Raw genomic sequence first — 57671 nt, 5'->3', positions numbered from 1 at the left:
CGATGAACTTATCAGGGTTCCACCAGAAAGATGGGCATGACGTTGAACAACATGCACATAGAATACACTCGTAAAGACCGTCAAGTTTCGCACGCTCTTCAGGTGACTGTAAGTGTTCGCGCGCTGGCGGCTGCTTACTGTCGTTGATTAAGAACGGCTTAATCTTTTCGTACTGTGTGTAGAACTGCGTCATATCAACAACAAGGTCACGTACAACAGGTAGACCTGGAAGTGGACGAACTACTATTTTACCTTTGCCCAGTGCAGATAAAGGAGTGATACACGCAAGGCCATTTTTGCCGTTCATGTTCACACCGTCTGAACCACACACACCTTCACGGCAAGAGCGACGGAAAGAAAGCGTCGGATCTTGCTCTTTAAGTGCAAGTAGCGCGTCTAGCACCATCATGTCCTGACCTTCCTCTACTTCTAGAGTGTAGTCTTGCATGCGAGGCTTCGCATCTACTTCTGGGTTGTAACGATAAATCGAAAAAGTTAATTGCATGATCGTTGCCTCTCTTAATATGAACGCACTTTAGGCGGGAATGCTTCCCTAAGCTTAGGCGCCATATTCACTTCACGTTTGAGCATTTTATCAGTGTTCGGATCGTAGATGCTGTGGCATAACCAGTTATCGTCATCACGGTCCGGGAAGTCGAAGCGGCTGTGAGCACCACGGCTTTCCGTTCTGAAGTTCGCTGCTACTGCTGTGCTGTACGCGGTTTCCATTAGGTTATCAAGCTCTAAACATTCAATACGTTGGGTATTGAAGTCTGCGCTCTTGTCGTCAAGGCGTGCATGCTTAAGACGCTCGCGAATTTCGCTAAGCTCTTTAAGACCTTCCGCCATTGCTTCACCTTCACGGAATACTGAGAAGTTAAGCTGCATGCATTTCTGCAAGTCTTTCTTAATTTGTACTGGGTCTTCGCCCTTACCTTTCTCTGACTTTTCCCAACGGTTGAAACGCGTCATAGAGGCTTCGAGATCAGATTCTGATGCGTCGCGTGTTGGTGCCATTTCAGACAATGTCTTACCAAGGTGTAAACCGGTCGCGCGACCGAATACAACAAGGTCAAGAAGTGAGTTACCGCCAAGACGGTTCGCACCGTGTACAGATACACAGGCTATCTCACCACAAGCAAATAGACCGTTAACAACCTTGTCGTTACCGTTTTCATCAACCGTTAGACATTGGCCATCAACGTTGGTAGGAATACCACCCATCATATAGTGACAAGTAGGAATTACTGGAATTGGCTCTTTCACTGGGTCAACGTGTGCAAACGTACGTGAAAGTTCAAGGATACCAGGTAGACGAGACTCAAGAACGTCTTTACCAAGGTGGTCAAGCTTAAGCTTAATGTGAGTACCCCATGGGCCTTCACAACCACGACCTTCACGAATTTCAGTCATCATTGAACGCGCAACAACGTCACGACCAGCAAGGTCTTTCGCGTTAGGCGCATAACGTTCCATGAAACGTTCGCCGTCTTTGTTTAGAAGGTAACCACCTTCACCACGACAACCTTCTGTTACCAATGTTCCTGCGCCAGCGATACCCGTTGGGTGGAACTGCCACATTTCCATATCTTGAACTGCAACGCCTGCACGAAGTGCCATACCAACACCGTCACCGGTATTGATGTGTGCATTTGTAGTAGATGCGTAGATACGACCCGCACCACCTGTTGCAAGTACAACTGCGCGAGACTTGAAGTAAACTACTTCACCAGATTCGATATCAATCGCGGTACAACCAACAACGTCTCCGTCTTGGTTCTTAACTAGGTCAAGTGCATACCACTCAGAGAAAACTTTTGTTTTGTTCTTTACGTTTTGCTGGTAAAGAAGGTGTAGAAGCGCGTGACCAGTACGGTCAGCTGCAGCTGCTGTACGAGCGCCCTGCTCGCCACCAAAGTTCTTAGACTGACCGCCAAAAGGACGCTGGTAGATTTTACCGTTTTCGAAACGAGAAAATGGTAGACCCATATTTTCCATTTCGATAATGGCTTCTGGACCAGTTTTACACATGTATTCGATAGCGTCTTGGTCACCGATATAATCAGAGCCCTTAACGGTGTCATACATGTGCCATTCCCAATTGTCTTCGTGTGAATTACCAAGTGCTACAGTAATACCACCTTGAGCAGACACAGTATGAGAACGGGTTGGAAATACTTTTGATAACAGTGCACATGATTTACCAGACTGCGAAATCTGTAGTGCTGCGCGCATACCTGCACCGCCAGCACCAATTACTACTGCATCAAACTCGTGAACGGGTAAACTCATTTTACACTCCCCACAATACGAATAGGCCAACAGCTACATAGCCGAATGCGATGATATTTAAGATATATTGTAGTCCTGCGCGCAGACCTGCTGATTTAACATAGTCTGTAAGCACCTGCCAAAGGCCGATGCGCACGTGGATCATCACTGCTACTAGTGCTGCCAATGTGAAAACTTTCATAGCCAGGCCAGAGAACAACCCTCGCCATTCGATAAACGTTAGGTTATCGGTGGTAATAAAGAACCACGCCATGAAAACCGAGTACGCGAAAATAATTGCTGCTGTAGCGCGAAGTGAAACGTAGTCTTGTACGCCGTCACGCTTAATGCTTGCTTGGTTGGTTACCATAATGCAACTCCCAATACTACGGTCAGTACAACCCAAAGTGCGATTACAGCTTTTGCACTTGTGTTACCCGACTCTAATTCTTCCCAGTGACCTAAATCCATAACAACGTGTCTTAGGCCGCCTAGAATGTGATATGTCAGCGCTGAAGCTGTGCCAATTGCGACAAATTTTCCAAAGAAACCGTCCATGATTGCTTGTACGTCCGCGAAACCTTCAGGCGAATGAACAGAAACTGCCCATGCCCAGATAACAAAAAGTAGCGCGAAGAACATTGCAACACCGGTTACACGGTGGAGAATTGACGAAATAGCAGAGGGCGGAAATTTAATAGTATTGAGTTCTAAATTTACTGGTCTTTGCTTTTTCACAATGTATGCCTGTTTAATCCGTAGGGGATAATGAATTTCTTACCTTTATTATGTCCTGAGTAAGTGAATTCGATTTTTAACCTGTTAATTGCCTCATCCATTGAGTTGTTAACAATTTGTGAATTATTCTTTAATGCCTGTAACAGAATAATTATTCCATTTCCAAAGCACCGCTGAGTATATCCAGCGTAGTATATAATTACAATTTTTTGTGCCGTAGTAAGACTTTAGTCGCTATATACACTTTTATGATAATTATTTTGAATAAAAAGAGATCAAAATTGAGCGCAACACGTTTAAACGAGCGCAATTACAGCGTTAAGAAGTTTACCAGCAGCTAAATGGAATAACTATGCATAACAACGAGAAATTAAGCACTTTTAATCTGTATGCGTATTTATTCCTCATCAAAAGGTTACTTTTTAAACTAACCTGTTAATATATTTATCGTTCGGTGGTTTACCTTTATCGAAAAGCCATTGATAATTGCACCGTATCGGGCAAAGTGAAATCCCAACGAGTTAATTAATCGTTATCCGATTGCTAGTATTTTTTTAAGCAATTCGGAATATTTATTGTGCAAATATGCAATTAAATTGACTTGTTGGTGCATAATAAAGTACAAATACGCCCACTTTTCCCAACGAAGCGGATATTTTCGTCCGTTTTCGCTGCAAACAGAACCATTCTGAGGAGAGCATTTTATGGCAGATCAGAAAGCCATTCTTAAAGCCGGCGGTAAGGAAATCGAGCTTCCTATCTTGTCTGGCACCGAAGGACAAGATGTAATCGATGTCCGTACGTTAGGCCAGCACGGTTATTTCACGTACGACCCAGGTTTTATGGCGACAGGATCTTGCGAGTCTTCAATTACCTACATTGATGGCGCTCAAGGTGTATTATTACACCGCGGTTTCCCTATCGAAGAACTAGCGCGTGACGCAGACTACTTAGAAGTTTGTCACATGCTTCTTCACGGTGATGCACCAACAAAAGAACAGTACGAAGAATTTAAAGAGACAATTACTCGTCACACCATGGTACATGAACAAATTAACATGTTCTTCCACGGTTTCCGCAACGACGCCCACCCTATGGCAATGCTATGTGGTACCGTTGGCGCGATGTCTTCGTTCTACCACAGCGATTTAGACGTTTCTAATGAAGAACAGCGCATTCGCAGCGCACACCGTCTAATTGCTAAAATGCCTACTCTTGTTGCTATGTGCTACAAGTACAATGTAGGTCAGCCGTTTGTTTATCCACGAAACGACTTAAGCTATGCAGCTAACTTCCTGAACATGATGTTCTCTGTACCAGCAGAAGAATATCAAATCAGCCCAGCTGTTGAGCGTGCGATGGACCGTATCTTTACGCTTCACGCAGACCACGAACAGAATGCTTCAACGTCTACCGTTCGTCTTGCCGGTTCTTCTGGTGCGAACCCATATGCATGTATTTCTGCTGGTGTTGCTTCACTTTGGGGTCCTGCTCATGGTGGTGCAAACGAAGCATGTCTGAACATGCTAGAAGAAATTGGCACTGTTGATCGTATTCCTGAGTTTATTGCACGCGCTAAAGACAAGAATGACCCATTCCGTCTTATGGGCTTCGGTCACCGTGTTTATAAGAACCACGATCCACGTGCAACAGTAATGCGTGAAAGCTGTCACGAAGTATTAAGCGAGCTTAACGTAAAAGATCCACTACTAGAAGTAGCGATGGAGCTAGAAAAGATTGCGTTGAGTGACCCGTACTTCGCAGAGAAGAAACTGTTCCCGAACGTAGACTTCTATTCTGGTATCGTACTTAAAGCGATTGGTATTCCAACTAACATGTTTACGTGTATTTTTGCCCTGTCTCGTACAGTAGGTTGGATTTCACACTGGCATGAAATGATGAGCGACCCTAAACAAAAAATTGGTCGTCCTCGTCAGCTTTACACTGGTCATAACCAGCGTAAGTACACGCCAATTAAGTAGTAAATTAGTAAATACTGAACTAAGTATTACGCTTAATAGTAAAAATAGCGCCTTTAAGGCGCTATTTTTGTTTATACAAGATTACTTCAAGGAACAACAATGCCCTATTCAGCGGTTTTTCTAGGTATTGCCGGTCTCATTCCTTTTGTGGCTATGCCACTGGCTTATCAGCTTAACCTGTTATCGCTTACGCAAAGCGCCGTTTACTTTGTCCAATACTCAGCCGTGCTATTGTCTTTCTTTGGTGGTATCCATTGGTGGGACGCAATAAGTAATCAACGTTACGACAAGCAAATGCTAGTCGCTATGTTGCCGACCATAATTGGGTGGTTGTGTTTAGTGTTCTCTCACGACGTGAAGGTGTTTGGCGTGTTATCGCTAAGCTACGTCGCCGTACTTATTTACGACAAGTTTATCCTTAGTCTTCCTAAAGAGCAGATTGTAAGTTACATAAGCTTGCGGATGGGATTAACAAGTGTCGTTGTTATCTGTCACGCCTGGATGATTTACTTGCTCGTATAACGTTACTACTACAGCTTAGCGTTAAAGGCATGACATTAGTTAATTGCAATAAAAGTAATAGAGGCTAAAGCCTGCAGTGATTAAGCGAGTGTCTAACTCAATCAAAAAGGTTACGCATAACCAGCTTAAGCGATTGATAAATAGAGCTTTAACAAGTTCAAATATCGAAAACAAAAAAGGCGATAATATCACTATATTATCGCCTTCGTTTTTTACTTATCTAGGGCCTGTTGACCTAGCGTTATTAACGAAAAGTACCGTGGTTATTCAGCGCGAATGAGCGAAAGTAGCTCTTCGGTTTTTTGTTCCATCAACGCTATGTCGCCTTTACTTTCAACATTTAAACGAATAACTGGTTCAGTATTCGATTTACGTAAATTAAAGCGCCATGTGCCAAACTCCAGGCCCAAACCATCGGTAGTATCGATTACGCTGGCTAGTGGCTGGTATTTATTTGTAACGCGTTCCAGCGCTGCGTCAGCATCTTTTAGTTTACTGTTAATTTCACCAGAAGATGGAAACGCTTCAATTCGCGCTTTTACCATACTCGCTAGTGTTTGCTTTTTCACACACACCAATTCGGCAATTAACAACCAAGGGATCATGCCTGAATCACAGTAGGCAAAATCTCTAAAGTAATGGTGCGCACTCATTTCACCGCCATAGACCGCATCTTCTTTGCGCATACGCTCCTTAATGAACGCATGGCCGGTTTTCGACTTAATGGGTGTACCACCTGCATTCGCTACGATATCTTCTGTATTCCAGTATACGCGAGGGTCATAAATGATTTTACTGTCGGTGTTTTTCTCGATAAAGGCTTCAGCAAGCAAGCCAACGATATAATATCCTTCAATAAATTCACCATCAGCGTCAAACAAGAAGCAACGGTCGAAATCACCATCCCATGCAATGCCAAAATCAGCTCCCGACGCTTTAACAGCGTCAGCCGTGTCAGCACGGTTTTCAGGTAACAATGGATTGGGGATGCCGTTTGGAAATGTACCATCAGCATTGTGATGTACTTTAACAAACTCTATCGGAACACCCTGCACTTTCATTTCTTTTTCAATAGCGTCTAGCGCGGGGCCTGCGGCACCATTACCTGCATTAACCACCACTTTTAACGGCGTAAAATTGCTCAAATTAACGTAAGAAAGCATGTGAGAAACATAGTCAGACATACACGATTTAACCGCATATTTATCGGTCTCAGAAAGCTTGTCTTCTTTTACATGGGCCGTACCGTTAAAAAACGCATCAGCATCAATCAACGCACCCTCAGTGTAGTGTGCTAATCGCTCTGACACGAAGCTATCTTCTAGTGCTTCCGCTTTCTCTTTTATCGCGTTTAGGCCTGTGTCGCCACTAATTGGAACAGAGCCTGACTTCACTAGTTTCATACCGTTGTAATTAATGGGGTTATGACTTGCCGTTACTTCAATACCACCATCAACGCCAAGGTGTTTGGTAGCGAAGTAAATTTCTTCTGTTCCTGCCATGCCAATATCGGTCACTGTTGCACCAGCATCGATTAGACCCGCGCTTAACGCTAATTTTAATGGTGTTGACGTAAGACGCACATCACTACCAACAACAACAGTTTTCGCAATTAATTCTTGCGCAAAAGCATAGCCAATTCGATACGCTACATCTTCAGTCAGTTGTGAGTTCAATTCGCCACGAATATCGTACGCTTTAAAGCAGGTAATTGGGGTTGCCATTTGGATCGAAATTCCCTGTGTTTTAACTATTTATGATTACATTATCGCTTTTTACAACAAAAAAGCGCATACGCCCCTTTGTTATCGTCGTAAAAGAGATTAGACATACTGATATTAAATCACTAGAGGGAGTGAATTACTAATTCAATTTGAACAGCACAACGTTTTGCTAACGCTGTTTTCAACCGATGAGTTTAAAGCGCGAGTTCGAAGTAGATACTGTTATGGAAAGCGCCTTGATGACGATACTTTCGGCGAAAGCACAGCTTTGGACTAAAACCATTCTTGATAAGAACTTTTTCAGAAGCGGCGTTATTATCCATGACTTCAGCAGTGAGCAATTTTATGCCCATGCTTTTGGCTTCCTCAATTAGAAATGAGACGCAGCGAGAAGCAATGCCTTTTCCACAATCCTTCTCTGCAACTCGATAGCCGATTTCCGCCTTGTCGCCTGCTCTATTTTTGATGTTAGCACGCGCTACAATCTGGTTATTTCGTTGCTCATCAACAAGCACAAAACCCCAAGCTCTTTTCTGCTGTTGTAAGTAAAGCAATTCGCTAATGTGGTAGCCAACGCCATCCAATGAATAAAACGCTGCCTCTCTTGGTGCTATAGACAATTCAAAATAGGCTTTGTTACTACGCTCAAATTCTAAAAGTGATAGCACATGTTTTTCGGCGACGCTTTCAAAATGCATTGGCAGTGCAGCTCCTTGCTGAGCCTAATGAAAAGGTATTGACTAAAAGCCCAGTCTACTACCAGTCCGCACAGATAATTACCCATCGTCGAATCAAATCAGGCAACCCTTGTATCTACTTTGCTAATGAACCGCTTTGGTAATCGTTAAATGCCTGAACAATTTCCTGCTGAGTGTTCATTACAAAAGGCCCATATTGGACAACAGGCTCTTTAATAGGTTTACCTGAGACCACTATAAACTTACAACCTGTATCAGCGGATACAGATAGCTGCTTGCCACTTTGTGACAAAACACCCAGCTCTCCCTGCGACACAATTGTTTCTTTGCTAAGTTCGCCGCTATTAATGACCACGCTTCCCTCGTACACATAAATAAAGGCAGCTTCATCCGAACCCAGTGCAATTTCCGAACTCCCGCTTCGTAGTGCAACGTCTAAAAAAGTAGGAGCAACCGCCGTTGTCTTCACAGGCCCTTTCACACCGTCAATTTCACCTGCTAACACTTTGATTACTGCATCTTGAATGTGTACTGTAGGCACACTATCTGGCTGTATGTCTTGATAGTTAGGCGCTGACATTTTCTCTACGGCCGGAAGATTCACCCACAGCTGAAAGCCTTGTAACAAGCCCTCCTCCTGCTCTGGCATTTCTTCATGTATTATGCCTCGACCCGCATTCATCCATTGAATGCCACCAGCATCAATAACCCCCTCATTGCCTACAGAGTCTTTATGGCGCATTTTTCCTGCAAGCATATAAGTAACTGTCTGAAAACCACGGTGAGGATGTGGTGGAAAACCAGCAATGTATTCACCTGGATTATCTGAACCAAAAAAATCCAACATTAAAAAGGGATCGAGGCGAGGTAGATCAGGTTGTCCGATAATACGTGTAAGGGACACCCCCGCGCCATCACTTGTTGGCATACCTGTAACCACTTTCTCTATCGATTTTTGTTCACTCACTTCCACTGACATAATGTGTATCTACCTTAAATCTTAACCTTCACTATCTTTTACGAGCTTCACGTTTAGCTTTTTGTATTACCGACCTTGGGTGCTTCAACGTCCCATTTTATCGCGACCGTGAGGCGACATAAGATCTTGCTCTGGCCCAACGGGGATTACCTGGGTTGGATTTATCATAGTATGGCTGTAGTAATAGTGCCTTTTGATATGGTCGAAGTTTACCGTTTCAGCAACACCCGGAACTTGATAAAGTTCTTTCATATAGCCGTAAATATTTGGATAGTCTGCAATTTGTTTTTTATTGCATTTAAAGTGCCCGTGATACACAGCGTCGAAGCGTATCAGCGTGGTAAATAAGCGCCAGTCAGCTTCTGTTATTTTGCTGCCAACCAAATAACGTTGTTTACTCAACCTTTCTTCAACCCTATCTAGCGCGCAGAACAATGCAGTTACTGCCTCTTCATAGGCCTCTTGCGTTGTAGCAAATCCAGCTTTATACACGCCATTATTTATGTCGTGATACACCATATTGTTGATGGCATCAATTTCTTCACGTTGGGCGTTAGGATAATAATCGTCTTCATTATTAGTCAGTGAATTAAACCCACTGTTAAAAATACGGATAATTTCAGCTGATTCATTATTAACGATAGTTTCTGTTCGTTTATCCCAAAGGATTGGAACAGTGACACGGGTGGTTATCTCAGGTTTTGCCTTAGTATAAATTTGATGCGCATAATCAAAGTTATAAAGCTTATCCCCCGTTGATCCTGGGTAACCTTTAAACTCCCAGCCTTGATCAAGCATCTCAGGGTGTACCACCGAAACATCAATATGCGCTTCCAATCCCTTTAACTTTCTAAATATGAGCGCTCTGTGGGCCCAAGGACAAGCTAACGAGACATAAAGATGATAGCGACCAGATTCAGCGGGAAACGTGGAACCATCTTCGTTACTGACTTTGTCACGAAATTTAGATGCTTGGCGCTCAAATTTCCCACCATTTTTGCTGGTGTCGTACCACTTGTCTTGCCATTTTCCATCAACGAGTAAGCCCATATGCCTGCCCCTTTTTATTACTTCATTAAACAATGAATTCATTTAAACATGTATTGGGTAGAACGTATGTCGCTTAAAATCGGATTTATTATTCGAAAAAACTGGAGTGTATTGATCTTTAGTGTCCACTTTTGAGATGATGCGCGCCCTGCTAGCGTACTTGCACGTTTTTGTGTGAACACACGCCTTTGAGTTAGTTTATTTTTAAGTGAAGTGAAACATGTCTGATGATCCACGTTTAGGCGGTATTGTGCGTTTATATGGCGCACAGCAAACTAATAATTTAGCCAACAGTCATGTGGCTGTAGTCGGTATTGGCGGTGTGGGAAGTTGGACTGCAGAAGCACTAGCTCGTTCGGGCATAGGTTCTATAACCCTTATTGATTTAGACGATGTTTGCGTAACTAATACAAATCGCCAAATTCACGCGCTTTCCAATACCATAGGAGAAGCAAAGGTCGACGCCATTGCATCGAGAATTCACTTGATAAATCCTGCTTGCAAAGTGAATTGTATTGAGGATTTTGTCACTCCAGACAATACGGCTACGCTTTTAACCAAAGAAATGCACGCTGTAGTCGATGCCACTGACAGTATTCGCGCTAAAGCGGCGATGATAGCTCACTGTAAACGCAACAAAATTCCTATTGTTACGGTTGGCGGTGCGGGCGGTCAAATAGACCCAACTCAAGTCACTAAAGGCGATTTAGCTAAAACAACACAAGACCCCCTAGCAGCTAAGCTACGCAGTGAGCTTAGACGTAACTATAATTTTAGTAAAAACCCAAAACGCCGCTTTGGCGTTGAGTGTATCTATTCAACAGAGCAATTGCGCTACCCACAACCTGACGGCTCGGTTTGTTACAACAAATCTGCAATGGAAGGTGGTACTCGACTAGACTGTGCAGGCGGCTTTGGTGCTGTGGTCACGGTAACCGCCACCTTTGGTATGTTTGCCGCTGCAAGTGTAATAAATAGATTAACTGGACAAAAATAGACTTTGGCCGATAACTTGCGCACAATAGTCAAAAACTTATAACACCTTGTCTTAACGACTTTTTAAGCGTTAGCTTGTTATACCAAAAGTATCGGTGAGAAGGAGAACAACATGTCACCTGATGAACTCAATAAATTAATGGCAGATTGCGCGAAGGACGCTGTGGTAACAGCAGCTGATGAGTTCGATATTGTACTCGACCACTCACCCGCTAGCGTAGCACTGGTGGACGACATTTTACTTAGTTTCGTAGATAAATATCACGATTTAGCGTTAGAAGATGAAGCAGTGTTCACCATCTGTAATATCTTTGGCGCTTACGTTGGAGAAATTTTAAAAGCGCAGCTAGATGGTGAATGGATTTACGATCAGTCAAATCCTAAAGCACCTGCCGTTTTTCTTCAGGTTGGTGAAAATACCTATGCCTTAGCGGGTATTTGCTATGAACGTCTGGTTAACGACAGTCAAATCAGCGTATTTGCCTACTATGAACAGGCGTTGGGGAACCACTTACGCAGCCACTAACGTTCTCACAGATTTTGCACTCAGTTTAACGTCTGTTCAATTGAGTGCATTAAATATATTTCCAATAAAGATGTTTTTGGAGAATGAGGTTCAGGGGTTAGGTGTTTCCCAATCCTCTACCATCCACTTTAAATGACGACTTTTTGAAATTGCGTACAAGGCTATACTGTAAAAAACGATTTTTACACCCGTAATAGTTTCAAACCCCCAGTGATGATGCATAGCGTAGTAAAGCTGAACACTCAACAATGCCAACACTCCCAATTGAGCCAGCGGAATAACCCATCGGCGCCATGCTAAAAAGCCTTTTTTCCACAAGCGATCTCGTTGACTAACCAAAGATAACGCAATTAACACAGGTAAACTTGCCGCTAACCCCAACCCTAACGTTTCCTTTTGTGGGTAAAAGAACGTAAGTAGCTCACTAGTTTGAGTGCGGGAAGCCAGAGAAAAGACGAACGCGAGCCAGTCAATGCATAGAAGTATAAACACGCTGTAAAGCCAACGGGGAGGAAGAATTCGCCCTGACTCATCATAAAAAGTTAGCGGTAATTTAAGCATGCATTCACTTCTATTTTATTAATTTGAACCCTAAAGCGCATTCAACTCTGATATGTTTACTTTCAAGAAGTGATAAATGTGGGGGTGAGTAAGGTGTTTTTAAACCTTGTTCGTGCCGCTTTTACAATGAAACCCGTGGCCGTTTACACTTGTTTTCACGTTTAGTGCCTAAATTACGGCTGTACTGTGAGAATGCGTCAATAATTTATATCTTGGTCGCTAATTATATATACTGCGTACAAGCGTGTTTTCCTGTATAATCCGCGGCCATTTTAAGCTCAGTCATTTTCCAGGTGATATTTTAGATGACAGTAGAAACGTTTAATCCAAACAAAGTAGTAAATAAAACCACCACGCTAGAAACGCCAGTGAAGGTATTAAGTGACAACAAACCTTCGCAACAAAGCAATGGCAGCAGAATTGGTTTTGTTAGCTTAGGTTGCCCTAAGAACTTAGTTGATTCAGAGCGTATTCTTACTCAACTTCGCACCGAAGGTTATGACGTAGTCCCTACCTACAACGATGCCGACTTGGTTATCGTTAACACCTGTGGATTCATTGACGCGGCGGTAGAAGAGTCATTAGACACTATAGGCGAAGCACTTAAAGAAAACGGCAAAGTTATCGTTACCGGGTGTTTAGGTGTTAAAGAAGACGAAATTAGAGAGCTTCATCCAAATGTACTGGCTATCACGGGGCCTCATGCCTACGAAACGGTAGTTGAGCAAGTACACGATCATCTTCCAAAACCCCAGCACAATCCGTTTGAAGATCTGATCCCTGACCATGGTGTAAAATTAACGCCTCGTCATTATGCTTACTTGAAGATTTCAGAAGGCTGTAACCACCGTTGCACGTTCTGTATCATTCCTTCTATGCGTGGCGACCTTGTCAGCCGCCCAGTGGGTAACGTACTCGATGAAGCTAAGCGTTTGAAAGATGCTGGTGTTAAAGAGCTATTGGTTATTTCACAAGACACTAGCGCCTATGGTGTTGATGTTAAGCATAGAACGGGCTTTTGGAACGGCATGCCGGTTAAAGCACACATGCAACAGTTGTGTGAAAAGCTGGGCGAAATGGGCATTTGGGTCCGATTACATTACGTGTACCCTTACCCGCATGTGGATGACCTAATTCCACTAATGAACGAAGGTAAAATCCTTCCTTACTTGGATATTCCGTTTCAACACGCCAACAAACGTATTCTTAAGTTAATGAAACGCCCAGGTAGTGCTGAGCGCGTGCTAGAGCGCGTTAAAAAGTGGCGCGAACAGTGCCCATCATTAGTCATTCGTTCGACATTCATCGTCGGCTTTCCGGGCGAAACGGAAGAAGAGTTTGAAGAGTTATTGGACTTCCTTCGCGAAGCGCAGCTTGATCGTGTTGGTGCATTCGCCTATTCCCCTGTTGAAGGTGCAAGAGCAAATGACCTCCCCGACCCAGTGCCAGAAGAAGTGAAACAAGCTCGCCTTGCACGGTTTATGGAAGTACAGGGCGAAATAAGCGCAGCGCGACTTCAAGCGAGAATCGGTAACGAATATCAAGTTGTTATCGACAGCGTTGATGCGGAAGGTGCCGTCGGCCGTACCTATGCAGACGCACCGGAAGTTGATGGTCTGGTTCATTTAAACGGCGTTTATGACGTAAAACCTGGCGATCGTGTATGGGCTGAAGTTATTCACGCTAACGAACACGACGTATGGGCAGTATTGTCTGAAGACCAAGACGAAGAAGACGAAGGCGCTGATTCAGCAAACTAATAGTAGGCCTGACAAGGCAGCTTAAAAATCAATCTTAACACGCCACTTATTTACGTGAAGAAATAAAAAACCTATAGGCTCGTCGCTGATAGGTTTTTTATTGCTTTAAAGCGGCAAGAGTTTGAAGTTCCCTACCAAGGCAAATCGTCACCATTTGAATGGATGAAGCGACCTGCGTTAGATACATTTAGCTCATCTATGCGTTGTGACAAACGCTCAGCACAGGTATCAGCATCAATATCTCCCGCTCCATTCACCATTTCTGTTTGAACGAATCCAGGATGGAAAATACCTACTGCAATCCCCTTGGGTTTCAAATCATTCGCCATGGAAACTCCCGCCGCGTTTAGTGCGGCTTTGGACATTCGGTAGCCATAGTAGCCGCCTGAACCATTGTCTGTCATTGAACCCATGCGACTGGTAATCATGGCAATTTTACCGTCTTTTGCCATTGCGGGTAATAGTGTTTGAGTAACTAACAATGGACCTAATGCATTAACCCTAAATTGATAATCGATGGTATTTGGATCCCAATCGTCAATACTCTCGCGTCCGAGCACTCCGGCATTATTAATGAGCAAATCGATGTTAACGTCCATTAAAGGTGCAAGCTTTTCAGCCAACATTTCTGGTTGGGATACGTCCACACCTTTGATGATTGTCACACCTGCACTGTTTAGCTCGTCGCAACTGTTTCGACAGGTAGCATAAACTTTCGCACCACGTGCTTTATATTGCTTAGTAAGCGCAAGGCCTATGCCTCTGTTGCCACCGGTAATAACTACGTTCATAACGGTTCCCTTGTTACTATGTGTATGCGTTTAAAAGGTTTCACTCACCTTTTATAAGAACTGGCTGTTTAGATAAGGCTTGTTGCTAATTTACTACAAAGCGTCAGCCCTATTTCAGCACTCATTTCTTATTAACTTATAGTCTTTAAAAGACGTTCTAGATCTTCCGGGGTATCAATTCCAACTGGCGGTGGCGCTATCGCCACCTCACAGTGAATCTTATCGCCATACCATATGGCTCGAAGCTGTTCTAAGGATTCAATTTGCTCCAGAGAGCTAGGCGCATAGGCAACATATTGCTTAACGTATTCAGCACGATACGCATAAATACCTATATGGCGTTTGTACAGCGACGTATTTGCAGATTGCGGGTTTGCCATCATGTGATCGCGTTCAAAAGGAATAGGAGAACGTGAAAAATAGATAGACTCACCCTTTTCATTTACCAACACCTTAACGATATTGGGGTTAAACACATCCTCAACACGTTCAATAGGCGTAGATAACGTAGCCATCTGGCACTGAGGCGCATTGGCAAGATTATCTGCAACCTGCCTGATGTTTTCGGCGGGAATAAATGGCTCATCCCCCTGTACGTTAACCACAATAGTAGAACTCGCAATGCCTTCTTTTTCGATAACTTCGGCAATGCGCTCTGTTCCAGATTGGTGGTTGACAGACGTCATGCATACTTGAGCAAAACCAAGCACGACGTTTTGAATACGTTCATCGTCCGTGGCAACAATGACGTTATCTGCTCCAGCTTCTTTAGCACGTTCAACCACATGTTGAATCATCGGCTTTCCGTCAATAAGCGCTAAGGGTTTGCCAGGAAACCGACTTGAGCCGTATCGAGCAGGGATCACAACTGTAAATGACATAACTTTATTTCGCCCTTATTTACCACTTAGTTTAACGTTTTATTACCGTGTTGCGTCTACATCGTCTAACGACAATGCTGTTGCTTTACTTTCGATAAGTACAGGGATGCCATCTTTAATATCGAAAGCCAATCTATCAAATCGACACACTAACTGGGTGCTATCATCACTCAGAACTAATTTTCCCTTACACACTGGGCAAGCCAAAACTTCTAAAAGCTTTTTATCAAAGGCCATTGTTATTATTCCTGTCCGTCTTGGTTGATCTTCAAACCTGCCTTGGCAAGTTTCACATTTACTAAATTAAAAAAGTCTGGCGCTAAATGCGCGGTAACAGGTAAAAACCAGCAGTCGTTATGAGCAAAAGGTGCAGCTTTAACGGCGTCTTTTTCTGTCATTAACACTCTGCCATTCGGTATGTCTGACCGTGTGATTGCGTGGTGATCCGCCAGCGGTGTAGCCGAAGAAAGCTGGATACCCATTTCTTTAAGCTGAGAGAAAAATCGCTGAGGTGAACCTATTCCAGCAATTGCGCTGCACGGCACTTTTTGTATCTCTTCAAGGGGACTGGTTCTAACTCTGTTTGAAACAGAGGTGAAGTCCCCTGGTACTAAGGTCATTAGATATTGAGGCGCTACAGCATGGCTAAATGTCGGCATTGAACGGCTATTATGTACTAGCGCATCAACGGTACCAAGGCGCCATTGTCCTTCGCGAAGGGGCCCCATTGGCAGCAAATAACCACTGCCTACTTTTCTATCGTCCATCACCACAATTTCAACGTCGCGATGAAGTGCGTAATGTTGAAGGCCGTCATCACAAATAATTAAATCGCAGTGTAATTCGTCACTTAAGTACGCGGCTCCGCGCGCGCGGACTGGATCGATAACAACGTCGCACTGGCTTCTAATGGCCAGTAAACGAGGTTCGTCACCCACTTCAGACGCATCATCTTCGCCTTTCACTAATCGCGGGTATTCTGATGATTTAGCGCCATAACCACGACTTAAAATACCGACCTTTATGCCCTGCTTCTGGTAATAATCGGCTAAAGCTAATACGACTGGCGTTTTTCCGTTGCCGCCCACTGATATGTTGCCAACGACAATCACGGGAGCGTTAGCCTTAAAGGCCTTTTTGAGTCCAATTTTAAAAAGTAACCGGCGAATTGCCGAAATAAAGTAGAACAGCAGCGCAAATGGTGAGAGCAGCCACACTAAAGGATGGCCGAAATACCATTTATCGTGCTTGGTTTTGCTTTGTGATTGACTCACTTAGTCTCACCAAATTGCAACGCGTGCAGTTGCGCGTAGTGACCACCTTTTTCAAGCAAGTCGTTGTGTTTACCTTTTTCAATAATGCGCCCCTGCTCCACTACCATAATGCAATCTGCGTTTTCGATGGTAGACAAGCGGTGCGCCACAACAATGCTGGTGCACCGTTTTTGCAGCGTTTCTAATGCGTCTTGGATCAAACGCTCAGATTCTGTATCAAGGGCAGATGTCGCTTCGTCAAGAATAAGTATGGGCGCTTCGGCGAGTATCGCCCGCGCAATGGCAATACGCTGACGTTGACCACCAGAAAGCATCAAGCCGTTTTCACCAATTACCGTATCTAGTCCTTCAGGTAAGTTCGATAAGAACTCTTCAACATGCGCCATTTTTGCCGCATTCTCGATGTCTTTGCGAGATACATTTTGGCGCGCACCATAAGCAATATTGTTAGCTATGGTATCGTTAAATAGCGTAACGTTTTGCGATACTACGGCAAACTGCGCCCGCAGATCTTTAAGATCAATATCGTTGAGCGCTGTGTCATCTAAGCGAATTTCACCTTCTTGCGGTACATAAAAGCGTGTAAGCAGCGATGAGATGGTCGATTTACCACTTCCCGAGCGCCCTACCAAAGCAATCGACTGCCCAGGGTTTGCGATAAAGCTCACATTAGATAACGCGGGCGTCTGTTTTCCTGGATAAGAGAATGTAACGTCGTCAAATTCAATTTTTCCTGTTGCGCGCTCTACTTTGGTTTTCCCTTTATCTTCTTCGTCTGCTTCATCAAGAATTTCAAAAATACTGGCGCAGGCTGCCATACCTTTTTGAAATTGGTTATTAATGGTAGTGAGCTGTTTAAGAGGTTTAAGCAGCATCACCATACAAAAGACCACATTAATAAATACGCCTGCTGTAAGCTTTTCAAGCATACCGGGCGTGCTGGCAATAAACAGAACGACTGCAAGGGCAATTGACGCTATTACCTGTATTGAAGACACACTCAAAATAGAGGTGACATTCAGCTTCATTGACTGTTGACGGTTGTGATTGTTTTTCTGCTCGAAACGCTTTTGCTCTATTTCTTGACCGCCAAACATGATCACAACTTTGTGACCTTTCACCGCTTGCTCTACCGACGATGTTAGGTTGCCCATTGATTGTTGAATGTTTTTACTTACAACGCGAAAACGCTTACTGACGATAGAAACAATCACTGCCACAATCGGGCCAATTAAAAGAAATATGAGCGAAAGCTGCCATGAGTAATAGAACATGACACACAGCAAACCGATGACCAGTGCGCCTTCCCTCACCAATGTTAGCAGCGCCTTACCAGATGCATTAGCCACTTGCTCTGTGTCGTAGGTGACTTTACTGATAAGCCCGCCAACCGCATGATTATCGTGAAATGCCACTGGAAGATGAATGTATTTTTCAAACAACTGCTGGCGCATGCGCATTACCACCTGAGCACCAATCCAGCTTAGCGTGTAACTACCTAAAAAGTTGAAAACACCCCGTAACAAAAAGAGCGGCACAATCGCATATGCGGCTAGACGCAGGTAGTCATGGTCGTTTTTCCCCAGTGATTCATCAATCATTGGCTGAAGCTGGGAAAATACGAAGGTATCTACCGCGGAATAACCAATCATACCAATGATGGCAAAAACGAAAGGCACTTTATACGCTTTAAGGTACTGTAAAAAGCGTTTAATTTGATAATCCGAGTTGTCGGCTTGTTGCATGTAGTTTTTTTAACCTGTTTGAAACGTTAACAAAAACGCGTTGGAAGTATTGTACTCGTTCTCGCTCTAATTCACTAATATAGCGGCAAAATTGGTTAGTCTGCCAACTAAGTGAATAATGTGTGGCCACTTCATACCTATTTAAAGGTATTCGTGCACATCTTCGTTTCGTTACAAGCTAATATTTTTGGCATTTGGCGATATTACTTAGTCTTTGAGGTGTCGTGGTGCAATGCCTGGTAAATACCAGCGTTTATTCAACGTTCCACGTTGGGAATCTATATGGAAAGAATCCTTATCGAAGGTTGCGCTTATATATCCGTGATAGCTTGTTAAATATTGCGTTACGCCCAAATGCTCGTAACGTTTAGCCACAACATAAGCAGGAAACTGCCATCGATTCTCATAACCTTGCGTAAAAATCACAGCTTTTGGTGCAACGTGTTCTATAAAAACATTAGTAGACGACGTTTTGCTTCCGTGATGCGGCGCAATAAGAATGTCGGCACTTAGATTTGTAGAACTCGCTAAAGTATCCATTGAAGCCCCCTCTGAAAAACCGTCCATGGTTTCACGGGTTATCAACGCGTACTCACTTGTTTTCTCAATGTCACCAGGAATTAACACGCTACCAGAGTCGCTTGTTATTTTAACCACACACGACATGGCATTGTTGTCTTCTTTGTTGCCATTTGGCGGCCATAGAAAATTGATTGTTAAGTTCTGCCAGCGTATACGCTTTCCTCGCTCACAACCTAATGTTGGTGTATAGAAAGTGGCTTTTTTAGCTAAGGCGTGTTGTTCAATGGCTAATGCGCCTCCTGCATGATCGTTGTCACTATGCGTATGAACTACAGCATCTATATTTGAAATATGCCTACTTTCCAAAAAAGGTAACAGGTGTTTCGTTGCAGTATGAGCATTGCCATTAAACTGAGCGCCAGAATCAATAATCATAGCCCGACCTCCCGCAGTCACTGCAATAGCACTGGCCTGGCCCGCATCAAATACGTGCAGCGCCCATATCGATTCATTGATAGGTAACCACTTTTGAAAAATGCTTAGCGATGGGAGCAAGAGAAGCGCTACGCAGATAGCTTTGTACCGCCATGTTGGCAAAAGAAAAATAAAAAAAGCGACAATTAGACAAAGTGCCGCACCACTACTTATGTAAAAACTGATAGCGCTCCCTGAAAACTGACTAAGTACCTTCAAAAGCGATAACAAATACCCTAAACACACATCACTGTAATGCAAAAGCACACCCGTAACTTGTTGTGCGAAAGGCAACTCAGCAAAATGAAGGACTAACAACGAAATTAAACAAATAGGTAAAAGTAACGTTATTACGGGCAAGGCGATTAAGTTGGTAACAACTGCAATAAAACTGGCGTTACCAAACCATATTAGGGTTAGCGGCATCATTATTACGGTAAGCGCTACTTGTAGTTTAAACAAAGACACATACCAAGGTGCTCGCTGTAGCCCCCAAACAACAACTAAAAACCAAATGCACAGTACAGCCCCTATGCTCAAGTAAAAGCTAGCGCTTAATATAGAGAGAGGAAACAGCAACAAGCTCAAAGTAAGCATTGTGAGCGCAACATTTACTGGCCGCCATGCATGTCGAGAAAGAGACAGCACGCTCCCCATAGTTACCAGTATCAGCGCACGCACAACCGGCAATGCGCTTCCACTAAGCAACGCGTAACAAAAACAAGCAGCGACAAGCACACAAAGCACAGAGGCTCTAATTGGCGCGCTGGTTTGAAACATCTTACTTGTTTGCTGCTCTCTGTTCTTTCGACCTGTTGCCGGATAGTTGATGGAGGCTGAACGTACTAACCAATATTTCGCTCTGCCTAATAGGCCTGTAACATGCGTGAGTAAAAATATAACGGGGTTAAAAAACAATAAGCAGACCCCAGCGATAAGTGATAGATGCATGCCTGATATACTAAACATGTGCCCAGTGCCGGTGCGTTGTAACAGCGTCCAATCACCCAACGTAAAGCCCGTTTTCTCCCCTAGCAACAATGCGCGCCACCATTTTTCATGAACAAGGTCTAGCTTCTGCAATGTTGTAGCAAGTTCATAACGCACTGAGTGATTATGCTTTGTTTTATCGTGCTCTATCGACTTAATATAGCCAGTTGCATGAATAAATTGGCTAACCAACTGCTGTTGGCGGCTAGCACCAACAGGATTAGCCGTACCGTATGCAGGTTTAAGTTTTACAAGTGCGGTGAACGTATCGCCGTTGTGCAAACAATTTAATTTCTCCTGAGACGGAGAAACTGATTGAGGCCGCACGCCTATAGTTCCCTGTTGAGCATATGCGATTTTCTTGTTGGCTAAGCCTTCGCTTTTTCGATCATTTGGGAATTCATAACGTTGGTGAGTAAGACGAGCTTTGAAATTAAACGTGCTGGTTAAAACACGCTTAGGCAAGGGGGAAAGTATGCCGTTGTCTAGAAATGTCGCTGTGCTTTCACGGTTGACAGACTCAATAGCGACAACATAGTGATAAGTTGCTTCCAGCACCCTAGCTGTGCCGAAGACACATCCCCCCGACACAACTCGACCTGAAATTGTGACATCTTGTTGAATTTTCCCTTGGGGCAGTTGCCAAGCGTAGTAAAAATGCCCTACACTCGCCATCCAAAGTACTCCAGACAGCAGCCCGCTCACTGCCCAACATAGCAGCACCTCTGGAAATGCATGATGTTCAGCGGGTTTTGTCGTCGAAATGAATATAATAATAGTCACAGATATTATTAAAATGGCAATCATCAATGCCATGCTGTGAGTACTTGGAAGTTTTTGCCAGGAAACTGCACTTATTGCGCTAGCGCAAAAACAGCTTAAGCAAATTGTGATACGATTGACCATGTTTTCACGTAGCAATGGACAGTGAGTGAATGTGGGTGGTGCAAATTCATGTTGCGCAATTCCATTTACTGTTATTTTTTCTGTCTTTTTTGATTTTATTTTCGAGATGCATTGATATTTATGCCTAAGAAATTTATCCGACGTTTTTTGCCAGATCACCAAAGCATTAAGCAAAACAAAGCTTTAAAAATTTTTGGTAGCGTATTGCACGAGCCTAATCTTTGGCACTTAAACCGTCGTTCTGCATCTGGTGCATTTGGCATAGGTTTATTTTTCGCGTTTTGGCCGGTACCGTTTCAAATGTGGCTTTCTGCCGGTTTAGCTATTCCATTTCGAGCAAACCTGCCCTTATCTGTTGCAACTGTTTGGGTGACTAACCCATTTACTATTCCGCCTATATTCTATGGGGCTTACAAGGTTGGTACTACTGTACTTGGGACCAAGCCTGAGCATTTTGAATTTCAGTTTAGTTGGCAGTGGGTTGTAGAAAGCATTAATACCATTGGCCCTGCATTTTTAGTCGGGTGTGGAATTTGCTCGGTTGTGTTTGGACTAGCGGGTTATTTCTCTTTAAACTGGGTTTGGCGCTTTCAAGTGAAAAAAGCCTGGGAAAGACGCAGACAAATGCGGAATCAAGAAGCCCACTAGCGTGAGAGCCCTACACTTGAGTGTTTGTAGAAATATTTACCTTTTCTCAAGCCCCTTACAACGTTCAGTACAAAATACGCCGTAAAAGACAGAGCAAGAATTACAAAAAACGCCACTTCATAGAAGTGGCGTTTTTTATTGGTAACGATCAATATGAGTTCGGCGTTAATCTATTCAAGAAAACCATTACGCCGAGCGCTCTTATTGAATTTAAGCCAGACAGGCTACTTTTCATGCTCTGATAAAAAAGCGATAAGCGCAGCTTCGTCCCATACCTCCACATCTAGCTCTTGTGCTTTAGTTAATTTGGAACCCGCTTTTTCTCCTGCAACTAGGAAGTCGGTATTCTTACTTACAGAACCTGCCACTTTAGCACCAAGTAACTGCAGACGGGCTTTCGCATCAGACCGCCCCATTTCACTAAGCGTACCGGTAATAACGCAGGTTTTACCTTCAAGAGGCAAATTATCCGAATCTGGCTTTTCAATAGCTGGCCAGTTAATTCCTTCTTTTAACAGCGCATCAATAACATCGGTATTGTGTGACTCGTTAAAGAAATTGAAAATGTGGGTAGCCACCACTTCACCTACGTCTTGGACTTCAACCAAGGCTTCAAGTGACGCTTCGCGAATCGCCTCCAAAGTTTCGAAGTGCGCAGCCAAGTTTGCCGCAGTAGCCTCGCCAACCTCACGGATCCCCAACGCATAAAGAAACTTGGCAAGCGTTGTTTGCTTTGAAGCTTCAAGCGATGCCAGTAGCTTACTGGCAGACTTTTCAGCCATGCGCTCTAGCCCAACAACATCGCCTAACGAAAGCGTGAAAAAGTCGGCGGGACTGTGCACAAGATCAGCGTCAACTAACTGATCGACTAACTTGTCGCCCAGACCATCAATATCGAATGCTTTACGCGAAGCAAAATGCTTAAGCGCCTGTTTGCGTTGTGCGGCACAAATTAATCCACCGGTGCAACGAGCAACCGCTTCATCTTCTAGTTTTTCAACCTGCGAGTCACAAACCGGGCATTGGCTTGGGAAGGTAATGTCAGTTTCACTTCCCGTGCGATTGGCTTTTACCACAGACACCACCTGAGGAATAACGTCACCCGCACGGCGAATTACTACGATGTCGCCAACTTTAACGCCTAATCTGGAAATTTCGTCTTGGTTGTGAAGTGTAGCATTCGACACAGTTACTCCACCCACAAACACGGGCTCTAAACGAGCAACCGGCGTGATCGCACCAGTCCTTCCTACCTGAAACTCAACGTCCAGTAACTTAGTCACTTCTTCTTGTGCAGGAAACTTCTGCGCAATCGCCCAGCGAGGCGCTCGAGCCACAAATCCAAGGGTATTTTGCAGGTCAATACGGTTAACCTTAAACACAACGCCGTCAATGTCATACGGCAAACTGTCGCGCTTTTCTAAAATGTGGTTGTAGTAAGCCAAGCAGCCCTCACCGCCCTCGGCGGTGTCGATATCAGGGCACAGCGGCAGCCCCCAATTACCCAATTGCTTAAGGCGCTCGCTGTGTGTTGTGGGTAATTCAAAACTTTCAGGTTGCACTACGCCTAGCGAATAAGCATAAAACATCAGCGGGCGCTTGGCCGTAATTTTAGAGTCTAGCTGTCGTAAACTGCCAGCAGCAGCATTACGAGGGTTGGCAAAAACCTTACCCCCCGTTTCTTTTTGGTGTTCGTTGAGTTTTGCAAAGCCCTCACGAGGCATAAACACTTCACCGCGCACTTCTACGCGCTCAGGATAATGCTCACCACGAAGCGTTAACGGCACATTAGAAATGGTACGCACGTTAGCCGTGATATTCTCGCCTACCTGACCGTCACCACGGGTGGCAGCACGCACTAATTCGCCATTTTCATACAGAATACTTACCGCTAAACCATCTAGCTTGGGTTCGCAGCTAAAATCTAACGTTGCCGAATCTTTTAGTCTGTCTTTTAAACGTTTTTCGAAGGCAAGCAGTGATTCTTCATCAAAGGCGTTATCCAGCGACAGCATAGGAACATCATGGGTAACTTGTTCAAAGGCCGATAACGCTGCGCCCCCTACTTTTTGACTGGGAGAATTCGGGCTTTGAAGCGTAGGATATTGTTTTTCTAGCGCAATAAGCGCCTGCATATCTCTATCATATACTGCATCAGGAACCGAAGGGTCATCCATCACATAGTACTGATAGTTGTACTCATTAAGTGTGTTGCGAAGTGTTGCTATTTGTTGCATTGCTTGTTCTAAAGAATCTGACATGGAGTTGTTGTCACGCCGTTTAAATAGTTAAAAGTATTACAATTCGTTGCCAAGGCCTATTCGCCCAAGCCGCTGTATGTTCCAAATGGGCTGTAAAAACCTGATCTATTTCAGTCAGGTTGTGAAACGTACAGCCACGCTACAATGCTATGGCTTGCTAGCCCTTGTTATACATCAAAGATCAATAGACCCTAATCAACAGAAAAGGACCTGGGTATGAGCCAAGTCCTTTTTTGTTTTTGCACCTACATGAATAATCCACAAGATTGAGGCGCAAGTGATAAATTAACGCTAGCTGCGCGCAATCATACGCTTGCGCTCGAACTCACGAATTTTCTCGACGTATTGCTGTAAGCCCTGCTTCGTTAATACGCTTCGGCGTCCATCAAGTACTTGTGCGCCGAACTCATCTGCCAATTTGCGGGCTGCATTGTGCATCATGTTAAACACTTGATGAGGGTCACCCTCAATAGGCAATATCATAAACAGTGAAATACCTTGGGTTTCAAAGTTCTCTAGGTTATCAATATCGAAAACCCCAGGCTTAAACATGTTGGCAAGGCTAAACAACACTGGCCCTTTGCCATTTGAGTTTACGTGGCGGTGGAAGATGTCTTGATCGCCAAATTTAAACCCTAATGTTAATAACATAGGTAATAGTGCAGCGCCTGAAATGGGCTCGCCTTCTGGCGTTCTTACATTTAATACTAAAACCTCGGGTTCAATCGACGACTTAGCGGTCTTTGGTGTACTTCCAGCACCATCATTGCCTGACTCATTAGCACTAAAGCTTTCATCGCCGAAATCAGCGCTAGCTGCTTCGCTGGTGTCAAAATCAATACGCATTTGATCGTCACCAAAATTCGGCTCTTCACGTCTTCTCACTGGCGTTTTGCTTCGTTTGTTACGTGCAAAACGTCGCGGCTGTTCATTTTCTTCATGAACATCGCTGGATGAAACAGACTCTTCGGGTGCATCTAAACTAAAATCAGCAACTTCTCTTTCGTTTTTAGCCGGCGGCTGCACTGTTTCAGGCTCTTCCTCCAGCGTTGGGTCGATATAAAACTTCTGTGCAGGACGAACTGGCTCTGCACGCCCTCTTTCTTGATGACCGCCCGCCTGACTCTGAATTGGGTCATGCGATTGCGCGTTATCCGCTCTCTCTTGAATACTTGGAGCATTTGGCTGTTCGCTTTCTTCACGCTGAGCATGCGACGCTAAAGACGTTTCCTCTTGCTCTTCGCCTTCACGAAGTAAGAAGCCTGGAGGTTCAGGGAACGCGGCAAGGTTTTGGTCGCCTCTGTTAGCACCTTTGGTTGATGCGCCATCGGGTCGGGCTTGGCCTTTCATGTGTGGCTTCGGATTCGTAACCACAGAGCCATAGAGCTTTGGTGCTTTCTCAGCTTCTTCATTCCCGTCAGACGGCATAGCGGAATTACCAACGCTGCTTGGGCGTTTACCCGCATGCTCACCGTGTGCGCCCTCTTTTCCATCACCGTGCTCTTTTGAGGTGGCATGTTGAGACAAGCTATCGTCGTCATCAGTTTCTTCGCTGCTGTAAGCATGTTTTTCATTGATATCGTGATGCGCAGGGCTGTTTGCCGTATTCGTCGATACGTTGCTTGCAGCCTCATGCTCTTGGTTTTGTGATTTGCTAACCACGCGCACCGCGCCAATGCCAAGCTCGTCAAAGCCTTCTTGCTCATCTGACTCGAAATCGTTGTCATCATCTTGCCACTGACGGGGCTCTAAGCGCTCTTTTTCCGAAGGCTTACTGTTTTTACGAATTTTCCAAATACCATGGGCAAGCACTGCGATGATAAAAACCGTGCCTCCAAGGAGTAAAAATAGACGTAATTGATCTTCCATTTAATTTCTTTCGCCCTTTGTTATGCTTCTGCGAAGGCTACAGCCTCGTCCACATCTACCGCCACCATGCGCGAAACTCCCGGTTCCGCCATGGTAACACCGGTGAGGTGACTGGCCATTTCCATCGCTATTTTATTGTGGGTGATATAAATAAACTGCACTGTTTGTGACATTTCTGACACTAAGTTACAAAAGCGCCCTACATTTGCATCATCCAATGGTGCATCTACTTCATCCAGCAAACAAAATGGAGCCGGATTTAATCTGAAAATAGCAAACACCAATGATAAAGCGGTTAGTGCTTTTTCTCCACCGCTTAAGAGGTGAATCGTACTATTTTTCTTACCAGGGGGGCGAGCCATTATCGTCACCCCAGTTTCTAACAAATCGTCATCGGTAAGCGCAAGATACGCCGAACCGCCCCCAAACACTTTGGGAAATAACGTTTTAAGGTCTTCGTTAACCTGTTCAAAGGTGGTAGAAAAGCGCGTGCGGGTTTCTTTATCAATTTTACGAATGGCCGACTGTAGCGTTTCCAAGGCTTCAGTAAGGTCGTTGTGCTGTGTATCTAAATGTGACTTTCTTTCCGACTGGGTTTCATACTCTTCAACTGCGGCTAAGTTCACTGCACCTAAGCGCTGCAAATTAGCCTGCGTTTTTTCAAGGTCTTCTTGCCAGCGCTTCTCTTCGGCATCTTCAGGTAAGGTTTCTAGAATGCTCTTCAGCGACTGCTGCGTTTCATCAAGCTGTTCTAAAATCGTATTCGCACGTACCCGGTAGCCTTCAATATCGATATTAAGTTTATCGATGTTTGTCTGTCGCGTTTGAATGTCTTTACCCAGAGCTTGATGCCCTTTTTCGGCTTCTCGCAACCACTGCTCTATATCTTCAAGACTACTTTGCTTAGCACTTTTCAGTTGTTCTAATTCCGCTTTGTTTTCCAACAGCGACTGAAGCTCTGCTTCTTGAATTTCTTCAGGAGACGTCAGCTGTGTAAGTTCTTTTTGTAATCTTTCTTTGTTTTTTATGTACTCTTCACGCTGCTGAAGGTTACGTGTAACCTGTTGGCTATATAAATTCTGGTGGTTCTCTAGTTGCTGCTTCTTAAGTGCAAGCTCATGATTTTGCGACGTTAATGTATCAACTAACGCGCGCAACTCTGGCGTAGTTCGCTCATTTGCATCACGCTTAGCGTTCACATCGTCAATGTGTACTTCGTGTTCAAGAATTTGTGCCTCTTGAAGCTCTAATTTTTCCGAAAGCTGAGCTAACTGCTCTTCTTCTTTCGCTAACATTAACTCTTGCTTTGCTAACTCGTCATTAAGTTTGGCAGTGCGTGTAGACTGCTGCTCTTGCTGCATTTCAAGCAAAGAAAGTTTATTTTTAATCTGTGCGCGCTGGTTTTCTTTTTCACCCAAGGCGCTCTGAATAGCCTGCTTTTGCGCTTCGCTCTGTTCAAGTGCCTGTTTGGCGCGCTCTAGTGAATGCTCAATCTCATCTATAAGGCTTTCAGTTTCTTCAATGCTTTCTACCAGTCCCTTAATTTTGTTCGCCCGTTGCAAAGCACCGTCGCTTGCTTCGCCAGGTTTCACTACCCACTGCGAGCTTGCCCACAACCCTGAAGGCGAGATTGCGCTAGTAAACCCCTTGGCTAGGCCTTCAGGTTCATCTTCTTTATCAAGAACGCTTACAAAAGCCCTTTCAATCGTTGTCGCAAGTTCGTCATCGTTGCTACAAAGGTAAATGTCATCAAAAAATGCGGGAACACGCTGTGTTGACGATTCATTTGTGCTAGATTCAGTTAATAAAGCGTGTGCAAGTGAACCCGATCTGGCAGTGCTTACAAACGCCTTATCGGTAAACACTTTAATGCCGCTTGGCAAATTATCTTGGTTTTGCAGCAGTGCCTGTATGTCATGGCTTTTGGCAACAACGGGGTCTTTTGCGTGTTGTAAAATCGATTCTACACAAGGTGCAAGAGTTTGGTTAGAGCTAAACTGCTGCCACAGCTTTTCTATCCCGTCTAACATTACGTCTTCATTATTTGAGGCATCTTGTTGAAGCGCTTCTAGCGCAGCTTTTGTGGACAGTGCAGTTTGTAACTGGCCCTGGGTATCACGGCGCTTCGCTTCTATTGCGTTGACTTCGTCTTGTTGCTGCGACACCTTTTTATTGGACTCTTGAAGTAATTGTTTAGCTTCATCAATGTCAAAATCGAGTTCGCTACACTGTTCTTCTAAAAGCGTTATCCGACTGACAAAATCTTCTTCGTCTAGCTGTTTTAGCTCGTCTTGTAGTTCGCTGATACGCAGAGAAGTGCGTAACTGCATGCTCATCGTTGACTGAATTTGGCTATGGTATTGCTGAACATTCTGACGAAGTTGATTGTAGGTTTGTTCTTGCGCTCGCGCTTGTGCGTTAAATTCTCTTAGCGCTTGTTCAGCGTCTTCAAAACGCTCTTTGGCATGCTCTAACTCTGCTTCCTTAAGGGCAAATTCAGGCTCAATGTTTTCAAGCGCCTCGTTTGATACCGCAAGCGCTTCCTGTGCCTCATCAATAGAGTGGTTAAGCAATTCGTGTTGCTCGCTAATTCGTGCTAACTCTTGCTCTACCTGACCTTTGCGTTGTTTTGCGTGCAGCGCATTTTGCTCTAGTCGCGTTATTGCGTTACTGGTAGTAAACAGCTGCTGCTGAAGATCATCTATCGTTTGTTTTGTTTCCAGCTGCTTAGTTTTGTACGACTCAAGCCCAGCTTCGTCGCCCTGTAGCCGGGCCACTAAGTCATCCACTTCTAACTGGAGTGATTGCTGCTGTTTTTGCAGCGCTTCAATATGTTCACTATTTTTCAGAAAACGAAGGGCTGCTAACTGGCCTTTCAGCTCTCTGGCTTGTGCACGTAGCGTTTTGTATCGAGTAGCCGCAGCAGCCTGACGCTGTAATTTTTCGAGCTGCTTGCCTAATTCGTCGCGCACATCATTCAAGCGTTCAAGGTTATCTTGCGTGTGCCTTATACGGTTCTCTGTCTCTCTGCGGCGCTCTTTGTACTTTGAGATACCCGCGGCTTCTTCTATGAATACACGCAAATCCTGTGGCTTAGATTCAATAAGCCGAGAGATCATACCTTGCTCAATGATGGCGTAAGACCGGGGGCCTAGCCCTGTTCCTAAAAACAGATCGGTGACATCACGCCGGCGACATTTAGTGCCGTTTAGAAAATAGGTAGAGGTGGCGTCCCGTGTAACTAAGCGTTTAACAGATAGCTCATTGTAGTTGGCAAATTCACCTGCTATCCGCCCTGCACTGTTGTCGAAAACAAGTTCAACGCTACATTGCCCCACTGGCTTACGAGACGAAGAGCCATTAAAAATCACGTCGGTCATTGCATCGCCGCGTAAGTTTTTGGCAGAACTTTCACCTAAAACCCAACGTACAGCATCAATGACATTCGACTTGCCGCAGCCGTTAGGGCCTACGATGGCGGTCATTTCGCCGGGGAATGGAATGGTAGTTGGCTCAACAAAGGACTTGAAACCCGCAAGCTTAATCTTTTTAAGCCTCACACATCATCCCTCTTAAACACAAAGCTGCACGCGGTATCGCCTTGATATTAGCCAGAAACCAGCTAACCATCGGCTGAAATAGCAGTTGATGTAGAAATGATACAATCACACGGAAGATTCTTTTGTTATTATGCTCCGACTCTACCAAATCTAACAGCTTGTAACAATTACCATTTCACTGAGTTAGGCAGAGAATACGCCAAGCGCGTATGATAGAGCAGATAGTTAACAAACACAGCGTTTCAAACGCGAAGGAGTACGAATGAGTTCAGGCGGTGTACATTATTTCTTTGAAGGCTTTTCGCTCATAAAAACCAAAGGATTAAAGCGTTTTGTTTTTGTACCCCTAACAATAAACTTAGTGCTTTTTTCTGTGGCTTTTTACTTCTTATTTGGCCAAATAGAAATGGGTATCGCTTATGTGATTGATCTTGTACCTGAATGGTTAGGCTGGATAAAAACAGCGATCAGCTTTTTCTTGTGGCCCCTAGCAGTCATCAGCGTATTGCTCATTTTCGCAGTGATCTTTGGCACACTCGCAAACTGGATTGCAGCGCCGTTTAATGGCGTTCTATCTGAAAAGGTTGAGCGTCACTTAACGGGTCAAGATTTAGGTGACGAGGGCGTGATGTCTTTAGTTAAAGACATTCCTCGAACAGTAGGCCGCGAACTCACCAAGCTTATCTGGTATGTACCTCGCGCTATTGGTTTTTTGTTATTGTTCTTTTTCCTGCCCATTATTGGGCAAGTCTTGTGGTTCTTATTTAACGCCTGGATGATGGCAATTCAGTACTGCGATTATCCATACGACAACCACAAAATAGATTTTACGCGCATGCGCCTGCACCTTGGCGAACACAAAGGGAAAGCGATGACGTTCGGAATGATGGTGAATATATTCTCACTTATTCCCGTGGTTAACTTTATCGTTATGCCCGTAGCAATTTGTGGTGCAACGTCTATGTGGGTAAGAGAGCTTAAAGATACACTCGCCAAATAGTGGCGAGTGCATTGTTTTAGTAATGAGAGCTGCGGTTATTTGCCACCAGTAAACGCTTCGTATTCAGCTAACCAGTGTGCGGCTTCTTTTTGGTTGCCGCTATTGTGGAACGCCTGGAAAAAATTCATTGAAATAGGTCGCTGGGCATTTTGTTTTTCCAGCTGCTGCTGCCACAGTACCAAATATAAAGGCGGGATCACGCCGCTATCGTGATGTTCCATAAAGGTAATTCTGCGACTGGGCTTATAGCTGTTTTTCCCCAATACGGTGCACGTTTTGGCGCGTGCAATAATGGTTGCAGGATCTATCTCTAGCCAATTTTCAACCGTTTCGTGAGGTGCGTACCAATACTCAGAGTCTACGATTAGGTTTGGTGGTTCAAAATCGCTTATTCCATCTTCATCGCACAGCCTATTCGCCATGCCCTTGCCAATAAGATATTCGTCAGCGAAGCCTGCGAAGTGCGCTAGCTCATGAACAAACACTGAATAAGCGTCACTGATGTCTAAGTACATTACGCCGTTTTGAACATTTGCCTTACCCTGCTCTGCCACTACTACTGCATGACTAAATTTCTGCTTTTTCGCAATGCTTGCCAAAGGAGTAATTCTACAGCCTAAGATCCCAGCGTTCTTATAATCCGGATCGCAGCTTAGTACATCGGGTTTAAGCCAAATAGGCGGGGCCAGGCAAATAGAAAGGTTCTGCAGACGCTGGTCGTCATTGAATGAGTTATAAAGACTGTGAGCACGCATGATAGTAGCTAAACTGGTAGCAAAAGGCTGAATACGCTGAAGGCATTTCCCTTCATTCTCCCAGTTAAATGAAGGAGACTGCTTTAGTGCTTGCTGTATAGAATACGGCGTGTAGAGATTGATGGCCTCTAAGGCTTTTTCCGCTTGAAGATGCCCTTTCTTCGCTGCAAAGCTAAAATGCTGCTTGGCCTCAGAAAATTCCTCTTCGTCCCACAGAAGGCGAGCATACTTAAATGCACTTTGCATGTCTAAAGTTGCTGTTGCTGCGAGCAGTGGTTTCGCTAGTTGTTGTTGCCCGTGTAGAAGATACCAATCGGCCAATGCGGCCTGTGCGGGTACGTAGTTTTGTGAAGCCGCGCGTACCAGCCACTTCTCACGTTTTTCTGGCGAATCGGTAGACATTGCAAACGCAAGCTGTGCTTCTGCGACCTCGCCGAGCGCCGCTAAGCGCATAAAGCGCTGTGACGCACCTTCTTCACCTAATATTTGGTACAGCAGCCATGCAGCGTCTGCGTTTTCAAGATTAACAAGTTTTTCTAGAAAATAGGTTGCAGTGGCTTCATCGATATAGTCAGTAGCAATGAAGCCTGCGTTATACGCACGCTCAAATTCACCGAGCAAGCGTGCCTGTGCATTTTCACTGCCCTGCTTTGCAGCTAACCAAAGTAGCGCTAGTGCATCATGCTTAAGGTGATAGTTAGAATAATTGAAACGTTCGGTATTAGCCGAAGTTTGAGCGTCGGGAGAAGATTCTGTGCTGTCCTGTCCGCTAACCTGTGCCATGCCGTCGGCAGCATTTACTGAAGCAGAGCTCGCCTCTTCAGTTGGGTCGCTATCTGACACTAGGCTTGCCGGCGCAAGCACCTTGCTTGCATTAGCAATTAGTTGCGGGACATAGCGTCCGCTATCGCCCGCAACTATGAGCAGTGCGAACACTGCTAAAAATAAGCCTCGCATAACGCTTGCTGTTTACTCTTCGCTAACCAAATCGCTGCTAGCTAGTTCACGCAAACGGTTAAGTTCCATTCGTGCGTAGCGGTGTTCAACGTAATCGAAAACGTTGGTGCTTAATGCAAGCTTGAAGTAATTTGATGCAATACCGCTGTTGCCGCGCTGGGTATGAAATTTACCTAAGTAAAAATACGCTTCACACAACCTGTCTGTTAACGCTTTTTGGCTTTTCACACCGTCTAACAATGAGTTAAGTACATCGTTCTCATCGACAGTACCTAAAAACAAATCCACCAGCGTAGTAGCCCAATGCTGGTTGTCCAGCGTTGGTCGAATAGAAGCTAAGTATTTTTGTCCTTCAAGCTCTGACACGTCGTGATGCGCAAAATAGGCCCACAGAGCGCGAAATGGATCGCTGTCATCTTTTTCAAAAAAGCGGTTAAGATCGTTGGTCGCGAGTTCGGCGCGGCCACCGTAATAAAGCGCAATACCGCGATTTAGGAACGCGAAATCATACTCTGGGTTGATTTCCAGCGTAGAGTCGAATGCGTCGTAAGCCTGAATAAAGTCGTTCTGCTGAATATAGTGAATACCCATAGAATTATAGGCTTCAGCCAAATCTGGCTTTAAATTAATGGCTTGGGTGTAATCAAACTGCGCTAAGCCCGATAAGCCCACGCTGTCGTACAACATGCCTCGTTGAAAGTGCAGTTCAGCTTTGTCTTCATCTGATAACGCAGGGCTGGTAAGCACCTGATTGTAACGAGCAATAGCCATTTCGGAACGAGGATTAATGGGCGCAGGTTCGGCTAAAAGCAGGTTTCCCATTTGTGGTCTTTCTGAAACAGGTGGTGTTTGCGCACAACCGGTTAAAATAGCAGCGAATAGAGAAAAAAAGATGAGACTAACGTTTCTGCACATGGTAAAAAAGCATTCTATAAAAAAAGAAAAAACCGCCTGAGTATTAAGTATACGCTTATTGCGGCGCTAATGCCGCCAACCTTCTCGCATTTGATGATAAAAGTAAAGCGTATTGGGTGGTTAACACAGGTAGCTATGAAGAAAAATAATTTAGAACAACTATCACAACTTGCTTTTGACGCACAGAAAAACTCACACTCACCTTATTCCAACTTTAAAGTTGGTGCTGCGGTGCTTACTCCAAGTGGCGAAACCTTCTCTGGTTGTAATGTAGAAAGTGCTGCTTTTCCATTAGGACAATGCGCTGAAGCCACAGCTATTGGCAATATGGTCACACAGGGACAAAAACGTATTTCGCATATCGTTATTGCGAGCCCGAACGACGAGTTTTGCTTTCCGTGCGGTGGATGCAGACAGAAAATTGCTGAATTTGCCCCAGATGAAACTCCCGTTACCATGGTAAGTCAAAACGGCGAGACATTCGAAACCACCATTGGTGAGTTACTTCCAAATGCCTTTAGAGCACACGATTTAGACAAATAAGTCATTCCTAAAATACTGTTCGTAATCGAGGCTCGAGCAAGTTTCACCGCCTTTACCTCGTTTACGAAAGGCGCTTTTTCAAACGGTAGTACACTTTGGTGTGTTAAGTGCTTTGGGTTGGCGTTTGGTAAAATTGTTGTTTGCATAATGTTCCCCCTTTTTTCACTAACCGGGGGAACTGATATAAAGGGGTGAATAAATGTGAACGTTTTTATTTAACGTTGACGTTTTACAATGAACGAAAGGTTAACTTTTATTTTGGTTACTCGGCTTTTCGCCTTCACGAGTAGGCTCTGCAGACATCTGATTGGCGCGGTTTTCTTCTTGGCGTTTATTCAGCTTAGCAGCGGCCATAAATCCAATAAAAAATATGGCAAAAATAACAACGCCTACCCAAATCAAAACATTAAAAAGAAAGTCCATATCATTCCCTAATCACAATTTCGTGAAATAACTTTAACATTTATTTGTTTGGGTAGGTTAATTAGATCACCACTGTAACTGCACCACCAGCTTAGTTATTCAGAAACTTCAACACCAATAGCCATAACAGACTGTACGTCTTTGATGGCTGGCATTTGATTAACCATCATAACCGTGCCCAAGCCCGAAGCCGCCGAGTACGCCGTAGTCCAAGTACAGCAGCCAAAGATGATGGGAAGAGATACCTATCGAGCCAACAATAAAATCACCGCCCCACAAAAAAGCCGCAACCACGCCTACAAAACGAGGCACTACTTTTGTGGCAGAGCAACTAGCGTAATGGATACTACTATTTTGCGGGTTGTAAATATGAATCTTCTGCAGTTTCTGGCTATTGATTCGCTTATCTAAGCTTTATTAGCCAAAAGTTCCTGTAGCGCTTTCGGCAGTATCGCTTGCGCACTCTTTGTTATGCGAGCCTCATTCTTTTGCCACCAAATTCCCGAATATACGACGCCTAAGCCGATCGCTGATAGCGCCACTGGGAAAAGCCAACTATCTTCAAAAACGGTAGAAGCAAGATGCCCTAAATATAAACAGCTTCCCAAAGCACCAAATATGACAAATACACGTCGAACCAACAGAGCACCAGCGCCAATCATGGCAAGGTTTATACAGAAATAGATAAACTTAGACAGTTCGCTGTCTGAATCTTGGCTGGTAAGGCCGCCCCAAAACGCTAAAACGCCGAAAAGATAAAGCCAAAACGCGTAATCTGCTGTGTTTCGTGCTCTGATGTCCACCCAGAACGCCAATAGCGTCATCAACGCGCCAAAGTACATCGACACAAGTGCTCGGAATAGCCACGTGTAGCTGTTCCATAAGTCCTCATGGTCAATAATGAGCATCACAGCGTCCATACTGATATACCAGAGCGTTACCGCAATCGGCATTATTAGGAACGGGTATTTATATCGCCATGCTACGACAAGTCCAGTTACTAGCGTTCCAAGTTCCATATATAACCATAGCCATTTAATGCGGTGGTGAAACTGGCGATAAACCGTATTGTCGTCGGGCCATAGCCCTAGCCATTGCTGAGCTCCGTAGATAGCAATTGGCGTTAAACAAACTACGAACGTGGCACAGATCCCTGCTGGTATTATTAAATGCTTACGCGCAAAGGAATTGGCAAGCTTTAAGCCCACGCCAGCATAAAGCATAGAGATAAATACGATGCCGGCACCACCAAATTGCTCCCAGCCTAAATTCATAAATAGAGTCATGGCGCCAATTGCAATAAGGCCACCTAAGTAGTACAGAATATGGGTGAAGGTAAAAGAGGGAGTATGCTGATTTTCTTCTTGGAAGAAATTGTACAGAGCAATGCCCTGTTGCTCGGAGATGATATTGTTAGCTACTGCTTTTTGAATACTGGCTTTAGATACTTCCATGTACTTCTCTAAATAAGCTTGAAGAGCTGAAGATTATTACTTTACTTTGTTATGGGTAAAAAGCCAGCCTAATAGAAGTTACTCGCTTCCTATCTCGATATCTAATTGCGCTCTATCGATTAGCGTAAAATAGTCTTCATCAGCGTAAAGCTTTAAAAAGATAGACATTGTGATGCTTGTCATTTCATTTGCCGCCTCTTTGAACCCAGTATTAACGTGAAGATCAAAGCCCGTTGGCGATGCAGAACCCATGAACTCTTGAAGTTCAGTGAATTCTTTTATTGCGTCGGCACTTAACCCTAAAATGTACTCAGTTCGCACTGGCGTTTTACTCAGCCATCCTGACTCGGCCGGCAGTGTTTTTTCTGAAATAACCTCAAGATTATACTTAAAACTTCTTTCTTGCTTTGAGGAGCTAACACCCAAGGTAAGCCAGGTGCTTTTTGGTTTTATTTCGGCAGGCTTGTCTAAGTGAATCTTCGTAAGTAAATGATTGGGGTCGAGTTCAACAAATTTCTCCTCATCAAATGAGCGAAACTCAAGCATTGTTGCAATAGGTATATTGGCGCAACTTACTACAAGCAAAGTTAATGAAACAACAAATAATTTTTTGATACTTAACAACAGCGGCTTCCCTTCATTGGTTATTACACGACATGTTCTAGCAATTCTATACAGTTTTCGTCGTTTCTTTTGCAAAAGCTTTTTCAGATTTGTTCCACGTTAAGTGGCCAAAAGCGATACCCGCAATGGGAAAGATGATCATCGCAATGACGAGTTTCCCCCAGACATTTTCGGAAGGCTCGATAAACGCCATAAGTAATGACCATAATAAACCGGTAGAGACTCCCCAGCCTAAAACGCCGTAAACTAGAACGAAGCGCTGTTTTCCTTTTTCTCTTATGCTCGTCCACTTTTCTAATTTCATCGCAGATATCCTTTTTCAATACTAAGCAATCATTGCAAGACAGACGAAAAACACCACAAAGCTTACAAAACCAACAGCAACGGTCCTTCCCTCATCACGACCTGCTCTTGGATATTTTCCGAAGGTCAGCAATTTAAGCACCACATGGCCCGTGCCCTTCAAAACGAATTCCATAATAGCGTCTATGATAATCCACTTTATTACTCTAAGTATAAAGCGGCCCAGCGGTTCAAATACTTCTTCCATAACCTTTACGCGTTTTAACCTAAAACCTGTTCTATAAAAAGCAACAACCACATTGCAAGAACGGCAACGAAGTTGATAGTAAACACCAAACCACGCAATCTAATATTGTCAGTAAATATTTGTACAAGACTATGCAACACCCTGCCAATAACAAATACCCACGCAAGGAAGACTTGTGAATTGCTAATTGGCTCACTTAAGGCAATTAGCAAGGCGCAAACAACGTGAAAAAATAACGGCCACTCAAATTGATTGCTCAGATTCGCACTTACTTTAGGCTGTATATCAGCAAACGGGTTTGAACCATCTTTGTTTTTCCCTATTCCCCATACCGAAGGCGCGCGAGCTAGCGTGAGAAATACGTAGAGCAACGCACAAAGAAAAATGTGCATAAACATAGGGGCTATTAAACTAGACATCTTGGTTTAATTATCTCGTTGTTATCAAATTTCGTCAGCTATCAACGCAACTATCATATCTTTGAACACCTTTCGGCAGACCAAGTGCTACACCGGTGAAAGAGAAAATAAAGATAATCGATATTACAGTTAATCCGGCAAAACTAGACTCGTTTATGTTGGGGCTGACAACTACCGAAAAGGTGTTGATACAAAGCAAAAGCAAGCTTATTTTTGAATACCCTTTAAAGCCTAAAACTCCAGCGAGGACAAGCATTAAAAACGAGCCCGCAACTGCCGGAGTAAATGGCGCTGCGGCCAGTAGCAAACACAAAACCGATATAAGCACAGATAACATTAAGAAGAGTTTTTTCACGTTTTGCCCCTTTTTTGCCGAGCAGCTGAAGATACAAAATAACCACTAAAAGCATAGAGTAAAAACGGCGAATTAATAAACTAAGCACATAATAAAAACCGTTCTGTCGCCACCCATTATTTTCTAACTTGTAATGATTGGCCTACACTGAAAAAGCGTTGAACCAAGCCTACCACCTACTCGTTTTGTGCTTTTCTTAGTATTTTAAAAATTCGGCTAATTGTGATTTCAGACAAGTTCCATTCGTAACCGTCAAAGTCAGTGGTATTGATAAATTGGACGACCACGGTATCGAGGTCTTTGTCATATTCTGCAAGGCTCTGGTAACCGATAACCAAGCCTCCATGCTCGAACACATAAGGGTAAAGTTCCGCTTCGCCTTCATTGAAAATAGCGCCGTTGTTTAGCGCTCGTAAGAACTTACCCACATCTTCTGCTGTCGCTAGCATACCGTAGTCGCGCGCCTTAACATCTTCCTTGTAACCAACGTAATAGCCGCTCATCACGTCGTCTTTATTGACTTCGCTCAATGAAAAATAGGTGTTGTTCAATTCGAGCGGAAGTAAAATGTTTTGCTTAACGTACTCGTGGTGATTGTACCCCAAAACCTTATCCATAATATTGCGAAGCAACAGATAGTTCGTGTTGGAATACTCATATCCATCACCGGGCTCAAAACTCGCCGGAAGATCTAGCGCAAAGTCGAGCGCTCGCTTGCTGTTTTCCGGTTCGTTATCCCAGTAGGCGGCATTATCGGTAAAGTTAGGGATCCCTGACTTATGCTGCACCATCATTTTAAGCGTTATTTTTTCTGAATGCTCAATTCTGTCTTTGAGTTCGGGTAAATGATCAATAAGTAAATCGTGTAGGGATAGTCGCTGTTCTCGCGCCATTTTCGTGATAGCCACAGCGGTGTACAGCTTACTGATACTGGCAATTTTAAACAAAGAGTCGGGGGCAGCGGGTATTTTGTTATCTCTATCTTTCCAGCCTGCTGTGAAGAAAGCTGGAGGTTTTCCCGCCTTATCCACGTAAACAATTATGCCGTCAAAGCCATGGCTAATTGCCTCATCAACTTGTTCTTGCACTGTGTGTGGCAAAGGTAGGATCCAGGCTTTAACCAATATCCACGGAACGAAAAACAAGGAAACAATAGTACTGACTAGCAGAAGAAACCTGATGATGGTTTTTCTTCGGTTCTTCGTCATTTTACCTTGCCCTTAAAGCTCATCTTGTAACACTACCACTAGGTGTACGCCAACTTATTGCAACCGTAAATACGATTGTAGCTTAAGCGGCTTTCGAAAATGAAACTTACTCATGGTACTTTCGAATTACAGCAATCTTACCGTTCTCAATTTCTAGTACTTCCATCATTACTTGACTGTATTCAATAGGCTGATTGTTTTGCGGATGCACGCCCTTGGCATAATTCTTATACCTGATAGCAATAGCAGAATGATTAAATGTAAAAACATCTAACAGCTCAGCACTATATTCTGTGTGTGCGCCTAAATAGAATGTCATGCCCTCTCTCATTTGCTCCTTACCGTCAGGTAATCGCGTATCGTCTATCACCCATGGCAAATGTGAATGACCAACATCATCCGCGAGTAAACTCAGGTGATTTTCAAGCTCAACTTTTGTAGCGCCAGGGGCCTGAGTAGCAACCATTGTGTCGAAATACCGTTGGGCAAGCTGCTTAAGATCTAATTTAATATCTTCAGCCGATACCGTAGCTGACACTAGAAGTGATAATGCAAGAAGTAGATTTTTTTTCACTAGAAACTCCGTTTCACCTATTTCATATATTAACGAATTTGCCTAACTTGTCTCGGTCGGGACATTTTGCGTAATCATCTTTTTATGACCATGGTAGCTATCATAAAACTGCTTATGTGCCGCATAAGAAAATGTATCGTTTCTTTCTGAATATTGCCCAATCCAATCAATAAGCATTGCTAAGTTGTCATCTTGGGCTTGCTTTGTTTTGTATTTATGGAGCTCCCAAGGTCTCGCCTTTGCGTTTGAAATGCAGGTTTCAATGGATAAGTTCATAAATATAATTTCAGTAGACTGCTGTTCAACAGTTTTTAGTAAGTCTGTATAGCAGCCTTCAATTACCCATTTGTAGTTAGAAGAAATAAAAGCCTTTATCTCTTCTTCAGACTCATCAATAGGCTTTCTCTCAGGTGGGCTAGTAGGTTTCCACGCTAATGTATCTAGATCTAAATGAGCCAAACCTTGTGTTTTGCATAAGTGCTGTGCCAGCGTAGATTTTCCAGAACCAGAGTTTCCAAATATTAAAATTTTTGCCAAAACCACCCTCCTTAAATCAACTAATAAAATGCTGAACTAACAATGCGTTTTAAACGACCTGTAACAGTCCACGGCAACGTAGCCAGAAACTACCAAAAGGCCATTAAAAGTGCACTAGCGCTTAAAGTTTTGACTGTGAAGAACCCCAACCGCGTTAACTTGTTAAGTGCGATGTAAATAATTATTAAGCTCATCGACTAACTCAAGTGCTTCGCTTTTCGTTAAGTAAGGTACTTTTATCGTTCTGGCCCAAAAGAAACTTTTACCTGTTTTAGAACTCACCTCTGAAAAAGGCATAGCCAATAACGTGTTATCGTTTCGGTTTGGGATGGGAGTTAAAAACTCTACGTCTCGATACAATGTTTCACTGTCTGGCGCTTTAACCTCACCTTTCACTTTTGCAGCAGCTATCAAGCCACACCATTTGTGGGAAAAGAAAACAATGTCGCCTATATGAACATGGTGAACAAACCTTTTGGCGTCTCCATACGCCTCCAGACGACTATTATCCATCATCGACCAAATAGAGTCCTCATTCCAACTGCGATTTGTATCAAATAATACACCTTTTACATCACTTGGGTTTTTGTGCTTATCATAGGGAAGCGCAAAGAACTCAAAGTACTTTTCGCCAGCAAGTTCATAAATTCTATAGGGCAAGAAATCGATGGATATACCACTTTTCTTCCAGTAGTCGACGGAAGATATTAATGAGTCATCCGCTGCACTGCCGATAACTAATAAGTGCTGTTTATTATTAATTTCTTTAGGCTCTAATTTGTGCTCAAGACTAAAAGCTTCTCTGTGTGCTTCAACTAGCGACATGTCGCCTTTGCTATATTCTTTGAACTTATTTTCTAATTTTTGATAGCTCCATTGACCAGCATCTTGCGCATATCTCAGCGCTTGATGAACGGCATCTTTCCCGGCAGATGCACGCTTTAGCTCGAATATAACTAATTCGCCACTTTCATTCAGTGCATATATGTCAGCTTCTGCCTGCCATTGTCGTTCTTGAAACACCGCAACAATCTAGCGTCTTCAAATAAGACGTCTAAAATACTGTTCGCAATTAAGTTTTCTAGATCTTTCTCTAATTTTCCAAAGCTAGAAAAGTCTTTGAACTCTACGGGTTCTAACTTTTCAAATACTTCTGCTTGTTCTTCTATTTTGTAGAGCATGCTTTGCATTCCTTTAAGTGAATAACAGGTAACAGCTTTGATACAGCCTTCTGCGGCTGCATCAAAGCTGCGATGTTAATTGACTCGTTGTATCTTACTTAACAGCCACTTGATAACTTCAGCTTTACCTACAGGAGAGTAGCGACTTAAATGAGGTAGGCCTTTATGCTTCATGACTACTATAGAGAACGCTTCCTGGTTCCTCTAGATATTCAGACAGCGCTTGTTTAGCAATAATAGGTATTTCATTTTTGGTCATTTTTGCCTCGAAAAAAATAGAAAAATTTAAGCAGTACAAAAAAGCTATCGCAGCACATTCTTCTTCGCTCCAACTAACTAGTCACACGGTTATCGTATGTCTTTATATTCAATTTTAGTTGCTGCGAATATGTTTTGAGTTTTGCCGCGTTGCCACTTGGTATTAAAGACAAGACGAACGTGTCTGATCCATCGTCAATGCCAATAATTTCTAACCCCATGCTTTTTGCACAGGTTGAGAATAAAAAGCCAGATTCACTAGATTCTAAGTAGTAAGATATATTGAACTGAGTTTGCATCATATCGTCCGCCAGCTGTCTCGATATGCTGCAAGTAGAAAGTGCATTTTTAGATAAATCGTTTAATAAATCGAAGACATGTTGCGCATCCTCTCTCCAATCTACAACCACCACACGGTTGATGCTTTTTAGACCTTCTATAATTACAAATGTAAGGTCAAATGAATTTTCAAAGGCTCCATCAAATCCGCTTTCTTCTAGTCCGTCTTTGTGTTTTAGTTTGTATGCTTTCTTATCAGAAAGGTAAAGTTGAACGTCATTTACAACAGTTTGATTGCCATTGCCGATTATCTTCGCTAGTGCAATTTCTGGGGAGTGGTTTTTCGGCTGATTTTCATTACAGCCTATTACAACAAGAGCAGTTATAACTATCAGTAATCTCTTCATCATTCCTTGATTCCAACTTGGTTTTATCCACTACAGTGGGCTTCCATATATAGCGGATACCGACGTAAAAATAACTAGTTAGACAGACCCATAATGTAGACCCTTTTAGACAAAGATGCCTGTCTCGTTTAGTCGATGATTCTCTTTAAAGGTGCGAACCCCGTATTCTCTCAGAGTGTAATATAAAGTGCCTGTTCTTTAGTTAGTTTTGCGGGATATTAATCTCTGCGGTCATGTAGTCCACGTTGCTCCCTGATAGGAATACTCTATTACCTTTGACTTCACATTCTACGCTGCCCGACCGCTTAGACAGCTGTCGAGCACTAAGCTTATTGCGACCGAGACGGCTAGCCCAGTATGGCGCAAGTTCACAATGGGCAGACCCTGTGACCGGATCTTCGTTCACTCTAAGCTTAGGAAAGAAACAGCGGCTAACAAAATCGACCTCTTGTCCCGGGGCAGTTACAACCACACCCCGTAGCCCAAGCTCTTTGAGTTTTTCAAAATCCGGTTTTAGTGATTTTATTTCTTCTTCAGAATCAAAAACAACGAGATAGTCGAACCCGGATAGTACTTCCTTCGGGGCTTTGCTGAGCGCATTAACTAGCGCTGAAGGTGCTTCAGTGTTGATAAGCGATGCAGCCGGAAAATCCATACTAAAACCCGTGCCACTTCGCGTGACAGTAAGCGGCCCACTGCGGGTATGGAAAACTACTTCCTGCTTGGCGTAGTTTAGATGAGTGTAGAGTACATGAGCCGCAGCAAGTGTCGCATGCCCACAAAGATCAACTTCATCTGCTGGTGTAAACCACCTCAATTCATAGGCGTTCCCCATCGGAACGAAAAATGCGGTTTCAGAGAGGTTATTTTCTTCAGCAATGGCCTGCAACAAACTATCATCAAGCCAAGCTTCTAATGGGCATACGGCAGCCGGATTACCTTCAAAAACATGGTTTGCAAAAGCATCAACCTGAAACATCTTAAGCTTCATCTATCTTCCTTTTGTATGCTGAAAACCCAACGCTCAGCAATTATGGCTATTCAAGTGCTGGTACGTATCGTTAGGCCTCTTTTCGTCTTTTAATTGAAAACAAGCTGAACCAAAATGCCCCTTCTACAACGAGCCCCAAAATAATGAACAGGAATACACCTGACTGAACTCCCATACTGTAAGATGTTATAGCTGTGACTAGAAGAGCCAGAGCAATCAGAATTCGATAAATACCTTTCATTTAAACTCTTCTTTTAAATGCTTAATAAGAAAGCACAAAGATGCCTGTCTTGTTAAGTCGAGACTAATTCAACTAATGAGCAGTTTGATGACTACAGAAGTCCAAGATGCTTGTAAAAACCAGTAGCATCAATTTAGCTCCAAGCGATAAAACCAGTATTAGTTGCAATAGTAACTCCTTTATGCACTTAATGTAGGCAAGTTTTAACTTTTCAAATTTACTAATCCATCATACAAATCTTATTTTGGTCTAAAGTCAGGTGCAGCTCTGCAAAGCTCGTCATATATATCTTCATCACCACGCGTTCTTTCAGATGCTTGTAAGATCACGCCATGTAGTTGGGAACGAAGCTCATCCCATCTTGTATCAAGTACTTGCCAATTATATTCATCGTAAGTGCCTTTAAAAATCACAGGTTTAACTTCGATGAATGGCAGAACACCACCTTGTTTTTGAAAAGCTTCGAATTCTTTTTGCCACCTTGAGCCAAGGCGGTCAACACGCCCTATTTGCTGCTCGACCACGCCTGGGTTCCACTCAGGATGAAGTAAGTACACGACTCTGCATGCTTGATGTAAGTTTAGTCCTTCACGGCCCACTGCCGATTGGGCAACTATCACTTTGGGAAAGCTATTTTGACGATTAAAACCTAACTGCATAACTCTCCTACTATGCGCTTCTGTACCGCCGTACATCAGGCGCGCCAAGCCTCCTCTAATATGAGTAAATTCAGCTGAAACGCGCTTGGATATGATTGGCCACAGCCCTTTGGCTTCATCCATATCCAACTCGCCATCACCATTCTGGTCGCCTTCGTTTTTGGCTGTCAGCACATTCATTAAATCTCTAAAGCCTTGAGCAATTTCAAATGACGAAAACTCAAAACCTTCTTTATCTATTAATTCAAATATTGCATTTGCAAAGTCAGTTAAGTTGGTTTGTTTTTCTGGCTCTTTTGATTTTAATGAGAATTTAAATGCTTCAAATAAAGCTAAGGTTCTTGAATCAAAAACTTCAGCTTTAACTGATTCAATATTTTTAATTAGCGTATTTTTGGCCTTATCCAGTTTGTTAGTGTGTACTTTATATTGCCCAGCCAGCCTATCGTTTACCTCATTAATACTCCACTCAATATTTAGTTGATAAAGCGCTGCTTTAACTGCCAATTCCTCAGATTCTGCACTATTATCTGTGGTTTCATGGATTTTACTTTGAGGCCAATAACGCTTTTTCTGAAGAGACCTAAGCATTTCTCTAGCATTTAGCAGGTTAACTAAAGCCCGCATTGGTTTTGTCATCTTGCCAAATACAAGCGCTTTTTGGCCCTTCGATAAATCACTTTCTATCTCATCAATTACTTTTAAAATAGCTGGATGGCTATAAAGTGACTCCTCTCCTGATTGAAACGAGTTGGCAATGATTGAATGCCACCACTGAGCTCTTTGTTCTTTTTTACTGGGCAAATTAACGTCTTCTGTTTCGAACGCATCGTCATCTTCTGAAGCATTAATGGCTTTATCAATTATTCCCGCAATGCCGTGACCATTCGCTAAAGTAAGTCTTGCTCTTTTGGATGTTGAATCTGTCTGCATACTCGATGCTGCGGAAAGTCCTTCAACGGCGCAGACAATTTTTTTCCACTCGCTTGTAAGCTCAGATACTTCTATATTTACTGGTATATGCCGACGATAAGCGTTTATAGGTAAACCAGAAGCTCTATGAAACGCTTTGATAGTTTCATCTTGACGTTTGTCTCTTCTAAATAAGTAAGGCGCTAGTGCCTTCTGAAACTGATTTGAGATGTCTTTGAATTGTTGTCTGATTATTGGGTCTGAACGCCAAGTTTTCTTGAACTTTGAAACAACCTGAGCATAATTTTTGACGACCTCTAGAATCTCATCACGTTTTTCTTTTGGTAGCTCAATTCTGCTGAGCATGTCATCCCATTGACCAACACCCAATTCGACAGGGGTTGCTGTCATAGCAAGGTTGCGGGCTTCCTCGGCTTTTAATACGATATTATTTAATATCGTATTAAGGCTGCTGGTTTCATCTCTGCTTTTATGCGCTTCATCTATGACGACTAAATCAAAAGCGCCCAAGCCTAACCCTACTGTTTTTTCGAGTAAATTTCTGTATTCACTACCCGCATAGAAAACATCTCCCTCAAAACCACTCATTCCCCACTTGAAGCTTATTACTATGTCACTTAGGGTTTTGTTAATAATATGCTTTTGGGGTAGTTTTCTTGCATGATTAACTATATTTTTGGCACATATCTCGGCCTCCCAAGACACTAAGTCTGTGCGCTTATGATAACCTCTTGGTACACTTCCATTATGAAGTTTATGGTATTGACCATAGACCTCAGGCAATAAAGCCCAACGTTCTGCTTTAGAACCGATTCCTAGGCGCCAATTTGCAAAGTTATGTGAAAGCAGAATTACGGGCTCATCTGCCCACGGCTCAGCGGTATCCTCATCGCTATAAGCATCTAGAAACCCCCAAAGACTTCGTATTACTGATTTTGGCTTAAGGTCTTTATCTCTCTCTTCTAGCTCGCTTTGCCATTGAAACCCCAAGGTTGTCGGAACAACGACCAATACTCGTCCACCAGATTGTTTTACAGCATGAATAAGCTCAACGGCAATACGGGTTTTACCCATACCGACTTCATCCGCAATGATTGCACCTGAGGTTGGCAATGTTTTAATTAGATTGCGAACACTGTACTTTTGCCCAGAATTTAACCTTTCATTTGTACTTAAAGAGTCAGAAATGATGTTTGCTACTTGCTCCCAACCTTTGAATTTCATCACTACTCTCCTAATTTTGCTAATGCTGCCAACCCTAATTTTAGTTCGAGTCGTTTCAGCACTTCTTCATAATAAGCACCTAATTCAGTTGCGTTTGATTCAGCAAAGTCTGGCCTAAAGGGAGGCTGCCATAATGGTGAGATTGGATTGATTGCTATGTTTTTGAAGAAAGTAAAAGCTGAACTGCTCTTTAATTGAGAAAATGTTTGCTCTAAACGAGTACACCATTGTATCCAGTCTTTTTCTGATACTTCAGTTTGCTTTTCTGCGATAAGCTCAATCAAAACCATCATTGTGTTAATTGAGTAGCGCTTATCGACTTCAACATCCATTTCAGCGCCCTTAACTTGTCCATCATCAGATGCCCCATCGCCTTCGTCGCCCTCGTATCCCTCAGTTTCAAAGCTTGGTAGAAGTGGAAAAGCACTAAACATATACCAAGCATCATCAAGGGCTAATTCGGGGAGTTCAGTCGCGGCAACCCGGCCATATTGATCAATAACAGGAATGTCCTCAGTATGAACAGTGCTATTATTGCACCATGAAACCGTGAGTTGCCTAGGCGGCTTTCCAAACCATAGTAAACATGCTTCTGATTTGATTGTTAGCTTATCTGCACCAGCGTTGACAACTGTAAAAGCATCAGTAAATGGGGTATTGGGTACTAAAGCGTATTTATCGTGTTCTAACTCTTCGAGTACAAAGTAGGAGATTGGTAGAGATATATGCTCTGCCTCATGCTCAGGCATTTCACTACCTCCACTTAGTTGTGATGTGTCGGTTAACGCATAATCACTATCAAAGCAAAGGGGTAATTTTAAACTTAAAGCCGTTTCTGGGTTTTCTTCCCCAACCCAAGTAATACCTTTAGCTTCAAATACTACTCCCGCTTCTATGTTACCACCGAATTTTGACGCCTTTTTTGTAAAGCCTGGGCCAGTTAAATTACCCGACCCTAAATACACCCATGCACTTTTGCATTCATCTGTGGTTTCGGATGACTTGGCAGAAAAAATAAACTTTGCATGCAAGCTTCGCTGCATTTTCCCACCCTGATATAAAGGGTCATATGCTTTTAATACTTGCCAATTATTATCTTTTAAACTGTTTAAGCTACTGGCAATAGACTGACACCCATGCTGATTGACAATAATATTTTTGTCAGCATTTTTTGAGAGCAAGCTTTCATCAATTAAACGCAGATGAAGGGAGTTAATGACACTTGGAACAGCATCACTAGAGCCGCCCTCGTAAAAGCCAGATCCTAAAGACAAATAGTCTCGCTTCTTTTCACTACAGTGGTGTTTTACCAAAGCAGGTAACTGGTCTAAAAGCGATGCTGAACGGTTGTCGAAAAAACGAGGCTTTATACTATCTTCTACAACTACTTCGTCAAATAGCTTATGGAACCTTGCATATTGAGTATGTGTATAAGATTTCAGTTTACTGGCTCCGCTGTCAGTCAAAATAGCCGTATCAAAATGTCTAAGAATGTCATAAAAAAAATGATAAGCAGCGAGAATGTCTGCTTTACCTTGCTCATCCTTATTACCAGGCACCACATCAATCGACCACACAAGATCGAGGCTGTCTTCAAGTGTTTGCCTCGTCCAATTACCTGTTGAAACAATTAAACGTATAAATTGTTCTTCACTCTCAATGGCTTTAAAAGTAAGTAAAGCGACTTTGCTATGTAGTAATTTAAACTGTTTAGTTGTGTCGTGTTTAAATGCAAGGTGCAACAAGCCTGGGCATGCAATAGGCGATATTTGGACATGATTAGGATCAAGCATTAATGTAAGGCTTATCCCCCCTTGATAGGACCTCTGCCCTTTCATATTCAAAGTGAATTTTTCTAACGCATCATTAAAAAACTCGGCATCAGCTGAATAACCGGCCACTAAGCCGAATTCCCCTTTAAATCCTCTAGGAGGGATAAAGTAGCTTGCTAAAGATGGGGCTAATTTTCTACTCATCTCTATGTCCTTCTAGACCAAGTCACTTTTCTGGTTTATTTTCAAAATCTTGATTTAGAACGTACATATTCAAAACGCGAAAAGAAATACCTTTCGGAAATAATGAATCATCCTCGATATCGTCATAATTGACAGGCTCTGGTTTGCCAAATGCCGCAGCAGGTAAAATTTGCTCACCTCTACACCGAAGAACAACTTCATCTCGCTCTAATAAAAATTTAATTATGTCTGTATCGTTTTTTTGCAAGCATTGTTTAGCAAAGTAAGTCGCTTCATTTGATGCACTAGGGTCATGTTTTAGATTTAGGAAAGCGTTTGCCGCTTCTTTTAGCATACGCACTGCATCATGTATGCTGTGCGATAATGCTTGTGTGAGTTCGAGTCTTGGCGGGTTAAGCGACGTTATTTCTGCCTCAATTACATTAAGCAAATCTAAAGACTTATTTCTTAAAGAAAAAAAGAAAGCGCCACTTTTTAAATCATCGAAATGCGCTTGTTCAATGAATGGAGGTTTTGACCAATTTACGTAACGGTGAAGGTTTTTAGACTTTACCCAATCAAGTACGCCTTTTCTTCGACGTACACTTTCATTGTCACCTGACAATAGAGCTTGAATGAAAACATGTAAAGCATGCTGCTCTAAACGATCCAGAGGTGACAATACAAAGCGCAATTCTTTGTAGCTGTTGGTGTTGGAAGAAGGCAGTTTTATTTCATTTTTTACCCATCGAGCTAAAAACTCAGAAATACTTAATCTATTACATTTGATATCTGCACAAGCTGCAACAACAAAGTCGTTACCTTGCTGATTTAAACTAAAACTATTGAACCTCTCACCTTTTGAGTCTACAAACCCTAAGCTAGGTAACGCCTGTACCGTGCGCATACGCATTGGCTGAATGACATAAAAGTTGCTACCGCTGAATATTTTATAGGTTAAAAATGGTTGGTTACTTAGTTTTGTTCTACCGCGTAACCGATCGTTTGCCTCCCAATTAGTTGCGCTATAAGCTAAGTAACAAGCAAGTGCTTCAATAGCATTTGTTACTTCAATATTTGTAACTTTTTTACCAGAATCTCTTACTTTATTGGCAACATCAACACCTAAACAGGCTAAGAAAACAGATTTTGCGTACTTAACACCTCCTAATCCTGGTACTGCTAAGTCATTAAAGTTACGAACAATTGAACTTAAACGCAATGTTCGCGTTCTCCTTTGAGAAACGACCTTTTCTGGTCCCATTAGCCCCCAATCCATAAATATTTTCCACTTATTAGATTTTTATCATTCTTTATTGATAACTAAATACGAACAAGGCTTTTACAAGTATGCTTATAAAAGAGAATAAATATATATGGTACAAGACTTTAAGCAACAAAAGAATGAAGAGAACTATCACACAATACGTTATATCTAGATGCGGGAAATTCCTCATTCATAAACTTTTGTAAACGTATTGAACACAAACGTAAGGGTCATGAAAATAAACAATGAATAAACAAGACAGGTGTATCTAGCAAGATTGAAACTGTCCCCTCGTACACTTTCTTTAATCTAAATCCCCATTCAAACTGCTAATCGATTTAATCAAAGTTGGACAGTCACAATGCCTAAAGCCCGAAAGTCACAAATTAGTTTATCGGATACGCCCTATTATCACTGTATTTCCCGCTGTGTTCGTCGTGCTTTCTTGTGTGGCGAGGAAAACGGTAAAAGCTTCGAACATCGTCGCCAATGGGTAGAAGACCGTATTCATGTTTTGAGTGAGGTGTTCGCCATTGATGTATGTGCTTATGCGGTAATGAGTAATCATTCGCACCTGGTATTACACGTAAACAAAGAGAAAGCAGACGCACTGAGTACAGAAGACGTGATTCAACGTTGGCATAAACTGTACAATGGCACATTACTCTCGCAGCGCTACATGTCACCAGATTCACGTAAAGATTTACATGAAATTCAAATTAAAGCGGTAGAGTTAACGGCTGAAGTATGGCGTAAAAGGCTATTTGATATCAGCTGGTTTATGCGTGCACTGAATGAATACATTGCTAGGGCGGCTAATAAAGAAGACGACTGCACAGGGCATTTTTGGGAAGGACGGTTTAAATCTCAAGCGCTATTAGATGAGTCAGCCCTTGCCGCCTGTATGGCTTATGTTGATTTAAACCCAATACGAGCAAAGATGGCCAAAACTCCTGAGGCATCGGACCATACCAGTATTAAATACCGTATTAACGCAGCCAGGCTGGGCAAAACACCTAAAAGACTTATGCCTTTTGTAGGCAATCCAAGACAAGAGATGCCACACGGTTTACCTTTTACTCTTCCAGACTACTTACAGCTTGTAGATATAACCAGCCGATATATTCACCCAAACAAGCGTGGCAAGGTTCAACATAACCTACCCCCTATTTTAGAGCGTCTCAATATTGAACACGAACATTGGATAACATTAACCACGCAATTTGAAACCTGCTTTAAGCACGCCGCCGGCAAAGTAATTCACCTAGAGCTATACGCGCAGAATCAACATCAGCAACGGGTTCAGTGCCGACACAGTGCGATGCGATTACTCGGTTAATTTTGCAGTTTAATTGAGAGTAAGACAGGCACTATATGTATACATCTCTACATAACAATTCCGGGCTTGTTAAGAACCTATTTTTTGCAATGCGCATCCCTATGCGTATACTTAATATGTAGAACAATTTGGAGTGATAGCATGCAAGATTTATATGACATCCATGCCCCAAAAAAAGCGACTAATTTAAGCTTAAACAGCGATTTATTACAAAAAGCTAGAGACTTAAAAGTTAACCTGTCTGCAACCTTAGAACAGGCACTTAAAGACAAGTTGAAAAGTGTTGAAGATGAAAGGTGGAAAAAAGAAAACAAAGCTGCCATAGCTGCGTACAACGAGTTTGTTGCTGAGAAAGGCAGTATAGGTGATGAGTACAGGAACTTCTAATGGCACAGTTTGATGTTTACAGAAACCCAAGCTCAAAAACTAATAAAGCTTACCCCTTTCTTGTAGATGTTCAAAACTCTGTAATTGACCAATTAGCAACAAGGTTAGTTGTACCGCTGACAAAGAATACGACTAAAAATAATCTTTATATGAAAAATCTTACGCCGGAGATAGAATTCGAAGGCGAGACGTATCTATTCCTGGCTCAACAACTGAGTTCCATACCCGAAGATGTGCTCAAGGACTGCATCGGTTCTTTAGAACAATCCCGGGAGTTGCTAATAGGTGCAATAGACTTTGCTATTACTGGAATATAGCCTTCGATTTCAGACTCCGCCATGTGGACATGACAACTGGCGTCAGGCGATGAGTCGTTTTATTATCGAGTTCGAGGAACGCCTCGAAAAGCATATTAACTAATGGCAGTTACACAGAATCTGTTACAGGCTCAGCTCAGGCGACAACTACCTTGAAAAACGCCGTCCTTGGCTTCCCAGTCTGTTATGGGATGCAGATCAATTAGCCTAAAAACATGCCTGTCTTATTTAGTCCTGGATGCAGATCAATTAGCCTAAAAACATGCCTGTCTTATTTAGTCCTGGTGAAGTTGGCGACTTTTTTGGAACAAAAAAGGTGACAGCTTTACCAAGTCAGTGTGATTTGACTTGTTAAGCCTGACTATCCTCTGGAGTATATTTGACCTTTGAATTTTTAATCTGATCAAAAGCAACTTCTACAGCTAATCCTGCTACTAACCCTGCCATTAAGAGAAATCCAATTATTGGTCTCATATTATCTGGTACTCCATTGTCTTCTAGTATCAGTTTCATTGATTCACTTAAAGTTGCCAATTGCGATAAGAAAAACGTTATCCCCATTGCCAGACCTGCCACACCACCAAGCGCAATATTGGGCATAATGTCAGAGGTCAGCTTACGTACCCGGCCAAGTAAATGCCTTGTAAAGGCACCGGATATACCAGCAAGCAATGGGACCAAGAGGAAGCAAATAGCATATGTTCTAGCTGAATCCACTTCAAAAAAGGCTAATACAGTTAATAGCGCGGAGAAGAAGAAAGGAATAAAAGACAGCATTGCTTGGGATAATTTATTTTGTTTACTTTTCTCAACTTTGAACTGTAATCCTTCTGGGGTAGCACCCTCTGATTTCAAAACACGTGAGACATACTCATTCACAAGCTGGTCACAATCTCTCCATTGAAATTCATTCTTAATTGAATAGTGTGCACAAACAGCTGAAAAAAGCGCATCACCTGCACCTAACTCTGACTTTATGCCAGATGCATTATAGGGGATAGATCTATAGTTCTCATCCGAGTTTTGACTATAGACAGTAAAACCATTCTTTCCATGAGTTACCACCACTGTTTTGGAACGAAGTTTAGTGCAGATATATCTAGAATTCTCGATAAATTCATGCTTAATAATCTTCTTTAGTTCTTTCTCATTTAATGAAACAAACCTAAATATTTCACTTTTTTCTTCAGGAAAAAAGTCAATAAGCCTATGACATTTGCTATCAGATACATTGCATGCAAATATGCTTGTGTTTTTCTCTCTACATATTTCGACAACAGTCTCAAGCTGATTTGTTGATAAGTTGGTGTCAACCACAACAAATGAATGAGATGAAATTGCTTTTGTTAGAGCTTTCCTCACATTCTCGTCAAATGCTTTTTCCTGTATAGCCATACACGAAACGGCAGATATTAATTGTCCCTCAGATTGATGCGAAACATAACCACTTTCACTTAGATCAGAGTCTTGTTGAACAAACTGTGTCTCGATATTAGCAGCTGAAATTGCAGATTTAATAACATCGCCACTAACAGAGTTATCCTTTACAAAAGTAAAAAGAGATACGCGATGATCCTTATATGCCAAATTAGCCGCTATATTATAGGCAGCTCCACCAACCGAAAATTTTAGGTCACCCTCTTTATCAGCATTCGATTCGTTACTCTTTTCATAACTTGCAACTATATCAAGATGGACAGAGCCAATTATCAGTATTTTTTGTTTCAATGCCTTACTCCATCGAATAAAGGTGTACGTCTAAAACTACAGACGCTTAACTTTCCAATAGTGGGCGCAGACATGTGGGGCATAATGGCGAAGCCGCCCTACGTGTCTGCGTGCCAGCGAGCCTGCGCGCGGCTTAATGTGTTATGTGACTACCTAATAAAACTACGGAACATATACCATGCCAAACTCATATTTGTAGCCTGAAACTTTGGGATAAACTCGACCTTTCAGAACGAGATCACTAACATTTTCTTCTACAGTACATAAATCGATGATTAAATCCCAATAATTACCCTGCCATTGATAGCATGAACGTTCCCAACATTCCGTAGATAACGCCTTTAGACAAAAACCATATTCAAGAACATTTTCTCGATTAAACTTGGCCATATCACTAGATTGAAGAGCGATGTATTCAGAGACATTGTGGAGTTCGAAATTATCTTTGGTTAATTGAATAACCACTTCGCAAATGGAGTCTTTCCATACGTCCGGTATCGAATATTCCTTTTCCAAATCTTTTAAAGGCAAATACATTCTTCGTCATCCTTGAGTCACATAACGCCGCATTCAGCGGCTTGTCCGCTGCAATGATTTGTTAGCCATAGCATCTGCAGCAAAATCTGATCGATTAAAAACTTCTCCATGTAAGATAATATGGTGGATATTGCTCCAAGCGTCCACGGTAGTTAAAGGGTTTTGTTTTAGCAAAAGTAAATTTGCAACCTTACCAACTTCAACCGTTCCGTAATCTTCATCAATATTAAATTGTCGCGCATTATTAATGGTCGCAGCTGCGAGTATTGCAGCTAAAGATACGCCAGCGTCTGCCATTGCTTTCATCTCAAGGAAAGTGGTTAAACCCGGTTGGTTGGAAAAACTAGGACTTCCAGGAAAATCAGAACCTAACAACAGCGGATAGTCTGCCTCGGTGAGGATTTTTAAAATTTTGTTACCTTTCCCCACCCGATCTTTTAAAAAGATTCGAGCAATAACCTCGTCGGGTAGTCCGTCAAATCCTGTCCGTAATTCTTCTTTAAACCATTGTGCCGAAGGTTGCTTATACCATTCAATTAATTCTTCGGGCGTTACCTTACTAAATTCAGAAACACCATGAGAGTTATGCAACATAAGTTCACCTAGTCCGGCAATTACCCTTTGGGTTGGCATGTACCCAGTGCTTTTGCTCATTAACTGGTTAAGCACGCCATGCATTGGTTTGGATACTTCAGTTTCACGCGAAAACTCCCCCCAATTCCAGAGCCCGTGCGCAATTACATCCACCTCTGCATCAATAGCTCTTTGATACATATCCAATGCATTGGCATGCGCTACCAGAGGTAGTTTATGTTTTGATGCAGATTTTCGAATACGTTTCAGGGTATCGTCAGACAATAACGGCCACTGACTTTCATCGCCATAGCCATCTTCAAAGTATATTTTTATGCAAGATGCGCCGGATTCAGCAATACGTTTCCCAATTAGTTCAGGAGAGTTTTGCGCTGTCTCAGCAACGTCCTGTTCAACGATATAGGAAAACATGGATTTCGACAGCTCATCATTTTTTTCTACCAAAGGAAACGTTGAGCGTGAGGTAATGACTTCGCAACGATAGTAATCAGGATGTATTTCAGAAGCAGTAAATTTCTTCCATTCAAGCCCTGGGTTTGGGTCGACGACCTGTGTTATACCGTAGTACAAGAAGCTGTAGGGTTGCTGTTTATAGTATTCTTGAGCAAGTGCGTCATTCTTTTGCGCCACAGGCTCGACGCCAAATCCCATGCCAGGAATAGATGAAACATGAACATGGCTATCCATTATTCCGGGGGCTAGGTATAAAGCAGTCCCGTCTATTACCTGAACATCAAATGTTTTTTCTATCTTAGATGACGAAACTGTTTTTATCCGTCCATCAGAAATAAGAACATGCGCCTTTTGTAATGGCTCCTGAAGGTGCGATGATACGACAGTCACATTTTCAATCAGCAAACTCTCTTTTGCAAAAGTAGGATAATGTAGAAACAGAATCGCAATGAGCAGATGTTTAAGCATAACTTTCCTTGTTGTTGTGATCTGGCTAGACACAATGACTCCCTGTAAAAGTGCTAGCCCCCGCATTTTCGTGGTTTAACTTATTCAGCCACCGGAGCGCCGGCCAGAGTCCATTATTAGTTTGTTCAATACTAAATCAATTTGGAGACTAGGATAAACAAACATAGCATGATTTTCATAGGGTTGGATACGCATAAAGAGTTTCACGAACTTACTTATTGTGAAGAGCAACGTGGAGCGACGCCCGCTCATTATGGCCGCATCCCCTCGTCTAAGGTCAGTGTAAAATACACAAATATGCTTATCTTATCTAGTCTATTTACAGCTTGTGGATATACCCAGCCGATATATTCACCCAAACAAGCGCGGCAAGGTTCAACATAACCTCCCCCCTATTTTAGAGCGTCTCAATATTGAACAAGAACATTGGATAACTTTAACCACGCAGTTTGAAACCTGCTTTAAGCACGCCGCCGGCAAAGTGACTCACCTAGAGCAATATGTGCACAATCAACATCAGCAAAGGGTTCTGGCCCGACAAAGTGCAATGCGATTACTTGGTTAACTTTGCAGTTTAATAGAGAGTAAAACAGGCACTCTAAGTATACTTCTCTACATAACAATTCTGGGATTGTTAAGAACCTATTTTTTGCAATGCGCATCCCTATGCGTATATTTAATACGTAGAACAGTTTGGAGTGATAGCATGCAAGACTTATATGACATCAATGCCCCAAAGAAAGCGACTAATTTAAGCTTAAACAGCGATTTATTACAAAAAGCTAGAGACTTAAAAGTTAACCTGTCCGCAACCTTGGAACAGGCACTTAAAGACAAGTTGAAAAGTGTTGAAGAAGAAAGGTGGAAAAAAGAAAACATAGTTGCCATAGCTGCGTATAACGAGTTTGTTGCTGAGAACGGCTGTATAGGTGATGAGTACAGGAACTTCTAAAGGCACAGTTTGATATTTACAGAAACCCGAGCTCAAAAACAAATAAAGCTTATCCTTTCCTTGTAGATATTCAGAACTATGTAATTGACCAATTAGCAACAAGGTTAGTTGTACCGCTGACAAAGAATAAGACTAGAAATAGTCTTTACATGAAAAACCTAACGCCGGAGATAGAATTCGAAGGCGAGTTATACCTATTCCTGACTCAACAACTGAGTTCCATACCCGAAGATGTGCTAAAGGACTGCATCGGTTCTTTGGACCAATCCCGGGAATTGCTAATAAGTGCAATAGACTTTGCTATTACTGGAATATAGCTTTCAATAACAACTCAGATAGGTGGGTATACATAAACATGCCTGTCTAGAAGAGAAATATGCCTGTCTTGTTTAGTCTTTGCCTTTGTAGTTATTCCGGGAGGACAGCCGATTGCTGCGGGGTTAGCTGGTGCAAGCCTTGCTTTGGGAGCAGGCAGTGTTGCTGTAGACTATTACACAAGTGTGAATCTCAATGAGGCTGCGGCAGCTGGTTCGGCACACGCTTTTGCTGTTGAAAGGGTACAAAATGCAATTGTACCAGCGCTACCTCTCCCTTATAGAGGTCCTGCTGTCATAGGTTTTGATGCATGCGATAGGGTGACATCGGAAATGTTTGGCCTTGCTTCGAGCGAATGAAAATGAAAGAAAATCCATATAGAAACAAAAATATAATCCCTACATACACATTTTATTCTGCCGCAGTATGGCCTGCCTTGATTAATCAGTATGGATTTTATTTTTTTGGGGAGAAAAATTGGATAGTTGCAGCAACATTACTTGTCATAGGTTGTGTTTCTCTGTTTACCTCAGATGAATATAAATTAATAAAATTAGATGAGGCAACTAGAAGAAATGTTTTGACATTCTACGGAGTAGTTTGCACGCTATCCTTTATATTAGGCGTTATCGGTGCCCTTCCTATTTTGGTACTTACTTCGTTTTCCAGTTTATTGTGGGCAAAGTACTTATTATCTCGCTACCGTAAAATAAGCGGGGAGGAACCAGAAACGAACTAGTTAACATTGATCTAACTTCTTTGAAACCAAACCCGCTCCGGCGGGTTTGGCATTCAATAATCGAGGGTTGTTACCGTCTCCGCGATCGACGCTCAGAAAATTGTTGTAGCGCTACCTAAGCCATCTCACCAAATTTCATTTCAAGCACAACTTGCATAAGCCGTGCTCTATTCGAAGGAGTGTGGAAATAGCTTTTAGGCGTTTTTGATTCCAGAATGGGGGTTTTGGTATTTAGCCATTCTTCTCTGAGCACGACTACAAATATGCCTGTCTTATTTAATTCAGAAAAGTAAAGACATGAGCCGACGAGCCTGTAACAGATTCTGTGTAACTGCCATTAGTTAATGTGCTTTTCGAGTCGTTCCTCGAACTCGATAATAAAACGACTCATCGCCTGACGCCAGT

56 protein-coding genes and 1 pseudogene (1 of these 57 running past the window's edge) are annotated in these 57671 nt (G+C 42.8%); 16 read left to right on the top strand and 41 right to left on the bottom strand.

Going from position 1 to position 57671, the window contains the following annotated elements:
• The 4 genes in view from MHM99_RS14480 to sdhC are tightly spaced (at most 14 nt apart) and all read right to left on the bottom strand, a layout consistent with a single transcriptional unit that may run on beyond the window.
• Positions 1-505, bottom strand: partial view of a succinate dehydrogenase iron-sulfur subunit gene (locus MHM99_RS14480; protein ID WP_012518362.1) — the 5' portion only. 206 nt of this gene lie to the left of the window's left edge; the window shows 505 of its 711 coding nt (coding positions 1-505); it begins with the start codon at positions 503-505; its stop codon lies off the left edge, out of view.
• Positions 506-519: 14 nt separating this feature from the next.
• Positions 520-2292: a succinate dehydrogenase flavoprotein subunit gene (gene sdhA / locus MHM99_RS14475; protein WP_239219956.1), complete on the bottom strand. Its 1773-nt coding sequence runs from the start codon at positions 2290-2292 to the stop codon at positions 520-522.
• 1 nt (position 2293) lies between these two features.
• Complete coding sequence (sdhD, locus tag MHM99_RS14470; RefSeq protein WP_014949446.1) at positions 2294-2641, bottom strand: succinate dehydrogenase, hydrophobic membrane anchor protein; 348 nt, start codon at positions 2639-2641, stop codon at positions 2294-2296.
• Positions 2635-3009, bottom strand: a complete 375-nt coding sequence (sdhC, locus tag MHM99_RS14465; RefSeq protein WP_014949445.1) for a succinate dehydrogenase, cytochrome b556 subunit — start codon at positions 3007-3009, stop codon at positions 2635-2637. Before sdhC ends, sdhD begins: the two co-directional genes overlap by 7 nt.
• Positions 3010-3713: 704 nt before the next feature.
• Between sdhC and MHM99_RS14460 the strand changes: the two genes are divergently transcribed.
• On the top strand, positions 3714-4991 hold the full coding sequence (locus MHM99_RS14460) for a citrate synthase (RefSeq protein ID WP_014949444.1): 1278 nt from the start codon (positions 3714-3716) through the stop codon (positions 4989-4991).
• A 99-nt stretch (positions 4992-5090) separates the two neighbouring features.
• Positions 5091-5513 carry a DUF3429 domain-containing protein gene (locus MHM99_RS14455; protein WP_014949443.1) on the top strand — a complete coding sequence of 141 codons (423 nt, stop codon included), beginning with the start codon at positions 5091-5093 and terminating at the stop codon, positions 5511-5513.
• A gap of 263 nt (positions 5514-5776) precedes the next feature.
• Here the strand turns inward: MHM99_RS14455 and MHM99_RS14450 are convergent, their stop codons facing one another.
• The 4 genes from MHM99_RS14450 to MHM99_RS14435 all read right to left on the bottom strand — a co-directional run bounded on the left by MHM99_RS14450 (position 5777) and on the right by MHM99_RS14435 (position 9964).
• On the bottom strand, positions 5777-7237 hold the full coding sequence (locus MHM99_RS14450) for a phosphomannomutase CpsG (RefSeq protein WP_239219954.1): 1461 nt from the start codon (positions 7235-7237) through the stop codon (positions 5777-5779).
• A gap of 194 nt (positions 7238-7431) precedes the next feature.
• Positions 7432-7935, bottom strand: coding sequence for a GNAT family protein (locus MHM99_RS14445; RefSeq protein WP_014976535.1), 504 nt, complete (start codon positions 7933-7935; stop codon positions 7432-7434).
• 115 nt (positions 7936-8050) lie between these two features.
• The gene (locus MHM99_RS14440; RefSeq protein WP_061094963.1) at positions 8051-8914 is read right to left on the bottom strand and encodes a pirin family protein; all 864 of its coding nucleotides are present in this window, start codon (positions 8912-8914) and stop codon (positions 8051-8053) included.
• 84 nt (positions 8915-8998) lie between these two features.
• Entirely contained in the window at positions 8999-9964 is a 966-nt protein-coding gene (locus MHM99_RS14435; RefSeq protein ID WP_014949438.1) for a glutathione S-transferase family protein, read from the bottom strand.
• A gap of 220 nt (positions 9965-10184) precedes the next feature.
• On the opposite strand from MHM99_RS14435, the gene tcdA reads away from it, so the two are divergent.
• Together tcdA and MHM99_RS14425 are read left to right on the top strand one after the other, a co-directional pair.
• Positions 10185-10961: a tRNA cyclic N6-threonylcarbamoyladenosine(37) synthase TcdA gene (gene tcdA, locus MHM99_RS14430; RefSeq protein ID WP_239219952.1), complete on the top strand. Its 777-nt coding sequence runs from the start codon at positions 10185-10187 to the stop codon at positions 10959-10961.
• 111 nt (positions 10962-11072) lie between these two features.
• Positions 11073-11486 (top strand): hypothetical protein, encoded by a 414-nt coding sequence (locus tag MHM99_RS14425; RefSeq protein WP_014949436.1) that lies wholly within the window; start codon positions 11073-11075, stop codon positions 11484-11486.
• Between the two features lie 90 nt (positions 11487-11576).
• Here the strand turns inward: MHM99_RS14425 and MHM99_RS14420 are convergent, their stop codons facing one another.
• Positions 11577-12047, bottom strand: coding sequence for a DUF2919 family protein (locus MHM99_RS14420; protein WP_014976532.1), 471 nt, complete (start codon positions 12045-12047; stop codon positions 11577-11579).
• 305 nt (positions 12048-12352) lie between these two features.
• Between MHM99_RS14420 and rimO the strand changes: the two genes are divergently transcribed.
• Positions 12353-13807, top strand: a complete 1455-nt coding sequence (gene rimO, locus MHM99_RS14415; RefSeq protein WP_156078336.1) for a 30S ribosomal protein S12 methylthiotransferase RimO — start codon at positions 12353-12355, stop codon at positions 13805-13807.
• Positions 13808-13938: 131 nt separating this feature from the next.
• On the opposite strand, the gene MHM99_RS14410 is transcribed toward rimO, so the two are convergent.
• The 6 genes from MHM99_RS14410 to MHM99_RS14385 form a co-directional block, all read right to left on the bottom strand.
• The gene (locus MHM99_RS14410) at positions 13939-14598 is read right to left on the bottom strand and encodes an SDR family oxidoreductase (RefSeq protein WP_239219950.1); all 660 of its coding nucleotides are present in this window, start codon (positions 14596-14598) and stop codon (positions 13939-13941) included.
• Between the two features lie 131 nt (positions 14599-14729).
• Positions 14730-15479, bottom strand: a complete 750-nt coding sequence (gene kdsB / locus MHM99_RS14405) for a 3-deoxy-manno-octulosonate cytidylyltransferase (protein ID WP_014976528.1) — start codon at positions 15477-15479, stop codon at positions 14730-14732.
• A 42-nt stretch (positions 15480-15521) separates the two neighbouring features.
• Positions 15522-15716 carry a Trm112 family protein gene (locus MHM99_RS14400; protein WP_014949430.1) on the bottom strand — a complete coding sequence of 65 codons (195 nt, stop codon included), beginning with the start codon at positions 15714-15716 and terminating at the stop codon, positions 15522-15524.
• A 5-nt stretch (positions 15717-15721) separates the two neighbouring features.
• Positions 15722-16753 (bottom strand): tetraacyldisaccharide 4'-kinase, encoded by a 1032-nt coding sequence (gene lpxK / locus MHM99_RS14395; RefSeq protein ID WP_239219948.1) that lies wholly within the window; start codon positions 16751-16753, stop codon positions 15722-15724.
• The gene (msbA, locus tag MHM99_RS14390; RefSeq protein WP_239219946.1) at positions 16750-18498 is read right to left on the bottom strand and encodes a lipid A export permease/ATP-binding protein MsbA; all 1749 of its coding nucleotides are present in this window, start codon (positions 18496-18498) and stop codon (positions 16750-16752) included. The genes lpxK and msbA overlap by 4 nt, the downstream gene beginning before the upstream one ends.
• Before the next feature lie 207 nt (positions 18499-18705).
• Positions 18706-21300 (bottom strand): DNA internalization-related competence protein ComEC/Rec2, encoded by a 2595-nt coding sequence (locus MHM99_RS14385; RefSeq protein WP_239219944.1) that lies wholly within the window; start codon positions 21298-21300, stop codon positions 18706-18708.
• A 210-nt stretch (positions 21301-21510) separates the two neighbouring features.
• On the opposite strand from MHM99_RS14385, the gene MHM99_RS14380 reads away from it, so the two are divergent.
• Complete coding sequence (locus tag MHM99_RS14380; RefSeq protein WP_014949426.1) at positions 21511-22038, top strand: DUF2062 domain-containing protein; 528 nt, start codon at positions 21511-21513, stop codon at positions 22036-22038.
• 224 nt (positions 22039-22262) lie between these two features.
• On the opposite strand, the gene ligA is transcribed toward MHM99_RS14380, so the two are convergent.
• The 3 genes from ligA to smc form a co-directional block, all read right to left on the bottom strand.
• On the bottom strand, positions 22263-24299 hold the full coding sequence (ligA, locus tag MHM99_RS14375; protein WP_239219942.1) for an NAD-dependent DNA ligase LigA: 2037 nt from the start codon (positions 24297-24299) through the stop codon (positions 22263-22265).
• Between the two features lie 291 nt (positions 24300-24590).
• Complete coding sequence (zipA, locus tag MHM99_RS14370) at positions 24591-26168, bottom strand: cell division protein ZipA (RefSeq protein WP_239219940.1); 1578 nt, start codon at positions 26166-26168, stop codon at positions 24591-24593.
• 20 nt (positions 26169-26188) lie between these two features.
• Positions 26189-29728 carry a chromosome segregation protein SMC gene (gene smc, locus MHM99_RS14365; RefSeq protein ID WP_239219938.1) on the bottom strand — a complete coding sequence of 1180 codons (3540 nt, stop codon included), beginning with the start codon at positions 29726-29728 and terminating at the stop codon, positions 26189-26191.
• Between the two features lie 262 nt (positions 29729-29990).
• On the opposite strand from smc, the gene cysZ reads away from it, so the two are divergent.
• A complete protein-coding gene (cysZ, locus tag MHM99_RS14360; RefSeq protein ID WP_239219936.1) occupies positions 29991-30728 on the top strand; it encodes a sulfate transporter CysZ in 738 nt (245 codons plus the stop codon).
• 35 nt (positions 30729-30763) lie between these two features.
• Here the strand turns inward: cysZ and MHM99_RS14355 are convergent, their stop codons facing one another.
• Positions 30764-32440, bottom strand: a complete 1677-nt coding sequence (locus MHM99_RS14355) for a sel1 repeat family protein (protein ID WP_239219934.1) — start codon at positions 32438-32440, stop codon at positions 30764-30766.
• Positions 32441-32452: 12 nt separating this feature from the next.
• Entirely contained in the window at positions 32453-33355 is a 903-nt protein-coding gene (gene nlpI, locus MHM99_RS14350; protein WP_014949420.1) for a lipoprotein NlpI, read from the bottom strand.
• A 135-nt stretch (positions 33356-33490) separates the two neighbouring features.
• On the opposite strand from nlpI, the gene cdd reads away from it, so the two are divergent.
• Positions 33491-33898, top strand: a complete 408-nt coding sequence (gene cdd / locus MHM99_RS14345; RefSeq protein ID WP_039220705.1) for a cytidine deaminase — start codon at positions 33491-33493, stop codon at positions 33896-33898.
• Positions 33899-34144: 246 nt separating this feature from the next.
• On the opposite strand, the gene MHM99_RS14340 is transcribed toward cdd, so the two are convergent.
• The 18 genes from MHM99_RS14340 to MHM99_RS14255 form a co-directional block, all read right to left on the bottom strand.
• Positions 34145-34321 (bottom strand): hypothetical protein, encoded by a 177-nt coding sequence (locus MHM99_RS14340; RefSeq protein WP_239219932.1) that lies wholly within the window; start codon positions 34319-34321, stop codon positions 34145-34147.
• Between the two features lie 159 nt (positions 34322-34480).
• Complete coding sequence (locus MHM99_RS14335; RefSeq protein WP_239219930.1) at positions 34481-34633, bottom strand: hypothetical protein; 153 nt, start codon at positions 34631-34633, stop codon at positions 34481-34483.
• Between the two features lie 95 nt (positions 34634-34728).
• Positions 34729-35775, bottom strand: a complete 1047-nt coding sequence (locus tag MHM99_RS14330) for a DUF2157 domain-containing protein (protein ID WP_239219928.1) — start codon at positions 35773-35775, stop codon at positions 34729-34731.
• A 78-nt stretch (positions 35776-35853) separates the two neighbouring features.
• Positions 35854-36399, bottom strand: a complete 546-nt coding sequence (locus MHM99_RS14325) for a hypothetical protein (RefSeq protein ID WP_239219926.1) — start codon at positions 36397-36399, stop codon at positions 35854-35856.
• A gap of 46 nt (positions 36400-36445) precedes the next feature.
• Complete coding sequence (locus MHM99_RS14320; protein WP_239219924.1) at positions 36446-36703, bottom strand: hypothetical protein; 258 nt, start codon at positions 36701-36703, stop codon at positions 36446-36448.
• Between the two features lie 21 nt (positions 36704-36724).
• On the bottom strand, positions 36725-36949 hold the full coding sequence (locus tag MHM99_RS14315; protein WP_239219922.1) for a hypothetical protein: 225 nt from the start codon (positions 36947-36949) through the stop codon (positions 36725-36727).
• Positions 36950-36963: 14 nt separating this feature from the next.
• Positions 36964-37368, bottom strand: a complete 405-nt coding sequence (locus MHM99_RS14310; protein WP_239219920.1) for an MAPEG family protein — start codon at positions 37366-37368, stop codon at positions 36964-36966.
• 34 nt (positions 37369-37402) lie between these two features.
• The gene (locus tag MHM99_RS14305; protein ID WP_239219918.1) at positions 37403-37723 is read right to left on the bottom strand and encodes a DUF6419 family natural product biosynthesis protein; all 321 of its coding nucleotides are present in this window, start codon (positions 37721-37723) and stop codon (positions 37403-37405) included.
• Positions 37724-37899: 176 nt separating this feature from the next.
• Positions 37900-38931 carry a serine hydrolase domain-containing protein gene (locus tag MHM99_RS14300; protein WP_239219916.1) on the bottom strand — a complete coding sequence of 344 codons (1032 nt, stop codon included), beginning with the start codon at positions 38929-38931 and terminating at the stop codon, positions 37900-37902.
• Positions 38932-39037: 106 nt separating this feature from the next.
• The gene (locus MHM99_RS14295) at positions 39038-39505 is read right to left on the bottom strand and encodes a nuclear transport factor 2 family protein (RefSeq protein WP_239219914.1); all 468 of its coding nucleotides are present in this window, start codon (positions 39503-39505) and stop codon (positions 39038-39040) included.
• Between the two features lie 42 nt (positions 39506-39547).
• On the bottom strand, positions 39548-40042 hold the full coding sequence (locus MHM99_RS14290; RefSeq protein WP_239219912.1) for an AAA family ATPase: 495 nt from the start codon (positions 40040-40042) through the stop codon (positions 39548-39550).
• A 162-nt stretch (positions 40043-40204) separates the two neighbouring features.
• Complete coding sequence (locus tag MHM99_RS14285; protein ID WP_239219910.1) at positions 40205-41065, bottom strand: hypothetical protein; 861 nt, start codon at positions 41063-41065, stop codon at positions 40205-40207.
• Entirely contained in the window at positions 41017-41223 is a 207-nt protein-coding gene (locus MHM99_RS14280; RefSeq protein ID WP_239219908.1) for a hypothetical protein, read from the bottom strand. Before MHM99_RS14280 ends, MHM99_RS14285 begins: the two co-directional genes overlap by 49 nt.
• A gap of 332 nt (positions 41224-41555) precedes the next feature.
• On the bottom strand, positions 41556-42170 hold the full coding sequence (locus MHM99_RS14275) for a hypothetical protein (RefSeq protein ID WP_239219906.1): 615 nt from the start codon (positions 42168-42170) through the stop codon (positions 41556-41558).
• A 199-nt stretch (positions 42171-42369) separates the two neighbouring features.
• Positions 42370-43158 (bottom strand): PhzF family phenazine biosynthesis protein, encoded by a 789-nt coding sequence (locus tag MHM99_RS14270; protein WP_131136450.1) that lies wholly within the window; start codon positions 43156-43158, stop codon positions 42370-42372.
• Between the two features lie 480 nt (positions 43159-43638).
• A complete protein-coding gene (locus MHM99_RS14265) occupies positions 43639-46215 on the bottom strand; it encodes a DEAD/DEAH box helicase family protein (protein WP_239219905.1) in 2577 nt (858 codons plus the stop codon).
• A 2-nt stretch (positions 46216-46217) separates the two neighbouring features.
• On the bottom strand, positions 46218-48191 hold the full coding sequence (locus MHM99_RS14260; protein WP_239219903.1) for a hypothetical protein: 1974 nt from the start codon (positions 48189-48191) through the stop codon (positions 46218-46220).
• Between the two features lie 22 nt (positions 48192-48213).
• Positions 48214-49449 carry a hypothetical protein gene (locus MHM99_RS14255; RefSeq protein WP_239219901.1) on the bottom strand — a complete coding sequence of 412 codons (1236 nt, stop codon included), beginning with the start codon at positions 49447-49449 and terminating at the stop codon, positions 48214-48216.
• A 349-nt stretch (positions 49450-49798) separates the two neighbouring features.
• On the opposite strand from MHM99_RS14255, the gene MHM99_RS14250 reads away from it, so the two are divergent.
• The 3 genes from MHM99_RS14250 to MHM99_RS14240 all read left to right on the top strand — a co-directional run bounded on the left by MHM99_RS14250 (position 49799) and on the right by MHM99_RS14240 (position 51480).
• Positions 49799-50776, top strand: coding sequence for a transposase (locus MHM99_RS14250; protein WP_239219899.1), 978 nt, complete (start codon positions 49799-49801; stop codon positions 50774-50776).
• Between the two features lie 141 nt (positions 50777-50917).
• Entirely contained in the window at positions 50918-51163 is a 246-nt protein-coding gene (locus tag MHM99_RS14245) for a type II toxin-antitoxin system CcdA family antitoxin (RefSeq protein WP_239219897.1), read from the top strand.
• Positions 51163-51480 (top strand): CcdB family protein, encoded by a 318-nt coding sequence (locus tag MHM99_RS14240; protein WP_239219895.1) that lies wholly within the window; start codon positions 51163-51165, stop codon positions 51478-51480. Before MHM99_RS14245 ends, MHM99_RS14240 begins: the two co-directional genes overlap by 1 nt.
• Positions 51481-51831: 351 nt before the next feature.
• Here the strand turns inward: MHM99_RS14240 and MHM99_RS14235 are convergent, their stop codons facing one another.
• From MHM99_RS14235 to MHM99_RS14225, 3 genes are all read right to left on the bottom strand, one after another.
• The gene (locus MHM99_RS14235; protein ID WP_239219893.1) at positions 51832-53208 is read right to left on the bottom strand and encodes a PfkB family carbohydrate kinase; all 1377 of its coding nucleotides are present in this window, start codon (positions 53206-53208) and stop codon (positions 51832-51834) included.
• A 162-nt stretch (positions 53209-53370) separates the two neighbouring features.
• Positions 53371-53745, bottom strand: coding sequence for a hypothetical protein (locus MHM99_RS14230; RefSeq protein WP_239219891.1), 375 nt, complete (start codon positions 53743-53745; stop codon positions 53371-53373).
• A gap of 33 nt (positions 53746-53778) precedes the next feature.
• On the bottom strand, positions 53779-55293 hold the full coding sequence (locus tag MHM99_RS14225; protein ID WP_239219889.1) for an amidohydrolase family protein: 1515 nt from the start codon (positions 55291-55293) through the stop codon (positions 53779-53781).
• A gap of 120 nt (positions 55294-55413) precedes the next feature.
• Here MHM99_RS14225 and MHM99_RS21395 point away from each other — a divergent pair.
• The 5 genes and pseudogenes from MHM99_RS21395 to MHM99_RS14200 form a co-directional block, all read left to right on the top strand.
• Positions 55414-55545: pseudogene (locus MHM99_RS21395) on the top strand (IS110 family transposase); the annotation flags it as partial.
• 43 nt (positions 55546-55588) lie between these two features.
• Positions 55589-55825 carry a hypothetical protein gene (locus MHM99_RS14215; protein ID WP_239219962.1) on the top strand — a complete coding sequence of 79 codons (237 nt, stop codon included), beginning with the start codon at positions 55589-55591 and terminating at the stop codon, positions 55823-55825.
• A gap of 141 nt (positions 55826-55966) precedes the next feature.
• A complete protein-coding gene (locus MHM99_RS14210; protein ID WP_239219887.1) occupies positions 55967-56212 on the top strand; it encodes a type II toxin-antitoxin system CcdA family antitoxin in 246 nt (81 codons plus the stop codon).
• A 14-nt stretch (positions 56213-56226) separates the two neighbouring features.
• Positions 56227-56529, top strand: coding sequence for a CcdB family protein (locus MHM99_RS14205; RefSeq protein WP_239219960.1), 303 nt, complete (start codon positions 56227-56229; stop codon positions 56527-56529).
• Between the two features lie 359 nt (positions 56530-56888).
• The gene (locus MHM99_RS14200) at positions 56889-57266 is read left to right on the top strand and encodes a hypothetical protein (protein ID WP_239219885.1); all 378 of its coding nucleotides are present in this window, start codon (positions 56889-56891) and stop codon (positions 57264-57266) included.
• Positions 57267-57671: the final 405 nt, after the last annotated feature.

It is taken from the genome of Alteromonas sp. MmMcT2-2 (assembly GCF_022348305.1).
GTDB lineage: Bacteria > Pseudomonadota > Gammaproteobacteria > Enterobacterales > Alteromonadaceae > Alteromonas > Alteromonas macleodii.
The sequence above is the reverse complement of the archived record's forward strand: the minus strand, read 5'-3'. Positions and strand labels throughout refer to the sequence as shown.

Excerpts from the sequence above, each read along its gene's own strand:
- MHM99_RS14270 (WP_131136450.1), bottom strand. The coding sequence starts at position 43,158 with ATGAAGCTTAAGATGTTTCAGGTTGATGCTTTTGCAAACCATGTTTTT.
- zipA (WP_239219940.1), bottom strand. The coding sequence starts at position 26,168 with ATGGAAGATCAATTACGTCTATTTTTACTCCTTGGAGGCACGGTTTTT.
- sdhA (WP_239219956.1), bottom strand. The coding sequence starts at position 2,292 with ATGAGTTTACCCGTTCACGAGTTTGATGCAGTAGTAATTGGTGCTGGC.
- MHM99_RS14410 (WP_239219950.1), bottom strand. The coding sequence starts at position 14,598 with ATGAACGTAGTTATTACCGGTGGCAACAGAGGCATAGGCCTTGCGCTT.
- MHM99_RS14455 (WP_014949443.1), top strand. The coding sequence starts at position 5,091 with ATGCCCTATTCAGCGGTTTTTCTAGGTATTGCCGGTCTCATTCCTTTT.
- MHM99_RS14245 (WP_239219897.1), top strand. The coding sequence starts at position 50,918 with ATGCAAGATTTATATGACATCCATGCCCCAAAAAAAGCGACTAATTTA.
- MHM99_RS14340 (WP_239219932.1), bottom strand. The coding sequence starts at position 34,321 with ATGGACTTTCTTTTTAATGTTTTGATTTGGGTAGGCGTTGTTATTTTT.
- sdhD (WP_014949446.1), bottom strand. The coding sequence starts at position 2,641 with ATGGTAACCAACCAAGCAAGCATTAAGCGTGACGGCGTACAAGACTAC.
- MHM99_RS14310 (WP_239219920.1), bottom strand. The coding sequence starts at position 37,368 with ATGTCTAGTTTAATAGCCCCTATGTTTATGCACATTTTTCTTTGTGCG.
- MHM99_RS14425 (WP_014949436.1), top strand. The coding sequence starts at position 11,073 with ATGTCACCTGATGAACTCAATAAATTAATGGCAGATTGCGCGAAGGAC.
- cysZ (WP_239219936.1), top strand. The coding sequence starts at position 29,991 with ATGAGTTCAGGCGGTGTACATTATTTCTTTGAAGGCTTTTCGCTCATA.
- MHM99_RS14315 (WP_239219922.1), bottom strand. The coding sequence starts at position 36,949 with ATGGAAGAAGTATTTGAACCGCTGGGCCGCTTTATACTTAGAGTAATA.
- MHM99_RS14450 (WP_239219954.1), bottom strand. The coding sequence starts at position 7,237 with ATGGCAACCCCAATTACCTGCTTTAAAGCGTACGATATTCGTGGCGAA.
- kdsB (WP_014976528.1), bottom strand. The coding sequence starts at position 15,479 with ATGTCATTTACAGTTGTGATCCCTGCTCGATACGGCTCAAGTCGGTTT.
- MHM99_RS14385 (WP_239219944.1), bottom strand. The coding sequence starts at position 21,300 with ATGGCATTGATGATTGCCATTTTAATAATATCTGTGACTATTATTATA.
- MHM99_RS14240 (WP_239219895.1), top strand. The coding sequence starts at position 51,163 with ATGGCACAGTTTGATGTTTACAGAAACCCAAGCTCAAAAACTAATAAA.
- nlpI (WP_014949420.1), bottom strand. The coding sequence starts at position 33,355 with ATGTGCAGAAACGTTAGTCTCATCTTTTTTTCTCTATTCGCTGCTATT.
- MHM99_RS14280 (WP_239219908.1), bottom strand. The coding sequence starts at position 41,223 with ATGCTCTACAAAATAGAAGAACAAGCAGAAGTATTTGAAAAGTTAGAA.
- MHM99_RS14320 (WP_239219924.1), bottom strand. The coding sequence starts at position 36,703 with ATGAAATTAGAAAAGTGGACGAGCATAAGAGAAAAAGGAAAACAGCGC.
- MHM99_RS14330 (WP_239219928.1), bottom strand. The coding sequence starts at position 35,775 with ATGGAAGTATCTAAAGCCAGTATTCAAAAAGCAGTAGCTAACAATATC.
- msbA (WP_239219946.1), bottom strand. The coding sequence starts at position 18,498 with ATGCAACAAGCCGACAACTCGGATTATCAAATTAAACGCTTTTTACAG.
- MHM99_RS14260 (WP_239219903.1), bottom strand. The coding sequence starts at position 48,191 with ATGAGTAGAAAATTAGCCCCATCTTTAGCAAGCTACTTTATCCCTCCT.
- MHM99_RS14300 (WP_239219916.1), bottom strand. The coding sequence starts at position 38,931 with ATGACGAAGAACCGAAGAAAAACCATCATCAGGTTTCTTCTGCTAGTC.
- MHM99_RS14460 (WP_014949444.1), top strand. The coding sequence starts at position 3,714 with ATGGCAGATCAGAAAGCCATTCTTAAAGCCGGCGGTAAGGAAATCGAG.
- MHM99_RS14275 (WP_239219906.1), bottom strand. The coding sequence starts at position 42,170 with ATGATGAAGAGATTACTGATAGTTATAACTGCTCTTGTTGTAATAGGC.
- MHM99_RS14380 (WP_014949426.1), top strand. The coding sequence starts at position 21,511 with ATGCCTAAGAAATTTATCCGACGTTTTTTGCCAGATCACCAAAGCATT.
- ligA (WP_239219942.1), bottom strand. The coding sequence starts at position 24,299 with ATGTCAGATTCTTTAGAACAAGCAATGCAACAAATAGCAACACTTCGC.
- MHM99_RS14255 (WP_239219901.1), bottom strand. The coding sequence starts at position 49,449 with ATGGATTGGGGGCTAATGGGACCAGAAAAGGTCGTTTCTCAAAGGAGA.
- MHM99_RS14355 (WP_239219934.1), bottom strand. The coding sequence starts at position 32,440 with ATGCGAGGCTTATTTTTAGCAGTGTTCGCACTGCTCATAGTTGCGGGC.
- MHM99_RS14210 (WP_239219887.1), top strand. The coding sequence starts at position 55,967 with ATGCAAGACTTATATGACATCAATGCCCCAAAGAAAGCGACTAATTTA.
- cdd (WP_039220705.1), top strand. The coding sequence starts at position 33,491 with ATGAAGAAAAATAATTTAGAACAACTATCACAACTTGCTTTTGACGCA.
- MHM99_RS14445 (WP_014976535.1), bottom strand. The coding sequence starts at position 7,935 with ATGCATTTTGAAAGCGTCGCCGAAAAACATGTGCTATCACTTTTAGAA.
- MHM99_RS14200 (WP_239219885.1), top strand. The coding sequence starts at position 56,889 with ATGAAAGAAAATCCATATAGAAACAAAAATATAATCCCTACATACACA.
- MHM99_RS14250 (WP_239219899.1), top strand. The coding sequence starts at position 49,799 with ATGCCTAAAGCCCGAAAGTCACAAATTAGTTTATCGGATACGCCCTAT.
- tcdA (WP_239219952.1), top strand. The coding sequence starts at position 10,185 with ATGTCTGATGATCCACGTTTAGGCGGTATTGTGCGTTTATATGGCGCA.
- MHM99_RS14420 (WP_014976532.1), bottom strand. The coding sequence starts at position 12,047 with ATGCTTAAATTACCGCTAACTTTTTATGATGAGTCAGGGCGAATTCTT.
- MHM99_RS14400 (WP_014949430.1), bottom strand. The coding sequence starts at position 15,716 with ATGGCCTTTGATAAAAAGCTTTTAGAAGTTTTGGCTTGCCCAGTGTGT.
- MHM99_RS14265 (WP_239219905.1), bottom strand. The coding sequence starts at position 46,215 with ATGAAATTCAAAGGTTGGGAGCAAGTAGCAAACATCATTTCTGACTCT.
- MHM99_RS14440 (WP_061094963.1), bottom strand. The coding sequence starts at position 8,914 with ATGTCAGTGGAAGTGAGTGAACAAAAATCGATAGAGAAAGTGGTTACA.
- rimO (WP_156078336.1), top strand. The coding sequence starts at position 12,353 with ATGACAGTAGAAACGTTTAATCCAAACAAAGTAGTAAATAAAACCACC.
- MHM99_RS14230 (WP_239219891.1), bottom strand. The coding sequence starts at position 53,745 with ATGTATTTGCCTTTAAAAGATTTGGAAAAGGAATATTCGATACCGGAC.
- MHM99_RS14435 (WP_014949438.1), bottom strand. The coding sequence starts at position 9,964 with ATGGGCTTACTCGTTGATGGAAAATGGCAAGACAAGTGGTACGACACC.